The following is a 54,111-nucleotide window of genomic DNA, read 5'->3' on the forward strand; positions in this document are numbered from 1 at the left end:
TTGCCGAGCAGCCCCAGATAGGGGAGGGAGGACGGCGGGAAGAGCCACGCCTGCGCGCCGGGCCACAGCCACCCCAGGAACGAGGGGCCGAGCAGCAGGCCGACGGCTATCTCGCCGACCACCGGCGGCTGGCCCGCCCCGCGGACGAGGCGCGCGCCGATTTTGCAGAGCAGGATCACCGCCGGGATGGCGATGAGGAGATCGGGCAGAGGATCAGTTGCAGCGGCCATGACAATCTCTTCTCCGGACGGGGTGGGGATCTATCAGGAGCCGTACGGGCGTACGGACTTGGCATCACGCAGGGCCCGCGCCCACCAGAGCAGCTGGTCGAGCAGGAGCTTGGCGGCGGCCTCGGCGCCCTCGGGCTCGGCGGGGAACCGCCCCTGGGCGTCGTAGTGTTCGAGGATCCGCGGGAAGAGCACCGCGTCCTTCATCCCGACCGCGTGGAACTCGGCGAAGATCTGCCGCAGGTGCTCCACCGCGCGCACCCCGCCCGCCAGGGACAGTCCGTAGCTCACGAAGCCGACGGGCTTGGCCTCCCACTCGGCCTGGAAGCTGTCGATGAGCGTCTTGAGGGGGCCGGGAACACTGCGGTTGTACTCCGGGGCGATCAGGACGAACGCCTCGGCGGCCGACAGCCGGGGCCGCAGGGCCGCCGCCACCGGATCCGACGCGTCGAGGCTGCCGGGCAGTTCGTGGTCCGCCACATCGACGACGTCCAGGACCAGATCGTCCCGGAGCCCGGCCACCGAGGTGAACCAGCCGGCCACGTCCGGCGCCAGCCTCCCGGTGCGCACCGATGCGACCACGACCACGACCTTGACGGGCGGCGCCGGGGAATTCACCGGAGAGTTCACGGGAGCCCCTCAGCCCGCCGCCGCGGACCGCGCGGCGACAGGGGTCAGGGAGAGGAACTGGGTGGCGTCGACCCGGGACAGGATCCGGCGGGTCAGCGCGGGCATCTTCGTCGAACCGTCGTCCGTGAAGACCACCGGGGCGGTCACCTTGATCCGCCGGCCCCGCGTGGTGATCTCGCAGCCGCCCGCCGCCAGGACGTTCTTGACCCAGTCGGACCCGGGCCCGTACGGCAGGGTGATGACGATGTCCTCGCCCCGGCGGAACAGCTTGACCGGGGTGGTGAAAGCGCGGCCGGACCTGCGGCCGTGGTGGTGCACCTTGCCGAAGCCGGGCATCCGGCTCAGGACGGGGCCCACGAAGTGGTTGGCGACCGCCTTGTTGAAGCGGGCCACGCGTCTGTTGATGGGCACGACTGCCTCCTCTTCTCTGCCGATACGGGGTTGTGTGCGGGGTTCTGTACGGGTACCTGTGCCGCTACCGGGGCCGCTCAGCCGGTACGGGGCCGGTTCACGGCCGGACAGAGGGGAGGGCGGCTCCGCCCGGAGCCGCCCTCCCCTCACTGACGCCGGCTCAGGCCTGCTGCGGCGCGGCGGCCTTCGGGGTCAGCGGCCCCGTCGGCTTGCCGCCGGACTTCAGGAAGCGCTCCAGGGTGAAGTTGTCCACGAGTCCCCAGCGCTCGGCGATCTTGTCGCCCTCGAAGCGGAACCAGATCATGGCCTGGTGCTGGACCTGGAGCCCGGTCGGCTGGATGCCGATGAAGGGGCCCGTGTGCTTGCCGTGCATCACCCAGCGGATCGCGGCCCGGTCGCCCTGCGAGATGAAGTCGAGGATCTCGTACTTGATCTCGCTGAACGCGGACTGCTGGATCCGGATCGTGTGCTTGAAGGCCTCCGGACCCCGCATGGAGTCGTCGTGGCTCCCGTGGTTGCGGAAGTCCGAGGTCAGATAGCGGTCGGCGGCCGTGAGGTCCCCGAGGTCCAGCCCCTCGTGGAAGACCTTCTCGACGACTTCGCGCTGCTGTTCGGGCGTGAGTGTGGTGGGCATGGCGGTTCCTCCTCGGAACTCATGTGTCGGGTAGAGGGTGTTGATGGACGGCGAGGCCTCAGGAACGGGAATCCGCGGCATCGAGGGTCCGGGCGTCGACCTCGGTCACTCCGCCGGGCGGCGAGCCGGTGCTCCACACGATCCGGAGCTGCAGCCGCGCGAAGCGCCAGCCGTCCGGAGTGCGCCGCGCGACGCCGGTGAAGCGCCCGCCGATCTGGAAGTACGCGGAGGGCTGCGGCGGCAGGGGAGAGCCGAAGTGGACGTGTGAGGCGATCAGGCTCCAGCTGACCGCGGCCCGGTCGCCGTCCGGCTCGACGGAGGCGAGGGAGCCGTGGTGATGCGTACGGCCCCAGCGCTCCATGATCTCCCGCAGGAACCCGTCCGCCCCGGTCAGACCCTGGTGGGAGCCCACCGGGAAGAGGAGTTCCACGTCCTCGGTGAACAGGGACGCGGCCCACACCGCATCGAAACCGGAACCCGGACCGGAGCCGAGGCCCGAACCGGAACCGGACGTGGAGGTGGATGCGGAACTCGCGAGCCCTTCGTCCAGCCCCGCCAGATAGCGGTCGATCAGATGGTTCAGGGCCGCGATGTCGGACAACCGCGCCACCTCGGCGGCGAGTTCACCGAGGCCGGGCCCCGGGGACCCGGTCACGGCACCCGGTGCGCGTCGGTCTCGGCGTCCGTCGAGTAGATCACCGTGTCGTCCGTGCCGTGCACGACCGCCTTGCCCTTGCCGGTGAACTTGCCGTCCCCCTCCAGCCGGGCCTCGATGTCGATCTTGATGTAGGCGGCGCGGAACCCGGTGGGGCTGATCTGAGTGACGTCGGTGTTGAAGTCCTCCCGGAGGAAGAACGCGAACGTGTCGTCATCGGTCAGCGACCACGAACCCGCGCCCGTGCTCTTCTGCGTGACGACGACGAGCGAACCGTCCTCCTGGAAGGTGACGGTGTAGTCGTCCACCTCACCGTCGTGCGTGACCGTGCCCGCCCACTGTCCGGCGGGCGTACGGGGAGAAACTGACATCGACACACTTCCTCTCTCGGCTGCGGACAAAAAAGAATCCGCGTCCGGCACAGGGCCGGACACGGATTCTGGTGAGAGCTGGGGCCGCCGCAACGCCCGATCCGGCCGATCGCGGGGCGATCATGGAATCAGCGCGTGGAGCCGCCGGAAGAAGTGTGACACTCAATCTTCTGAACCGTCAACCCACTTATGTTGTACGGATCCCGCCCCTCCCACTCGCCCGGAAAGGCGTCATCGCCGCAGGTCAGCAGCGTGCGCGCGGTCGGTCAGCCGCGCTCGACCCCCGTAACGTCATAAGCCCGGTGCCTGTTGTCCACCGGCGGACAGCGGTGCGCCGCGCTCCCTCAGCGTGAGCAGTTCATCGAGGTCGTACTCGGCCCGCTGCTTCCTGCCGTAGCGGGTGATCTTGCCCCGGGAGGCCCATTTACGGATGGTGGCCTCGCTGACGCCCATGGCCAGCGCGGCCAGCTCGGTCGACACGGTTCTGCGTCTGCGGATCGTCACTCCGACCACCCCGCCAGCTGACCGGCCACCATCAGCCACTGACGCGGCGGCAGCGTGTGCCCGGCGTCGCACGAGACCTGGCCGGGGGCGGCGGCCGACCCGCCGCCTCCGCGCACCACGGCCAGCAGCGTGCCCGTGCACTCGGGCTCCACGCACGCCCCGAGCGGCAGCCCGCGCACCGGGGCGGGCCCGAACAGGGCGCCGAGCCGCTGGAGCAGCCGGCGCACCTCCTCGTCGAACGAGACGGCGGCGGGGTGCCCGGCGATCCACTCCACCTCGTCGCGGAGGAACGCCACCAGCGACTCGACGTCGCAGCCCGGCAGCCCCTTCGCCCCGCGCTCCTCGACGACCAGCCGCGCCCAGGACGCCAGCACGTCGGCGGTCTCGGTGCGCATCTCGACGGTCCGTTCGTCGAGCACCATGCCGACGGTTCTGCTCCCGCTCACCCGTTCTCGCATCCGGGCCGGCCCCGGCGTGAGGGCGTGGTCGCTCTCGCGGTACAGACCGAGCAGGGTGAGCAGTTCACCCCGCAGCCTCTCGACGCACGTCCGGCAGATACGCCCGCAGAGCGCCGCGCAGTCCCGGCCGGTATGGCCGGCGGAAAGTTCTGGGTGCTTGTGCATCTGACTCCTCGAATCCTTCCTTCGGTGTCCGTACGTGACGGCCCCGGGCGCCCGGGGCGCCGGGCGGAAAGAGGGGGCCGAGGAACGGGACTCGGAGCGGGCCGAGAACGCGGGTCCGTGGTGTATCGCTCCGGTCCGATGCGCTGATCCGTGACAGTGATGGCTGCAAACCGCCCGGTGAGCGGGAAATCCGGAATCCGAACACAGAACACGCCGTCGAGACGGCAGACGAGCGCGTGTTCACCCCCCAACGGCACCGCGGCAGGCGGATTCGATCGTGCGCCTCCCGGGACGGAGGCCCACGTCTGCTCCAGGACCGAGGACAGATGAGACACCCACCGGGGGACGACTGGCAACCGGACCGTAGTGTCCGAAAGAGAACAGACGACTACAGGAGTATTTCTGTTCGCGTCGGAGCGCTCCGCAGGCCGGCGGCGCAGACTCCGCAGCACAGCGCCGGGACCGGAAGCGGAATCTGACATGTCGTCAGCTCAGCGGGCGAAATTCCGGGGGTCACGGGCAAGCGTGGCAGGTGGCTGGTACACGCCACTCGGTGCGGACGTCCGGGCCGGGCTTCCGCGCTCGGAAGTGGGGTGGATTCGGCGTGACGGAGATCGACTCCGCCGACGTGACCCGCTCGAGGACTACTGTATTCCCACCTCGGCATGCAATGAGACGAGGATCACAAAACGAACGGAACGTTACTGGGCCGTCACGTGATCCCGTGGCGACGGAAGCGGCGGGTCCGCGCGCGGAACCGGAAGCCGGGGCGGAATCCGGGCGCCGGGGGGCCTGACCAGGGCCCGCGGGCCCGCGCCCGGTACCGTACGAGGGGCATCCTGAACCCCGGCGGAGACCCGAACGGAGCCCGGTCATGAGCGCGCAGTACGCCCCCGAGCACGTCGGCGCCGCCCCGGCCGAGAACCGCCCCTACGACGCCGTGCTCTGCGATCTCGACAACGTGATCCGCTTCTACGACACCGCGCCCCTCGCCGCACTGGAGCGGGAAGCCGGACTGGCGGAGGGCACGACCATGGAGATCGCCTACGCCCCCGAGACCGACCTCCCGCTCCTCCTCGGCCGGATCACCCCGGACGCCTGGGTGGAGGCCATCGCCGCGGGACTCGCCGAGCGGCTGGGCGGGGACACGGACCTGGCCCGCACTCTGGGGCGGGCGCTCGCCGGGGCGCAGTTCCGGGCCGACGCGGAGGTGGTCGGGCTCCTGCGGCGGGCGCGCACCCACGTCCCGCTGGTGCTCGTCACCAACGCGACCCTGCAACTGGACGACGACCTGGCCCTGTTGGGACTGACGGACCTGGCCGACGCCGTGGTGAGCAGCGCGGTGGAGCGGGTGGCCAAGCCGGACCCGGCCCTGTGCCGCATCGCCGCCGAGCGGGCGGGAGTGCCGGCCGAGCGGTGCCTCTTCGTGGACGACCGGCAGGAGAACGTCGACGCGGCGGCCACCCTCGGCATGAGGGGCGTGCTGTACCGGGGGCCGGAGGATCTGCGGCGGGCGCTGGGCCCGTACGCGTAGACGGTCCCGCGAGGTCAGCAGTCGTCCACTTCGGGACGATCCGTCACAGATCGAACGGTTACGCTGGCTGCCATGACCGCCATGACACCTTCCCGCCCCGCACCCGATCTCTCCTTCCTCCTGGACCACACCAGCCACGTCCTGCGGACCCGGATGGCGGCGGCGCTCGGCGAGATCGGCCTGACCGCCCGCATGCACTGCGTACTGGTCCACGCCCTGGAGGAGGAGCGCACCCAGATCCAGCTGGCCGAGATCGGGGACATGGACAAGACCACGATGGTGGTGACGGTGGACGCCCTGGAGAGCGCGGGGCTCGCCGAGCGCCGCCCCTCCAGCCGGGACCGGCGGGCCCGGATCATCGCGGTCACCGAGAAGGGTGCGGCGCTCGCCGGGCAGAGCCAGGAGATCGTCGACCGGGTCCACGAGGAGGCCCTGGGATCGCTGGCCGCGCGCGACCGCGAGGTCCTGCTCCGGGCGCTGAACGCCCTGGCCGGGGGCCATCTGGCGACGCCCGTGGAGAACCCCCGGCCGGTCCGCCGGGCACGTCAGGCCAAGAGGTGAGCTGAGCCGGGCCGGGCCCGGAACCCCTGCGGCCACGGGTCCGCACCATGCCAGGAAAGAAGAACCGAAAAAAATAGTCCGCAACAAAACCATCTGCTACGGTCACTTGTATCGCCTCGACCGACAGGAGATGGCCCATGTCATCCGCCGCCCCGGACGCCCCGACCACCCCTGAATCACCTGTCCCACCGACACGCCAACTCACCTTCCGGGCCCGGCTGTCGGCTCTCGGGGTGATCGCCACGAGCATGCTGATGATCGTGCTCGACGGCTCGATCGTGACCGTCGCGATGCCCGCGATCCAGGACGACCTGGGCTTCACGCCCGCAGGGCTCAGCTGGGTGGTCAACGCCTACCTCATCGCCTTCGGCAGCCTCCTCCTGCTCACCGGGCGGCTCGGCGACCTGATCGGCCGCAAGCCGATGTTCCTGTCCGGGATCCTCCTGTTCACCGCCGCCTCGCTGGTGGCGGGAGCAGCCGGCTCGCCCGCCGTGCTGACAGCCGCCCGGTTCGTCCAGGGCGTCGGTAGCGCGATGAGCGCCGCGGTGGCTCTCGGCATCCTGGTCACCCTGTTCACCGAACCGGCCGAACGCGCCCGCGCCATCGCCGTGTTCTCCTTCACCGGAGCCGCCGGAGCCTCGATCGGGCAGGTCCTCGGCGGCGTCCTCACCGACGCCCTGACCTGGCACTGGATCTTCTTCATCAACCTGCCGATCGGCCTCGCCGTCCTGCTGGTCGCCGTACGCGTCCTGCCCACCGACCGGGGCCGGGGCCTCGCCGCCGGAGCCGACGTGACGGGTGCCCTCCTCGTCACCGCCGGCCTGATGCTCGGGATCTACACGGTCGTCGGGGTGGAGACGTACGGCTGGGTCTCGGCGCACACACTGGGCCTCGGCGCGCTCGCCCTGGCCCTGCTGGCCGGGTTCGTCCTCCGCCAGGCCACCGCCCGGACCCCGCTGATGCCGCTGCGGATCCTGCGCTCGCGCAACGTGTCCGGGGCCAACCTGGTCCAGATGCTGATGGTGGCCGCGCTGTTCTCCTTCCAGATCATCGTGGCTCTCTACCTGCAGAAGGTCCTCGGTTACGGGGCTGCCGCCACCGGTCTCGCGATGCTTCCGGCCGCCGTCGTCATCGGGGCCGTATCGCTCGGCCTCTCGGCCCGGCTCGTGGCCCGCTTCGGTGAGCGGGGCGTCCTGCTGACCGGGATCGGGCTGTTGATCGCGGCCCTCGGCCTCCTCGCCCGGCTGCCCGTGCGGGCGGACTACGTGACCGACCTGCTCCCGGTGATGCTGCTGGCCGCCGGATTCGGGCTCGCGCTCCCGGCGCTGACCTCGCTGGGCATGTCGGGCGCGGGTGAGGACGATGCCGGACTGGCCTCGGGGCTCTTCAACACCACCCAGCAGATCGGCATGGCACTCGGCGTCGCCGTCCTGTCCACCCTGGCCGCCGGGCGCACCGAGGCCCTCGCCGCCGCCGGCCACCCGTCCGCCGAGGCGCTGACCGGCGGCTACCGGCTGGCGTTCACCATCGGTGCGGCACTACTGGTGACGGCCTTCGCCGTGGCGTTCCTTACGCTGCGCCGGGAGCGGGCAGCCGCCCCGGGCCCGGCCGAGGCGACAGCCCCGTAACGCAGGCGCGGCCACCGCCCCAGGGCCGGGGGTGACAGCCCCCGACGCCCCCGTGGCCCAGGCCGCCCTCCCTCAGCCGCGCCCCTCCGGCTCCAGGCCGCTCCGCAGCTGTACGAACGCCTCCTCGGCCGCCTGGACGGCCCCCGCGTACACCCGGTCCGCGCTCTCCCCCGCGTCGATCCGGCGCCAGTTCTCCTCGGCCAGGATGCGCAGGACGGCGATGACCTGCCCGGCCGCCAGCCGCGCGGTCACCCCGCCGCCGAGGGCGCGGGCGAGCGCGGCCTCGGAGCGGCCCTGGTACGCGTACAGGCGGGCCACCAGCGACGGGGTCCCGTACAACAGGCGGTGGAACGCCAGCACTTGAGGGGCGTCGCAGAGACCGGTGGCCGGGTCGCGGCGGTCCAGGCCTGCCAGGAAGTGGCGGCGCAGCGCTTCCAGCGGGCTCGCGCCGGGGGCCCGGCCTCCGACGACCCGGGCCGCCTCGTCCTCGCGGTCGGCGAACCGGTGCAGCGCCAGGTCCTCCTTGGCGGGGAAGTACCGGAACAGCGTCGGCTTGGAGATGTCGGCCGCGGCGGCCACCTCCGCCACGGAGACCTTGTCGAAGCCCCGCTCCAGGAACATCGCGACAGCCGCGTCGGAGATCGCCCGGTACGTCAGCTGCTTCTTGCGCTCCCGCAGACTGACCCGGGCCTGAGCCGGGGCCTGGGCCTGGGCCTGAACCGTGGCCTGAGCCGAGGCCGATACCCCCGCCCGCTCCTCTTCCACCGCCCCCGCGACGCTTCCGCTTCCGTTCCCGCCGTCGGCCTTCTCTCCGCTCATGACCATGAAGCGTACGCCCTTGACCTCGGCCGGAGTTGATGTCGCGAGCACGACAGCGCGGCCCGGTCAGCCGCCCGCGGCCGTACTCCGGATCAGCGCCTCGACCCCGTCCAGCAGGGTCGCGAGGCCGAAGGTGAACTCGTAGTCGGGGTCGTCCGGCTCGCTCATCACGCCGGAGTCCAGCAGCCGGTGGATCGCGGGGTGGCGCACCGGGTCGACCAGCCGCCGCAGGGTGCGCTCATGGCCCGCGACCACCTCGTCGGGGGAGACGCCGCGCGCGGCGACGGCTGCGGAGAGGTCGCTCATCAACAGGGCTTCGCTGCGTACGAAGTTGGAGACCAGCAGGATCACCGAGATCTTGTCGCCCTCACCGAGCCCGCTGCCCTCCAGCGCCTGGAGCCCCTGCTCCCACCAGGCGAGCGAGTTCGGGGTGGCGGGCGGGCCGCCGATCGGGATGCGGAGCACCCAGAGGTTGGCGAGGAACTGCTCGCGCTGCCCGGTGGCCCACTCGGTGAGCGCCTCGCGCCAGCCCGCCCCGGCCTCCAGGGCGGCCAGCGGGACCGGCGGGCGGATGGCCGCCTCCTGCATCAGGACGTACAGCTCGTCCTTGGCGGAGACGTACCGGTAGAGCGACATCGTGGAGGCGCCGACCTCCTGCGCGACCCGGCCCATGGACACGGCGGCGAGCCCCTCGGACGCCGCCACGGCCACCGCCGCCGCCACGATCCGCTCCAGGCTCAGTCCGGGCCTCGGCCCCTTGACCGGGCGCTCCCGCAGCCCCCAGGCGGCCTCGATGGAGGCCGGCAGGTCACCGCCGCCGGTGCCGCTCTTACCGGTCACCGCATCCCCCTTGCCCACGTCCGCCCGCCTTCCGCTCACCCCCGTGCGCCTTGACCCCATCCTAAGGATGCGTAATGCTTACGCAATAACGCGTATGCCATACGCAGAAGGGGGGCAGGTCATGACCAGCCCGACCGCAACCACCTCTCAGGCGCACCGGACGCCGTACGCCATCGAGGCGTACGGCCTCACCAAGTCCTACGGAAAGCCCGCCGTGCGCGTCCTGGACGGCATCGACCTCCGCGTCGGGCACGGCAGCGTCTTCGCCCTGCTCGGCCCGAACGGGGCGGGCAAGACCACCGCCGTACGGATCCTCGCCACGCTCACCGCCGCCGACTCGGGCACTGCCCGGGTCGCGGGGCACGACGTCGTCGCCGGGCGGAGCGCGGTGCGCCGGGCGATCAGCCTCACCGGCCAGTTCGCCGCCGTCGACGAGACGCAGACCGGCGAGGAGAACCTGCGGATGATGGCCCGGCTCACCGGGCTCTCCCGCACCGACGCCCGCCGCCGGGCCGGGGAGCTGCTGGAGCGCTTCGGCCTGACCGACGCGGCCCGCCGCCCGGCCCGTACGTACTCCGGGGGCATGCGCCGCCGGTTGGACCTGGCCGCCGGGCTCGTCGGCTCACCGGAGCCCGGCGTCTTCTTCCTGGACGAGCCGACGACCGGCCTCGACCCGCGCAGCCGCAAGGAGCTCTGGCAGGTGGTCCGGGGGCTGGCCGAGCGCGGGGCGAGCGTCCTGCTCACCACGCAGTACCTGGAGGAGGCCGACCGCCTCGCCGACCGGATCGCCCTGCTGAACAAGGGCCGTATCGCCGCCGAGGGCACGGCCGCCGGCCTCAAGGGGCGGATCGCCGGGCACCGCCTCGACGCCGTCCTCACCAGCAGCGAGGCCTACCTCCGGCTGGCCGGGCGCGCGGTCCACCACTCCCCCGAGACGCTGACCCTCGGGCTCCCCACGGACGGCAGCGCCGCCCACGTACGCGCCCTGCTCGACGAGATCGACCCGGCGGGCACCGAGATCGACCGCTTCACCCTGCACAGCGCGACCCTCGACGACGTCTTCCTGGCCCTCACCTCGGAGGTACCCGCCCATGTCTGAGACCGCCGTCCTCCCGGGGAGAGCAGCGGGGCCCCTCACCCATGCGGCCGTCATGGCCGGCCGCAGCCTGCGCATCAGCCGCCGCAACACCGATGCCCTGATCATGTCGCTGGCCCTGCCGATCATGCTGATGCTGATCTTCGTCTACTTCTTCGGCGGCGCGATCGACACCGGGGCACTCCACTCCTCGTACGTCATGTACGTCGTCCCGGGCGTCATGCTCCTGTGCGCCGGGTTCGGCGCCGCGACCACCGCCACCGCCGTCAGCGAGGACATGAAGGGCGGCATCATCGACCGCTTCCGCTCCCTGGACGTGGGCGGTACGCCGGTCCTCGCCGGCCATGTGGCGGCCAGCACCGTCCGCAATCTGGTCGCCACCGCCGTGGTCTTCGGCGTCGCCCTGCTGATCGGCTTCCGCCCGGCGGCCTCCTGGGACGGCTGGCTCCTCGCGGCCGGGATCCTGGTCGCCTACATCGTGGCGCTGTCGTGGATCTCGGCGGCGATCGGCCTGCTGGCCCGCTCCCCGGAAGCCGCGAGCGGGTTCACGTTCTTCATGTCGTTCCTGCCCTACCCGAGCAGCGCGTTCGTCCGGATCCAGTCGATGCCGAGCTGGCTGCACGGCTTCGCCGAGAACCAGCCGATCACCCCGGCGATCGAGTCCCTGCGCGGGCTCCTGCTGGGCCAGCAGGTGGGCAACACGCCCTGGATCGCGCTCGCCTGGGCCGGCGGGATCCTGGCGGTGGCGATCGCCGCGTCAGGAGTGCTGTTCCGGATCAGGACGCGCTGAACACCGACCGACGGTTCAGGACGCGCTGAACACCGCCGACGGATCAGAAGACATCCGGGCACCAGGGCCGCCGCCCCGTACGGAAGACGGCGTCCGCCGTCGTCGCCGCACCGGCCCGCACCTCCTCGGCCCGCCCCAGGTCCACCAGCCGCCGGGCCGACTCGTCGCCGAGATACAGGGTCGCCAACTCATCGGCGCCCAGGGCGAGATCGGCGCTCCGGGTGGTCGGGGTGCAGCGTGCTCCGGCGGGTGAGACATCCAGCAGGAAGCGCCCCTCGGCCACTCCCCCGTCGTCCCGGACGTCGAGGACGAGCGACGCCTCGCGCTCGTAGGAGCGGGCCTCCAGCGCCCGCCGCACGTCCAGGAGCCGCACCCAGAGCCAGTCCGTGTGCGAGACCGTCCTGGCCGCCCGGGGGTCCGGGAGCAGCAGGGGGAGCAGGTCGTCGGGGGCGCGGTTGCCCGAGCGGACAGTGGTGATCCAGTCGACCGAGCAGACGAAGTGCCACAGCGCCCGCTCGGCGGCCGGGGTGAGGGCGATCAGGTCCCGTACGGTCGCGGTGTTCATGGGCTGCCGGGCGTCACCCCACGTGGCGTCGGCGCTGTAGACCATCAGGCCGTCGACGCCGCCGTCCGGAGCACGGTGGACGACGGAGAACGTCTCGGCCCGCTTCTCCCGGCCCCCCGGGCCGCCCACGCCGGTGCGCCCCTTCCACCACCGTTCGTCGCGGTCGACGACCCCGGCGCGGAGCTTCGCCAGCCGGGCGTGGATCTCGGGGCCGTACTTACGGACGGCGGCACCGTCCACCGCCTCGATCCGGCCGCCGCCCTCCGGCTGCCCCGACCGGCGCGGGTCGAGCCCGGCGCGGTGGACGGAGACCTCCCACTCGGTGTTCCAGGTGGCGGGGCCGAAGCCGAACCGCCCGTAGATCGGGTACTCGGCGGCGATCAGCGTGGCGACCACCTCGCCGCGCTCCCTGGCCGCCGCCAGGTCCGTGGCCATCATCCGGCTGAGCAGTCCCCGGCGGCGGTGAGTGGGCGCCACCGTCACCGCGCTGACCGCGTCGGCCGGCACGGTGGCCCCGCCCACCACGGTCAGCTGCTGGGTGAACGAGCGGAACGTCGCCACGCACCGCCCGCCGTCGAACACGCCCAGGAGACGCGAGAGGTCGGTGCCGACGAGCCGCTCGGCGGCCTCCTCGTCGGTCGGCGCGCCGGGCGTCAGGAAACCGTTCTCCATCGCCCGCAGCCAGTCGGGGTAATCGGACGCGGTGACCGTACGGACATCGAGACTCATGCCCCCACGCTAGGGCCTGCACGCCCGGCTCTCAGAATTTCGCGCGGATCTCCCCGACCTCCGCCGCCCCGCCGAGCAGCGGCGCGCGCCCGATCCGGGAGACCACCGGGGCGTCCACGCCGAGCAGTTCCAGGGCGCGGGCCAGGACCGGGCCGAGCGCCCGGACCGACCCGTCGTCGATCTTGAAGGCGAGGGCCCGCCCGTCGGCCAGCGCCACCGCCTGGACCGCCTCGGCGCCCATCTTGGAGAGCGTGCCGGGGACCTCGGTCATCAGCCAGGTGTCGGGGCGCCGGGTGCCCGCCACATACTCCGGGTGGGCGCGCATCGCGTCCGCCACCCGGCGCTCGGCGCTCCCCGGCTCCGCCAGCACGAACGACCGGAACGCGCGGGCCAGACCGGTCAGCCCGATCGCCATCAGCGGGGCCCCGCAGCCGTCCGTGCCGACCGCCGCGACCGGCTCGCCCGCCGCCTCGGCCACGACCTGGCCCACCAGGAGCTGGAGCGGGTGGGCGGGGTCGAGGTAGGTCGTGGTGTCCCAGCCGTTGCGGACGCAGACGGCGAGCATGGCCGCGTGCTTGCCGGAGCAGTTCATGGTGATCCGCTCGCGTACGTTCCCGGCGGCGAGGTAGGCCTCCGCGGCGACCGGGTCGAGCGGCAGATCGGGCGGAGTCTGCAGGTCGGCGGCGCTCAGCCCGTGCTCGGCGAGCATCTTCGCCACGAGTTCGAGGTGGAAGGGCTCCCCCGAGTGGCTGGCCGCAGCCAGCGCCAGCCGCTCCCCGGAGAGCTCCAGGCCCGCCCGGAGGATCGCGGCGGCCTGCATCGGCTTGTTGGAGGACCGGGGGAAGACCGGGGCGTCGGGGTCGCCGAGCGTCCGCTCCACGCTCCCGTCGGCGGCGAGCAGGACCAGCGAACCGCGGTGGTGGCCCTCGGTGAACCCGGACCGTACGACCTCGGCCAGTACGGGCGGGGCGGGTGCTATCGCGGCAGGGGCGTCGGTCGACGTCATGGTGGCCTTCCGGAGTCGGTCGGTCGGGTACGGGGACCCGCCGCCCGGAAGGATCGGCCGGACGGGCGGGGTGCGGGACCCGCCGCCCGGAAGGGTCGCTTCAGGCGAGCAGGTCGTCCACTTGGGCTTCCCCGTCACGGTACCTGCGGGCGATCTCCGCGCTGCAATCGTCGGTGGTGCGCTGGAGCTCGTGACGGCGCCGGGAGACCTGCTGCTCGTAGCGGACCAGGCGGCCCATCGCGTCGTGCAGCTCCTCGTCCGTCCGGGCGGCGAGGTCCGAGAGCTCGACCTCGGCGAGGTTCTCGGCGGCGAGCTGCCGGAACTCGTCACCGCGCGGCGTCGTCAGCGTGACGTGCCGGGCGGAGGTGCGGTGCCGGGACGGGGCGTCGGCCAGGATCTCCGAGAGCCGGTCCACCACCGGGGTCTCCGGCACGGGGGCCTGCGGGTCCCGCCGGCGGGCCAGCTCGGCGCGGAGGATGTCGATCCGGCCCTGGACCAGCCGGCGTACGTAACTGAGGTCGGCCTCGTCCCGCTGCGCGTCCCGCCGCAGCGTCCGCAGCTCCGGCAGCCGCAGCGCGCCGAATCCGGCCTCGCCGCCGCCCTGCTCCGGCACGGACGCGAGCCCGGGAACCATGGACCGTACGGGTGAGTGCAGGGTGCTGGTACTGGTGCTGATACGTCCACCAGGTACGGCCCCGGGAGATTGTCCGGCTCCATAGGTACTCATGTTGTTCCGTCCCCTCGACCGGTGCGTCGGCACACCGCCATCGTGCATCGTGCCACCCTGCGAGGTGCCCCCGCAGACACTCTGTACCCGTTCAGCCCAAGATAGGTTGGTCTGTATGCGTGCAGTGGTACAGAGAGTGGACGGCGCGACCGTCTCGGTGGCCGGGACGGGCGAGGACCCTTCGGCGACCGGCGTCGTCGGCGAGATCATCGGCGAAGGCCTGTGTGTGCTGGTCGGAGTCACCCATGGGGACACCCCGGAGAAGGCGGCGCAGCTGGCCCGCAAGCTCTGGTCCGTCCGCATCCTGGAGGGCGAGAAGTCCTGTTCGGATGCGAATGCCCCTCTCCTGGTGATTTCGCAGTTCACCCTCTACGGGGACGCCCGCAAGGGCCGCCGCCCCACCTGGAACGCCGCAGCTCCCGGCGAGGTCGCCGAGCCGCTGGTGGACGAGGTGGTCGCCCAGCTGCGGGCGCTGGGCGCACAGGTGGCGACGGGCCGGTTCGGAGCGGACATGCGGGTCTCGCTCACGAACAACGGCCCGTTCACGGTGATCATCGAGGTGTGACGGGCCCTGGCCCCTACGGCTCGACGACCGTCTCCTGCGCCGCCGCCGTGTCCCCTGCGATCAGCTCCGCGTCCACGGCCACGTTCCGCTTGACCAGCGCCAGGGCGATCGGCCCCAGCTCGTGGTGGCGGGCCGAGGTGGTGATGAAGCCGAGCTGGCGGCCCTCCTCGCCGTCGGCGGCCAGCCGTACCGGCGTCCCGTGGCCGGGCAGGTGCACCTCGCTGCCGTCCAGGTGCAGGAAGACGAGCCTGCGCGGCGGCTTCCCCAGGTTGTGGACGCGGGCGACGGTCTCCTGCCCCCGGTAGCACCCCTTCTGGAGGTGGACGGCGGAGCCGATCCAGCCCAGCTCGTGCGGGATGGTGCGGTGGTCGGTCTCGAAGCCGACGCGCGGCAGGTGCGCCTCGATGCGCAGCGCCTCGTACGCCAGGATCCCGACGACCGGGCCGTTGGCGGCGGCGTACGCCTCCAGGTCGGCGCGGGCCAGGAACAGGTCCCGGCCCTGGGCGGTCTCCCGCACGGCGACCCCGTCCGGCACCTCCGCGATGGAACCGGCGGGGAGGTGCACGACCGCGATGTCCTCGGTGCGGTCGGCGACCTCGACCCGGTAGAAGAACTTCATCGACTCCAGGTAGGCGATGAGCTCGCCCTGGGTGTCGGGTTCGACGTGCATCCACACCGTCGTCCCGTCGTCGACGAGATACATGGCGTGTTCGATGTGCCCGTTGGCGGAGAGGATCAGGGCCTCGGTGGCCTGGTGCGGGGCGAGGTCGCTGACGTGCTGGGTGAGCAGCAGGTGCAGCCAGCTCAGCCGGTCGTCACCGGTGACGGTGACGACACCGCGGTGGGAGAGGTCGACGAGGCCGTTGCCGTCGGCGAGGGCGCGTTGCTCGCGGAACAGGTCACCGTAATGTCCGGCAACACCTTCGTCGCGGCCCTCGGCGGCGACGGCGCCGGGCAGGGACAGCAGGGGGCTCTTCATGCGCCCAGCCTACGACTTGGCGGAGGCATCCTCCGCTGCCGCGTCTTCCTTGTTCCTGGCGGCCGTGCACGAGGCACAGCGGCCGAAGATCGCGAAGTGCTTCATATCGGTCTCGAAGCCGAAGTCGGCGCGCAGTTTCTCGGTGAACTCGGCGACGACGGAGAGGTCCGCCTCGATGACGTCCTTGCAGTCCCGGCAGACCAGGTGGATGTGATGGTGGCGGTCGGCCAGGTGGTACGTCGGGGCGCCGTGCCCCAGATGGGCATGGCTCACCAGACCGAGCTCCTCCAGGAGCTCCAGGGTCCGGTACACCGTGGAGATGTTCACCCCGGACGCGGTCTTGCGGACCTCGCACAGCAGATCGTCCGGAGTCGCGTGCTCCAGGGCGTCGACGGCCTCCAGGACGAGCTGGCGCTGAGGCGTCAGCCGGTAGCCGCGCTGCCGAAGATCGGTCTTCCAGTCGGTGCTCACCACAGGCCCAGTGTAGGCGGGGTGAGCACCGGCCGGCAGAGCTCGTTCCCGGGGCTCCCTACTTGAAGAACGCGATGCCGTCGTCCGGCATGTCCTCGAGGTTCCGCGCCATCTCGGCGACCTCTTCCGGGGTGACGACCTTCTTCAGGTGCGCCGACATGTAGGGGCGCAGTTCGACCTCGGGGGTCGCCTTCTCGCCGACCCACATGAGGTCGCTCTTCACGTACCCGTAGAGGCGCTTGCCCCCGGTGTACGGGCCGGAGGCCGCGGTGCGGGCCACGGCGTCGGTGACCAGGTCGATCTGCGGCTTCTGCTTGGCGAGCTCGCCGTACCAGATCTCGACGACGCCCTGGTCGCGGACCATGACGACCTCGACCTTGCGGTCCTTGTCGATGCGCCAGTAGCCGGACTCCGACTCCAGCGGGCGGACCTGGTTGCCGTCGGCGTCCAGGACCCAGGTGTGGGAGACGTACTCCAGGAAGTCACGGCCGTCGTGGCTGAACGTGACCTCCTGGCCGAAGTTGCACTTCTCGGCGCCGGGGAAGTCGGAAACGCCCGCACCCGCCCACTTGCCGATGAGGAAGGCCAGCGGGACGAGGTCCGGGTGGAGGTCGGACGGAATCTCGATCATGAGCGGCTCAGACGATCTGTGAGGGTGCGAAGGGTGGGCGGGCCGGATACGGCGAGGTTCAGCGCTGGCCCTGGTACAGCTTCTTCACGGCGACCACCGTGAAGGCGAGTACGCCGACGCAGACCAGGATCAGCAGGGCGGAGAAGAATGCCTCAAGCACGGGGGCTCCTCGGAACGAGCGGTATGGCGGCAGTACAGGGCCGGGGCCCAGCCTAATGGGTGGGGCCCCGGCCCTCTCGTCCAGGTATGGGCCGAACGGCGTCACCACCGCCCGGCCGGCACCTCCAGGCCCCGGTCTCAGCCGAGCAGCTGGTTCTGCAGGATCACGGTCTGCTGGAACGGGATCCGCGCCGCTTCCTTCTTGCCCGGCCGCTCGTGCACGATCAGGGCGAGGGTGTCACCGGCGCCGCTGTACGCCAGCCGGGTGTGCGCGGCGCCGTGCGGGGCCTTCTCGGTGAGGACGTACGACGCGACCCCCTTGACCGCACGCGAGAACGTCCAGGTCGTGTCGAACGCCGTCTCCTCCGCCCCGGCCGGCGTCCGCTGCATCGTGGTGCCGAGGTTCAGCTCGTCCCTTATGTGGGTGGCGAAGGCGGTCGAGTTGAACCGCAGCAGGTAGATCCGGGCCCGGGTGCCGTCCGGCATGGTCCAGCCGCGGGCCGCGATGTGCCGGGGCGGTGCGTCCACGAGGAGCTGGGCCAGCTCCTCCCGGTCCTCGGCCGCGTACTCGGCGAGGAACCGTTCCTGCTTCACCCAGCCGCCGTCGAGCGCCCTGTCCGGGGTGGATCCCGCCGGAGCGGGCAGCAGCAGCTTCCGCAGGTCCGCGTGGTGGATCTCCGCGGTGTTGGCGTCGGTGAACGGGCGGGGCGCGCCGGCCGGCAGCGCGGGGAGGGAGAGCTTCGGGTAGTCCCAGCGCCCGTCGCTCTCGGTGGCGAGCCAGGGGACGTCGGTCCGCTCGGCCGAGGTGATCGCCAGCGCCGTACCCGTACCGAGCCCGCCGAACACCAGCAGGGCCACCGTCCACCGCGCCACGGCCCGCAGGGCGCGGCGGGGCGGGCGGGGGGCCTCCGGCACGGCCGGGGCGGTGGTGGGCGCGGGGGCCTCCGCAGGCTCGGCGGGCGCGGGTACCGCCGCGGTCTGCTGCTCGCTCATATGGACTCCCCCGGGGACGTGATGTGGTCGAGCTGCTCCTTGACCAGGCCGGCGACCGTGGACGCGCTGAACGGCTTCGGCCCGTCCGCCTCGACGGTCACCGAGATCCCGCCCTCGTAGGCGGAGCAGGCGATGCTGTCGAGCGGGTCCTCGCCGTCCTTGGGCATCCGGTAGCAGGTGGCGTTCTTGTGGCCTTCGATCTTCGGCCCCTTGCGCAGCACACCGAACGAGTTCAGCAGGGCGACCTGCCGCTCGTGCATGGTGCGGACCGCCCGCTCGTCCTCCATCTTGACCACCCGGACGGAGAGCACCAGATCGTCGAAGCCGCTGCGGGGGTACGGGACGGAGACGCCACGGGTGTACGAGCGGTGGGCGACGCCCTTGACCCGGAGCTTGTCGAAGAACGCGTCGAGCTCACGGCGCTGCTTGCCCGCCAGCCCGCGCCCGGTCTCCTTCAGGGCGGCGGTGGCCTCCGCACCGCTCGTCTCGCCGTCGTTGCCGAGCTCGCCGATGTCCGGGCCGAGCCGGTAGCCCTCGGGCACGGGCATCAGCAGCCTGCTCAGCTCGGTGTCCGTCCGGCCGCGGTCCGCCTTCGCGGCGGGGTCGAGGCCCGGCTTGAGACCGCTGCCGTCCCAGACGACCGTGGTGACGGTCCGGTCGGCACCGTCCACGGTCTGCACGGTGTAGGCGGCGGCACCGCCCACCGCGGCGAGCACCAGCACGAAGGGCAGCACGGTGAGCAGCACCCGGCGCCGCTTCCGGGCGGGAGCCTGCGGAGCGGCTGGCGCCTCGGGCGCTGCGGGCGCGTCGGAGGCTGCGGGCGCCTCGGGGGCTGCGGGCGCCTCGGGGGTCGCGGGGGTCGTCGTCTCGACGTCGTCGCTCACAGGCGCTCCAGCTGTCGTTCGGCGAGGACGCGGATGTCCTTCTTGCTGATCGGCTTCGAGTCGGTGATGTTGATGTCGATCATGATGTCGCCGCGCACGGCCAGCGCCCTGGCGCGGTAGAAGGGCAGGTAGCCGGCCTCCCGCTCGACGGCGTACAGGAAGTAGCGGCCGGAGTCGGTGCCTTCGAGCGGGTCACCGGCGTTCCCGGCCCCTTCCGCCGCTTCCGGCATGTACGAGAGCTGTCCCCCGAAGTGATCGGCGGCGCCCATGACCGCGTTCGACCGGAACTGGACCAGGGTGACGGCGGACTGCCGGTACTTCCCCTGCATCCATCCGGTCACCGCGATCCGGCGCAGGTCGTTCTCGGCGAGGTACAGGAACGTGGCCCGCTCGTCCTTGAACTGCCGGACGTACTCCGGGAACGGCAGCCACTCACCGCCCTTCCGGGGATGCGACGGAGAGGCCTTCGCCCCCTTGGGCCGCTCCACGAGCAGCTTGCGCAGATCGCCGTCCGTCCTGACCTGCCGGTCCTCGGAGACCGGCAGCGGGGCCGGGGCCTTGCCCGCGGGGAGCGGCTTCGCCGGGTGGCCGAGGCCGGGCTGGGCGAGGGCGGGCAGGGGTGTCGGTGGCCGCTGCGCCTGGATGCCGTAGCCGACGGCGGCGCCGCCGGAGATCCCGAGCAGGGCCGCGGCGGCGATGATCAGCGCCGTACGGCCACGGGGCCGGGGTCTGGGTCCGCCGGCAGGCGAAACGGTGTCGTTCGGTTCCAAAAGGGGTCCCCCACAGAGAGTTCGAGGCGCAGTTCGCATACGTGCGCCCACAAGTGACTCGCAGGTCAGGGGGGAGGTTGCCTGCCGGAGGATTACAGTTCGGACTATGCCGAAGAAGCTTGTGATCAAGGTGACCGCCGGGCCCGAATCCGCCGAGCGCTGCTCGCAGGCCTTCACCGTCGCGGCGGTGGCCGTGGCCAGTGGCGTGGAGGTCTCGCTCTGGCTGACCGGGGAGTCCTCGTGGTTCGCGCTGCCGGGCCGGGCCGCCGAGTTCGAGCTGCCGCACGCCGCCCCGCTGCCCGATCTGCTCGACTCGATCCTGGCGGGCGGCCGGGTCACCCTCTGCACGCAGTGCGCGGCGCGGCGCGAGATCACGGAGAAGGACGTGCTGGAGGGCGTACGGATCGCGGGGGCGCAGGTCTTCGTCCAGGAGGCCATGACGGACGGCACGCAGGCTCTCGTCTACTGAGCCCCGCCCCTGCCCCACTGGGCCCCCTCAGTACCGCTTCTTCCCGTCCAGCTCGTCCCACCACGCGTCGGACTTCGGGTCGCCGGAGGGGTCGTCCCACCACCGGTCCTCCGGACCGCGCCGGTTGGCGAGGACCGCGGCGACGGGCGGAATCACCATGGCGACCAGGCACATCGCGACGGCGGCCGGCATCGACCACAGGCGCACGACGGCCCAGGCGGAGACGAAGAGGGCGACGCAGCCGCCCATCATCCAGAAGTAGCCGCGCCGGCGTCGGGCGTACATGTCCCCAGGGTAGAACCGTTCCCGTGCCGGTGGAACAGAGCCGGGGAACAGGGCCGGTGGAACAGAGCCGGGGGAACAGGACGGCACGAAGGGCCGCACCCCGCGTCAGGTGGCGTCCAACCCCCTGGGGTGCGGCCCTCCGGCCGTTCTTCTGTGCCGTGGACCGGCCATGCCGTGGATCAGACGGCGATCGCGACCTCGGAGAGCCCACCGGTCTGCGCGACGACCGTGCGGTCGGCGCTGCCGCCCGGGACCAGGGCGCGGAGCGTCCAGGTGCCCTCGGCCGCGTAGAAGCGGAACTGTCCGGTCGCCGAGGTCGGGACCTCGGCGGTGAACTCTCCGGTCGAGTCCAGCAGACGCACGTACCCGGTGACGGGCTCGCCGTCGCGGGTCACGCTGCCCTGGATGGTGGTCTCACCGGGCTTGATCGTCGAAGCGTCGGGGCCGCCGGCCTGTGCTCCACACATGGTTCTGTCCTTCTGGTCGGGTCGTGCGGGTCGGTCGGGGTTACTTGGCGGGGCCGAGCTCGATCGGCACGCCGACGAGGGAGCCGTACTCGGTCCACGAGCCGTCGTAGTTCTTGACGTTCTCCTGGCCGAGCAGCTCGTGCAGGACGAACCAGGTGAGCGCGGAGCGCTCACCGATGCGGCAGTAGGCGATGGTGTCCTTCGCCAGGTCGACCTGCTCGTCCTCGTAGAGGGCCTTGAGCTCGTCGTCCGACTTGAAGGTGCCGTCGTCGTTGGCGTTCTTCGACCACGGGATGTTGCGGGCGCTCGGCACGTGGCCGGGGCGCTGCGACTGCTCCTGCGGGAGGTGCGCCGGGGCGAGCAGCTTGCCGCTGAACTCGTCGGGCGAGCGCACGTCGACCAGGTTCTGGCTGCCGATGGCCTTCACGACGTCGTCGCGGTAGGCGCGGATCGACTCGTCCTGCGGCTTGGCCTTGTACTGGGTGGCCGGGCGCGCCGGGACGGCGTCGGTCAGGTCGCGGGAGTCGAGCTCCCACTTCTTGCGGCCGCCGTCGAGCAGCTTGACGTTCTCGTGGCCGTACAGCTTGAAGTACCAGTAGGCGTAGGACGCGAACCAGTTGTTGTTACCGCCGTAGAGGACGACCAGCGTGTCGTTGCCGATGCCCTTCTCGCTGAGCAGCTTCTCGAAGCCGGCCTGGTCCACGAAGTCACGGCGGACCGGGTCCTGGAGGTCCTTCGTCCAGTCGATCCGGATCGCGTTCCTGATGTGGTTCTTCTCGTACGCGGAGGTGTCCTCGTCGACCTCGACGATGGCGACCTGCGGGTCGTCGATGTGGGCCTCGACCCAGTCGGCGTCTACCAGGACGTCGCTGCGGCTCATGTTGTTCTCCTCCGGGGCAGTCTGCGGCGGGTGGTGCGAGATGCGGAGTGATCCTGCGGGGGTGCGGGTATACACGCGGACGGACGGAGCGCGGCGCGTACGGGGCACGGGGGCCGGCCCTGACGGTGGTCGAAGGGCCGGGGAGAGACGGGACGGAACGAACGCCCCGCTCAGGAGGTGCGACAGAGCATGGCGGCGACGCGGCACAGGTCTACTGCCCGCCGCTTCGTGAGATCCGCCTGTCGCTTCATGGGTCCGATCGTAGGGAGGTACGGGCGGAGATGTCACCGTCGTGTCGCATGGTGAGACGCGATCATCCATGATGTGAGACGCGATGCGGGGAGGCGCGCCCCGGAGCCGGTTTCCCGTCCCCGTTCGCCCGCCGCGCATCTACTGACCGGACACCGGCGTCTCACTATCCGGATCGCAGGCCGTGGCGCGGGGATCGGTACGGGGATTCAGCCCGTCAGCGACACGTCCGAGCCGTCCAGCGCGATCTCCAGGCCTTTCTCCGTCACCTGGATCTTCTGAAGTTCGAGCCCCTCCGGCAGACCGTCGATGTCGCCCTCGAAGTCCGTCCTCGTACGGACCAGTTGCTCGAGCCCCGGGATGCCCTCGCCCGGCACCTCGTCCGCGCGCACCTTGATCGTGTGGCTGTCGGCCCGGGTCACCGTGGAGAGCACGCTGCGGGAGATCGGGCGGCCGAGGATCTCGACCGTGCCGGTGACCTTCACCTTGCCGTCGCCGCCGTACGCGACGGTGACTCCGTCCTCCGCAGCCGCCGTGAGGTCCGCGTACGAGACGACGGCGGTGCCGGTGGCGCGGGCCGCCGTGGCGGTGGAGTAGCCCGAGCCGAGCTTCACGTCCTGGAGCCGCGCCCGGACCTCGTCGACCCGGATCGCGCGGCCGGCGGCCTCGGTCTTCATGCCGGTGAGGGTGACGTCGACCCGGTCGAACTCGGACGCGGCGAGCTGGGTGAGGAAGGGGAAGCCCTTGATCGATATCTCGGTCTTCCCGGCGCTGCCCCCGCTGATGCTGACCCGGTCCTCGGCCTCCGACTCGGCGAAGTGGAGCGCCACCCGGTCGAGGGCGACGAACAGGCCGCCGACCACCACCAGCAGGACCAGCAGTATTCGCAGTGCGCGCATGTGTGTCGTTTCCCCCACCTCGGCCGTACGGTCCCCCCGGCATCCGTGAGCCTACTGCGACAGCAGGGGACGCCCCGGGTGATCGACGAGCGGCACCACCCGATCGGTTCCCGGAGCGTGTACCCCCTTTGAGGGCGCGTCAGGCCCCTCACCCGCACGTCAGACGAGCGCGCGGCCGATCAGGTAGACCGCCGGGGCCGCCACCGTGAGCGGCAGCGCCACGCCCGCCGTCATGTGGACGAAGCGGGACGGGTAGTCGTAGCTCGCCACCCGCAGCCCGATCAGGGCGCTGACGCCCGCCGCGAGGCCGAGGAGCGCCCCCTGGCTGCCGTAGTCCGTGAACCCGCCCGCCGCGATGCCGGCGCCCGCGCTCGCGAGGAGCGCCACCACGACGGACGCGATGCCCGGCAGCGGCAGCGCACGGGTGAGTACGGCGGCCGCGACCGCCACCCCGCCGACCGTCACCGCGTCCGGGACCGCCGCGAGGTGTCCGGCGGCGAGCACCGCGAGGGCCGCCGAGACGACCGTGGCCATCAGCCCGGACATCCGCTCCTCGCCGGTCGCGGGGGAGCGGAGCTGGAGGACCACGGTGAGCAGCACCCAGACCCCCAGGGTGCCCAGGAGCGCGGCGGGCCCGTTCTCGCGGCCCGCCGCGAGGAGCGCGACATCGGCGACGAGGCCGCCGGCGAAGGCGAGCGCGATGCCCTGGCGGGCCGGCCACATGCCGTTGAGCCGGAACCATCCGGCGGCGGTCACCGCCTGGAGGAGGACGAGCGGGACGAGCAGGGCGTACGGGCCGATGGCCGCGCCGCCCGCGAGGAGCAGGCCGAGCCCGGCGGTGATCGCGGCGGGCTGCATCCCGGGCGCGATGACCGGCGAACGTCCCTCGGCCCGGGCCCGCTGGGCGTCGGTGAGCCGGGCGTTGCCGAGGGTGGTGGGCGCGCTGTAGCCGGAGGCGTCGGGGCCCGGCTGCGAAGGCTGGGGCGCGGCCGGGGTCACTGGCCCGGGGGCCGCCTGCGCCTCGGGCGGCAGCGGGAGGGAGCCGGAGGCGCCCTGCGGAGGCAGGTAGGCGGTGTCGGCGGCGGGCCGGAACGGCTGCTGCTGGTGCTGCCCGGAGTGGGACTGCTGGTACGGCCGGTGGTGCTGAGGCTGAGGTTCCTGGTACTGCGGCTGCGGTGTCCCGTACGGGTCGGACTGCTGCGACCCCGTCGCGTACGGGTCCGGCTGCTGCGACCCCGTCCCGTACGGGTCCTGCTGCCCGGCCCCGTACGCATCCGGCTGCTGCTGCCCGGCCCCGTACGCATCCGGCTGCTGCTGCCCGGCCCCGTACGCATCCGGCTGCTGCTGCCCGGCCCCGTACGCGTCCGGCTGCTGCGGCTGCCCGTAGGCCTGCGCATGCCCCGCGTGCTGGTCCCGCTGGATCGTCGGCTGGTACTGCGTGTCCCAGGTCGGCGCCTGCCACGTCTGCGTCGCGCCCTGGTCGTGGCCGCCCGGCTCCTGGGGCGGCGCGGGCTGCCCGGCCGTCCCGTCGGGCCAGTACTGCGATGCCTGGGGCTGCTGCGGCTGCTGCTGGGGGTCGTACGGATACGGGTACTGCTGATCGCTGCTGCTCATGGCCTGCGGTTCACCCTCCTGCGAACGGCGGGAGCACCTCGACCGTGCCGCCCTCGGCAAGGCGTACGGTCTCATGCCCGCGGGTACCGACGGGGTTGCCGTCGATGAGGAACGAGCACCGCCGGAGCACCTGGCCCAGCTCTCCGGGGTGCCGGTCGCGCACCGCGTCGAGCGCCTCGGCGAGGGTCTCCGCCGCGTACGGCTCCTCCGCGGTGCCCGCGGCGGCCTTGGCCGCAGCCCAGTAGCGGATCGTCCCCGCTGCCATGGCGCCACTCCTTAGGTTCGGTGGGTCCGGTCGACTCACAGCTCGTGCGTCAGCTCTCCATGATGGGTCACGCGGACGGCGGGGCCGTCGCCCAGTCGGCGATCCGGGCGAGGAGGGCGTCGTCCGCCGCGTTCTCCGCGTGCCCCATCCCCCGCTCCAGCCACAGCTCAGCCCCGCCCTCGCCCGCCGCCCGGGCCAGCATCCGCGGGTGGTCCAGCGGGAAGTACGGGTCCCGGTCGCCGTGCACGAGCAGCAGCGGGGCCGGGGCGATGAGCGGAACCGCCTCGACCGGGGAGAGCGGGACCGGGTCCCATTCGTCGGTGGCGATCCGGGTACGGAATCCGTACCGCCCGACGAACCGGCCAGAGGGGCGGGTGACCACCCAGTGCAGGCGGCGCATCGGGGCCGTACCCCGGTAGTACCAGCGGGCGGGAGAGCTCACCGCCACCACCGCGTCCGAGTGCGCCCCCAAGTGCTCCCCCATGCGCCGTTCGCGCACCGGTACACGAACGGCCGCACCCCGTGCCTCGGATTCTTCCGTATACAGAGCGCCGTGCCGCAGCACCACGGAACCGCCCATGGAGAACCCGACCGTAACGACCCGGACGTGCCCCAGGGTCCGCGCCCAGGCCACCGCGGCGGCCAGATCCAGCACCTCGCGGTCGCCCACCGTGGAGCGCCCGCCGGACCGTCCGTGCCCCCGGAAGGAGAACGTGATGACGGCCGCACGCTGGGAGAACACCCGCGCGGCACGTCGTACGGCGGGCCGGTCGACCGAGCCGGTGAACCCGTGCGCCACCACGATCACGGGGGTGTCCGCCACCGCGTCCCCCGGACCGCTCCCCCGGGCCCCGAAACCTGCCGTACACGGCTCGTACACCGCCTCGACCGGAACCCCGTCATCGGTCAGCAATGTGGCGTACCGGCGGTAAGGCGTGAGCAAGGGAACAGAAGAACTCAGGAATGGACCCTCGGACACAGAACTCATGTGGGCTATTCTGCTGTGAAGAGGATCCGGGCAATGCAGCCCCCGGGTCCTTTTGTGCTTCCCGGGCGTTGTTACGGAGACGTTTCAACAAGCTCAGCGGTCCCAGGGCGCGGGACCGCACCGTAAAACCTGTATGACGAACGCCGCAGCGTGATCGCGGGGAATCGCCGTACAGCCGTACGAAGCAGTGCCGCATACTCCCCCGGGTCCGACCCGGGAGTGCCCCTCTCGCAGGGAACGAGGAGGACCGACGTAATGGGCGAGCGAACCGTGCAAAACGATCGACCGAACCAGGCAGGTGGGCGGCGATGAGTTCACTGCTGCTGTTGACGAACGCACTCCAGCCGTCGACGGAGGTGCTTCCCGCCCTCGGCCTCCTGCTGCACAGCGTGCGGGTGGCCCCCGCCGAGGGCCCGGCCCTGGTGGACACCCCGGGCGCCGATGTGATCCTCATCGACGGGCGCCGCGACCTGCCTCAGGTCCGGTCGCTCTGTCAGCTGCTGCGGTCCACCGGACCGGGCTGTCCGCTGATCCTCGTCGTCACCGAGGGCGGCCTCGCGGCCGTCACCGCCGACTGGGGCATCGACGACGTCCTGCTGGACACCGCGGGGCCCGCCGAGGTCGAGGCCCGGCTGCGGCTGGCCACCGGCCGGCAGCAGATCACCTCCGACGACTCCCCGATGGAGATCCGCAACGGCGATCTCTCCGTCGACGAGGCCACGTACAGCGCGAAACTCAAGGGCCGGGTCCTGGACCTGACCTTCAAGGAATTCGAACTGCTGAAATACCTGGCCCAGCACCCGGGCCGGGTGTTCACCCGCGCCCAGCTCCTCCAGGAGGTCTGGGGCTACGACTACTTCGGCGGTACGCGGACGGTCGACGTCCACGTCCGGCGGCTGCGCGCCAAGCTCGGCCCCGAGCACGAGTCACTGATCGGGACCGTCCGTAACGTCGGCTACCGCTTCGTCACCCCCGAGAAGGTGGAGCGCGCCGCCGAGGAGGCGAAGGAGCGGCAGGCCGCCCAGCAGAAGGCCGCCGAGCCCGTCGCCCGTTCGGAGCAGTCGTCTTCGGCCACGGCGGCGGAAGAAGCCCCGGTAGAGGCTGCCAAGAGGTAGTTCCATCCGCGTAGACTGCCGCGCGTGGCCAAGGTGACGCGGGACGATGTGGCGAGACTGGCGGGGACGTCGACCGCGGTCGTCAGTTACGTCATCAACAACGGACCCAGGCCGGTCGCCCCGGCCACGCGCGAGCGGGTGCTCGCCGCGATCAAGCAGCTGGGCTACCGGCCCGACCGGGTCGCCCAGGCCATGGCCTCGCGGCGGACCGACCTCATAGGAATGATCGTCCCGGACGCCCGGCAGCCCTTCTTCGCGGAGATGGCGCACGCGGTCGAACAGGCCGCGGCCGAGCGCGGGAAAATGGTGCTCGTCGGCAACTCCGACTACCGCGACGAGCGTGAGGTCCACTATCTGCGCGCCTTCCTCGGCATGCGCGTCTCCGGGCTGATCCTGGTCAGCCAGGGCCCCAGCGAGCGGGCGGCGGCGGAGATAGAGGCGTGGGACGCCCGGGTGGTGCTGCTGCACGAGCGCCCCGAGGCGATCGACGACGTCGCGGTCGTCACGGACGACGTCGGCGGCGCCCAGCTCGCCACCCGCCACCTGCTGGAGCACGGCAACGCGTACGTGGCCTGCCTCGGCGGTACGGAGGAGACCCCGGCCGTCGGTGACCCGGTCGCCGACCACGTCGAGGGCTGGCGCCGGGCGATGCACGAGTCCGGCCGCTCGACGGAGGGCCGGCTCTTCCAGGCCCCGTACAACCGGTACGACGCCTATCAGGTGGCGCTCGGGCTGCTCGCCGGCCCGGACCGCCCGCCGGCGATCTTCTGCGCCACCGACGACCAGGCCATCGGGGTGCTGCGGGCGGCGCGCGAGCTGCGCATCGACGTGCCCGGTGAGCTGGCGGTCGCGGGCTTCGACGACGTGAAGGAGGCCGGGCTCACGGATCCGCCGCTGACCACGGTCTTCTCCGACCGTCCGGCGATGGCGCGGGCCGCCGTGGACCTGGTGCTCGACGACTCGCTCCGGGTCGTCGGCTCGCGGCGGGAGCGGCTGAAGCAGTTCCCCTCGGCGCTGGTGATCCGGCGCTCGTGCGGCTGCGGGGAGCCGAACGCGTCGGCGTGACCGCCTGTTCGCCTGCCGCCGCAGGGGGTGTCGGAGGCCCGTCCTAGACTCCCGCGCATGGCACAGACCCTGATGATCTACGACGGCACGACGGGCGAGACCGCCACCGGGCTGCGCACCGGCGGGATACCGCTCGTCCCCGTCGGCTTCACCTGGCCCCGGTGCGCCACCTGTGACGGCGCGCTGCAGTTCCTGGCCCAGCTGCCGGTGGAGCACGGGACCGTCGCCGTCTTCATCTGTGCGAACGATCCCGGCCAGTGCGAGGAGTGGGACCCCTTCGACGGCGGGAACCGGGCCTACCTCTTCCCGTCCGGGATATCCGGCGGGCTCGTCCCTGCGACGGTCCCCGCCGAGGGGGAGACCCGGCTGGGTGCGGTGTCGGCGGTCAAGACCGTGACCGTCGAGGAGGACACCTACGACGACGCCCGTTCCGCGTACGCGGAGCTCTGCGGCCGGGGGCGCGCGGTGCTGGGCTCCCTGGGCGGCGAGCCCGACTGGTACTACGCGGACCGGGCGCCGGACTGCCCGGAGTGCGAGAAGCCGATGGCGTTCGTGGCGCACCTGGAGGAGGGCAACGACACGGCCACGGCCGCGAACTACGGGGGCGGTCTCGGGTACGTCCTGACGTGCGCGCCCTGCACGTGGGCCGTGTTCCTCACCCAGAGCTGACCCGGGCGCCGTGAGCTGATCCGGGCGCCTGAACCGAGAGCCGATCCGGGCGCCGGCAGCCGTCCTTACAGCGGGCATACGCGGTTCTTCCGGGCTTCTCAGGACGTACTCAGGCTGCTCTCATCTTGGCTCGCGAGGCTGATGCACATGACGGAGAGCCCCCGCCCGAGCGGCGCGTACACGACGGATCAGGACCAGAACCCCACCCCGTACCCGTACGACACGGCGTACAGCACCGCGTACGACGGCTACCCGCCGCCCCCTCCGTACGCCCCCGACCCCTCCTCGTACTCCTCCGAGCCCCCCGCCCCCGGGCACCGCGACCGCCGGGCGAAGCGGCCGGTGGCGCTGCTGGCGGCGGTCGCCCTCGCCGCGGCCGTGATCGGCGGCGGTACGGCCACGCTGGTCGGGCAGCTCACCGACGGCGGGGCGAGCGCCACCGGCTCCACCGGCGTGGTCCAGGGCACCACCGTCTCGCAGAGCAGCAAGGGCACCGTCTCCGGCGTCGCCGAGGCGGTCTCCCCCGCCATCGTCGAGATCGGCGCGGCCTCCTCGGCGGGCAAGTCCACCGGGTCCGGGGTGGTGATCACCGAGGACGGCGAGATCGTCACCAACAACCACGTGATCTCGGGCGCCCAGCAGATCGAGGTCACGCTCTCCACCGGCAAGACCTACACCGCCGACGTCGTGGGCACCGACCCCGACAAGGACCTCGCGCTCATCAAGCTGCGTGGCGCGAGCGGCCTGAAGACGGCCGCGCTCGGCGACTCCTCGCAGGTCAAGGTGGGCGACCAGGTCGTGGCGATCGGCTCGCCCGAGGGCCTGACCGGCACCGTCACCAGCGGCATCATCTCGGCGCTCGACCGGGACGTCACGGTCGCCAAGGACGACTCCGGCAGCTCCGGCCAGGACCAGGGACAAGGTCAGGGACAGGGGCAGGGCGGCGGTCAGCAGTGGCCGTTCGAGTTCGGGGGGCAGCAGTTCAACGGCGACACGGGCGAGAAGACGACCACGTACAAGGCGCTCCAGACCGACGCCTCGCTCAACCCCGGCAACTCCGGCGGCGCGCTGATCAACATGGACGGGGAGATCGTCGGCATCAACTCCGCGATGTACGCGCCCAGTTCCTCGGCGGCGGGCAGCGGCTCGTCGGCGGGCAGCGTGGGTCTCGGCTTCGCGATCCCGGTGAACACGCTCAAGGCCGACCTGGACACCCTGCGCGCGGGCGACGGGTCCTGACCGTGCGAGGCTGAGACACTCCCGCAGAGCGGGCGGACCGGGTCGACACGAGAAGAGGACCAGCAGCGATGAGCCCCGCCGAAGACGATCCCCAGCGCATCCTGATCGTCGACGACGAACCGGCCGTACGGGAGGCGCTGCAGCGCAGCCTCGCCTTCGAGGGGTACGGCACCCGGGTCGCGGTCGACGGGTACGACGCCCTGGCGATGGCCGAGGCGTACGCCCCCGACCTCATCGTCCTGGACATCCAGATGCCCCGCATGGACGGCCTCACCGCCGCCCGCCGCATCCGGGCCACCGGCTCCACCACGCCCATCCTCATGCTCACCGCCCGCGACACCGTCGGGGACCGGGTCACCGGCCTCGACGCGGGCGCGGACGACTACCTGGTCAAGCCGTTCGAGCTGGACGAGCTGTTCGCCCGCATCCGGGCCCTGCTGCGCCGCAGCTCGTACGCGGCGTCGGCGGCGGGCGCGGAGGCCCCCGACGACGACGTCCTCTCCTTCGCCGATCTGCGGATGGACCTGGCCACCCGCGAGGTCACCCGGGGCGATCGCCGGGTCGAGCTGACCCGTACCGAGTTCACGCTCCTGGAGATGTTCCTGGCCCACCCGCGCCAGGTGCTGACCCGGGAACAGATCCTCAAGGCGGTCTGGGGCTTTGACTTCGAGCCGAGCTCCAACTCCCTGGACGTGTACGTGATGTACCTGCGCCGCAAGACGGAGGCGGGCGGCGAGCCGCGCCTGGTCCACACCATGCGCGGGGTCGGCTACGCGCTCCGCACGGGCGGGAGCGGCGAGGCGTGAGCAGGCTGGAACCCACCGGCGCGGACGGCACGGAACCGTCCGCGGACGAGGCGACTCCCGCCAGGAAAGGGCTGGTACGCCGCTTCCGGGCGCTGCCGCTGCGGTCCCGGCTCGCGATCCTCGTGGCCACGGCGGTCGCGGTGGCGGTCGCGGCGGTGGCGGTGGCGTGCTGGTTCGTGACCCGGGCCCAGCTGGAGGACCAGCTCGACGACTCGCTGCGCAACGCGAAGATGGACAACGAGCCGATGCGCGATCTGCTGACCTCGTGCCTGAGCGGCGGGCAGCTGCCGGCCCAGGAGTTCCCCGGCCAGTACACCGTGCAGATCGTCGCGGCCAACGGCAGCTACTGCACGGCCCCGAACACCACCCCCGTACCCGCCCAGCCGAAGGACGTCGCCGTGGCGGCCGGCCGGGAGACCGACGCCCTGCACACGACGGAGAACGACGACGGCCAGGACATGCGGGTCTACACCCGCAAGCTGCCGCCGGTGGTCGGCTCCGGCCAGGCCAACAACCAGCTCGCCGTCTCGGTGGCCCGCCCGCTCAGCGAGATCGACGCACCGCTCTCCACCCTCGCCTGGGTGCTCGCCCTCGTCGGCGGCATCGGCGTGGTCGGCGCGGGCGCGGCCGGGCTCTGGGTGGCGAGGGCGGGCCTGCGCCCGGTGGACGAGCTGACCGAGGCCGTCGAACACGTGGCGCGCACGGAGGACCTGACCGTACGGATCCCGGTCGACGGCGAGGACGAGATCGCCCGCCTGTCCCACTCCTTCAACTCCATGGCGGCCCAGCTCGCCTCCTCCCGCGACCGCCAGGCCCAGCTGATCGCGGACGCGGGCCATGAGCTGCGCACCCCGCTCACCTCGCTCCGGACGAACGTGGAGCTGCTGGCCCGCAGCGACGAGACCGGCCGGGTGATCCCGCCGGACGACCGCAAGGCGCTGATGGCCTCGGTCAAGGCCCAGATGACGGAGCTGGCCGCCCTCATCGGCGACCTCCAGGAACTGGCCCGCCCCGACGCCGCCCAGCCCGGTCCGCTCCAGGTGGTGGGCATGCACGACATCACCCGTACCGCCCTGCAACGCGCCCGCCTCCGCGGCCCCGAGCTGACGATCACGGCCGACCTGGCCCCCTGGTACGTACGGGCCGAACCGGCCGCCCTGGAGCGGGCGATCGTCAACATCCTGGACAACGCGGTGAAGTTCAGCCCGCCCCGCGCCACGATCGACGTCCACCTGTACCGGGGCGAACTCTCGGTCCGGGACCGGGGCCCCGGCATCCCCGCCGAGGAACTCCCGCACGTCTTCGAACGCTTCTGGCGCTCCCCCTCGGCCCGCCAGCTCCCCGGCTCGGGCCTGGGCCTGTCCATCGTGGCCCGCACGATCCAGCAGGCGGGCGGCGAGATCACCCTCCGCCCGGCCCCGGACACCGGCCCCGGCACGGTCGCGACGATCAGGCTGCCGGGGGCGCCTACGCCGCCGCCGGGGATGTGAACACCCCCGGCGGCCGCGCAGCGACTCCGGTGCCTCAGCCGACGGCCACGCTCTCGATCATCACGTGGTGGTCCGAGTAGACCGTGTCGGCGACGGCACACCAGCGCCGGGTCTCGCTGCTGAAGACGTAGTCGATCTTCACCCCGGAACCGTGCGTCGGGCGGCCGGTGCGGGACGTCCCCGTCCGGTCGCACTCCTGGTACCCGTCGGTGCCCGGGCCCTGCGAGTAGAGGCCCTGCGGCCAAACCCAGGCGTGGTCGTTGTTCGGCACGTCCGGCGACCGGGCGTTGAAGTCACCGCCGAAGACCGTACGGGGGAACTGGTCCACGACCGCCTTGATCTCCGCGAACTGGTCGTCCCGGTAGTCCCAGGTGGGATGTTCCGGGTTGATGCCCAGCCAGGAGGCGTGGACGTTGCAGAGCCGGACGTTGTCCCGGTAGGGGGCCGTCGCGCAGTGGAACGGCGCCTGGAGCCCCGTCCACGGCTGGGTGGTCGGGTAGGTGCGGGCGTCCTGGATCCCGCCCTTGACGATGATCGCGGTTCCCGCCCGCTCGGGCTTCCCCTCCACACACGGGCTGTCGTGCTTCGCACCGGCCTGCGACCAGCGGTACGGGTGGAACGCATTGCCCCACCCGGGGCCCAGCTCGGTCATCAGGGTGGCGAGGGTGTTCTCGCAGACCTCCTGGAGGAGGACGGCGTGCACCCAGGTGTTGTCGACGTGCATCTTGGCCACGCCCGCCTTCTGGGCGCTCGTGCCGGTGTCCGTACAGCCCCAGCGCGGAACGTCGCACATGTTCCACGACATGACCTGGAGGTTCTTCGGCTCCGCCACGACCGGCGCGACCGCCTGCGCCGCCTGGGCCACTTGGCCCGCTCGGCCCGACGCGGCCGCCTGGGCCGACGGCACGGCGGCCGCGCCGACGAGGAGCAGCACCAGCACGCCCAGCGCGACGGCGGGTCTCCTCAGTGTTCCGAACAGGCTCATGGCATCCCCACCCCTTAGGAAATGATCATGGAAGGGGTGAGCCTACGTTCCGGCCGCCGTCACCCCACCGGGTTGTGCCGGATCAGCGACTCCACCAGCCCGCCCCGCTGGTTCGGGTAGTCCAGCGGGACGATGCCGAGCCCCGTCCACCCGGCGGTCTCGGACCGCTCCAGGAACGAGTGCACCTGCGGGTTGAGCCGGTCGGCGTTCCAGCGGGGCGGCATCAGGGCGGCGGTGGAGACGTAGTTCATGAAGAACTTGCCCGGCTGCTGGGCGGCCTTACGGAACTGGGCCTCGATCTTCGGGTACTTGGCGAACGGCTCCGCCATGTAGTCGTCCTGGATGTCGAAGACGGCCGGATCGCCGTACCGCACCCCGGGCAGCCCGCCGTTGTCGGCCAGCAGCACCACCTTGCCCCGCGCCCCGCCGAGCGTGGGCAGCGTGGAGTCGAGCCGGAAGAGCGACCGCCACCCCCGCGCGTCGAGGTAGTCGTCGAAGACCGCCCGGAACGAGGCGTCGCTCTCGGACGAGTACTCCTGCTTCACCCGCATCAGCACGGTCTCGCTCGGCCGCGCGGCCAGGAAGTTCCAGCAGGCCACGAGGACATCGCCGAACATCATGTTCTGGAACGCGGCCCCGTGATGGATCGCGAACGACCCCCCGGTGATCCGGCACCGCACGTCGAGGAAGCGGATCCCGCTCTCCAGCTGCTGCGCGATCGTGGTGTTCTGGCACTCCGACCACGGCCCGCCGAACCGCGCGCCCGAGTCGTGCGTACCCGGGATCGTCAGCCGCTGGAGCGCGGTGGCGTCGGGCAGGCCGCCCATCCAGTCCTGCGTCCCCCGGACCGCCCGCTCCCGGGTGGCCGCGACGGCGGGCGCGGCCCCGACGACGGCGGTGGCGGAGACGGCGAGGGCGCCGGCCAGGAAGGCTCTGCGCGAACTCAAGTGGCGAGACCGCGCAGGTGACTTGGGGACAGGGGTGCTGGACATGGAAGCGCCTCCGAGGGCCGTGGGGGGGCAGGCCCTTGGATTCTGACGGGTGCACGTCACAGCGGGAAGAGGGCCGGGCCCCTCAGTCCGGCAGCGCCGCCGTGAGGTCCACCTCCACGAGCTGCCCGGGATAGCCCAGCTGCGCGACACCCAGCAGCGTGCTCGCGGTGGTGAACGCCGGCCCGAGAGCCGAGGAGTTGAGCCGGGCCCACACCGACGCGAGAGTCGGCCCGTCGTCGCTCTTCACGTAGATCACCGACCGCACCACGTGGTGCGGCCCGGCGTTCACCGCCGCCAGAGCGACGAGCGCGTTGGCGGCGACCTGGTCCGCCTGTTCCAGGTGGGAGCCGGGCCCGACGATGTCACCGTCCGGGCCGATCGGGCACTGCCCCGCCAGATGGGCCGTGCGGCCGGCCTCCACCACGGTGATGTGGTGGTATCCGGGCGTATCGTGCAGCTGATCGGGGTTGATGCGAGTGATCTTCTCCGTCATGCCCACGAGTCTGGCAAGCGCGCTCCCGGGACGCACCGCCTTTTCCCCCGTCTCTCCGGCCGGGCTCAGCCCGCGTGCTGGTACGCCGGATACGTGACGTACCCCGTGTCACCCCCCTGGAAGTACGTCGCGGCGTCCTCCGCGGCGAGCGGCAGCCCGGCGCGCAGCCGTTCGACCAGGTCGGGGTTGGCGATGAAGGCCCGGCCGAAGCTGATGAGGTCCGCACCCAGCCCGAGCCAGCGGTCCGCGTCCGGACGCTCGGCGCGCCGGTCCCCCATCGGCAGCACCGGGTTCATGACCAGGGTCCCGGGCCACGCACGGCGCAGAGCCACCAGCGTGTCGTCTTCGACGGTCGCCTCCAGGTGCACGTACGCGGGCTCCAGCCGCGCCAGCTCCCCCAGCAGTACGGCGTAGAGCTCGGGTACGTCCTTCTCCTCGACGCCCCAGAACGTCCCGCCCGGCGAGAGCCGGATGCCGGTCCGCGCCGCGCCCACGGCGTCGATGGTCGCCTCCACCGCCTCGACCGCGAACCGTACGCGGTTGGCGACGGTCCCGCCGTAACGGTCCGTCCGCAGGTTGGCGTTGGAGGAGAGGAACTGGGAGATCAAGTAGCCGTTTGCGCCGTGCAGTTCGACCCCGTCGAACCCGGCATCGACGGCCCGGCGGGCAGCCGACGCGTACGACCGCGCGTGCTCGGGGACCTCGGCGGTGTCCAGGGCGCGGGGCATCGGCGCGGTCTGGGGCCCGGTCGGGGTGAACACCTCACCGACGGCCGGTAGGGCGGACGGCCCGACCGGCACCATCCCGGTCGTGTCGGGGTGCGAGACCCGCCCCCCGTGCATGATCTGCGCGAAGATCCGGCCCCCGTTCGCGTGCACGGCTGCGGTGACCGGCCGCCACGAGGCGACCTGCTCATCGGTGTACAGCCCCGGCGTGCCCGGGTTCGACTGCCCGATCAGGCTCGGCTGCACCCCCTCGGACACGATGAGCCCGGCGGTCGCCCGCTGGGCGTAGTACGTCGCCATCGACGGCGTCGCCAGGCCCTCGGCGGCCGCCCGGACGCGGGTCATGGGGGCCATCACGACCCGGTTGGGGAGGGTGAGGTCACCGAGCCGGTAGCCGGTGAACAGGGTGTCGGCGTGGGCCTCGGCGTGGGCCTCGGAGTGGGTGCCGGGGTTGGTGTCGATCAGGGTCATGCCGTCCGTCCTCCTCGTGACGCGGTACCCGCGAGCCGGGCACTGCGGCTACGCTAAAACCTGACATCAATGTCAGAGGCAAGCCCGAAGAGGACCAAGACGAGAAGGACGGACGGACGGCATGCGCATCGGGGAACTCGCGAAGGCGGCCGGCGTCAGCGTCCGGTCCCTGCGCTACTACGAGGAGCAGGGCCTGCTCACCAGTACGCGCAGCCCCAGCGGACAGCGGCATTTCCGGGACGCCGACATCGACCGTGTCGGCTTCGTCCAGCGGCTCTACGCGGCAGGTCTGTCCAGCCGCACCATCACGGAACTGCTGCCCTGCGTGGACGCTCCGAGCGAGACGACGTCCGACGCCGCCATGGAACGGATGGAGCAGGAGCGGGAACGGCTCTCCGCCCACATCGAGGAGCTGGTCCGCACCCGTGACGCCCTGGACGTGCTGATGGCGACGAACCGGGCACACCGCAAGACGCTGCGGCGGGCCACGGCGGCCTGACCGGCCCCCTCGCCTGGGGCTCAGCCCAGCCTGGAGGTGGCGTAGGCCACTATGGCGTCACGCTGGTACGCGGCCAGGCCCGGCGCGATGGCCCCGTACGCACCGCGCCACTGCTCGTTGTCCACGCAGGAGCGCCCGATCGCGCGGAACTCGTCGGCGGAGACGGGGCTCAGTTCCGTCAGGGCCCGGTACTGTCCGTCGATCTCCGCGAGTACGGCACCGGCTCCCGCGTCCGTCCCGGCGGCCATCAGCTCGGCCGGCCGGATCATGAGCGCGGTACGTTCGCGCTGCCCGGCCTCCGCCTCGGCGAGCGCGGGGAAGTCCCGCAGGTTCTCCTCGTACTGGGAGGGCTGGACGCCCTCGAACAGGTTCTCCGGTCGGTTGACCGCGGTCATTTCTCTGCCGTCCTTCCTGGACTGCTCCAGTTCGGCGATCGTGCGGGAGACGGTTCCGGCCAGGGCATCGAGCCGGTCCCGCTCGGCGACCAGTCGCCGGTGGTGCCCGCGCAGGGCCTCCACCTCGTCGACCCGCTCGGACAGGATCCGGCCGATCTCGGGAAGCCCGACGCCCAACGCCCGGAGGACCAGAATCTGTTGCAGCAACAGAAGCTGGCGCTCCTCGTAACGGCGGTGACCGTTGGCCCCGATCCGGGCGGGCGGCAACAGACCGGTCTCGTCGTAGTGCCGCAGGGTCCGGGCGGTCACACCCGACATCCGGGCGACTTCCGCGATCGGCCGGTCCATGACCGCTCCCCTCTCCCTCACGAACGCTTGACCAGGACCGGCCCGTCCCGGCCCTGGTCACGACGGTAGGAGCTGCCGCAGCGGCAACCGCAAGCCCGACGGCTCAGGCGTTCATCATCGAGATGCCGAGCATCCGGGCCCCGGTCTCCGTGCGCGGCCGGTGCTCGCTCCCCGGCGCGAACACCACGTACGACCCCGGGCCGTGCCGCTCACCGCCGTCGATCACCTCACCGCTGATGACGAAGTACCGCTCCTCGGTGGGGTGTTCGTCGACCTCGGGCCACTCCGTACCGGCGGCGAAGTCGATCAGCCAGCCTCGGGCGTAGTCGGTGGCGGGCAGCTTGCGGCGCAGGATGCCGGGGGCCACCTCGTGCGGTTCCACGTCCTCGACATGGATGACGGTCTTGAGGGTGTTCTCCGTGCCGGTCGGTGTCTCGTTGCTCATGGCCCCACCCTGTCGCGGAAGGGGTGTCCGGGCGAGCCTCACACGCGGCACGGGCCCGGGATGTCCACGGTCAACGGCCGTGCCGGCAGAGCGCGCACACGCCGCACGGCATGTCCTCCGCCGACAGCTCCGCCGCCAAGGCCTCCGGATCGGCGGGCAGCACGAGGTGCGGGCGGACGGCCCACTCGCTCCACCCGTCCCCGTGCCGCAACGAGAACCCGCAGGTACGCCCTCCGTACAGGGCCCCGAGAGCACGAACCCGGCCCGCCCCTTCGGCCCATCCCAACGCCGGGCGCTGCCCCTCCGGTAACTCGGCGAGCAGGCCCCGCGCCTCGTCCCGGATCCGCTGGATCGCCAGTTCGGGGCGTGGGGTGCGGTCCCGCATGAAGGCCGGGTAGCCGGTGAACCTCCCCTCCGCACGGCCGTCCCTGACGTCGAGGACCGCGAAGGAGTAGGGGAAGAAGGACCCGCCCCAGGGGGCGACGATCCGGCCTTGCGGGGCCGCCACCTGCTCCACCCAGGCGTAGGGGATCGCCGTGACCGCGTAGGTGGCGATGACGCGCTGGTAGGGGGCACCGGCCGGCCGGCCGTGTTCCCCGTCGCCCTGGACGATGCACGGGGAAAGGCCCGCTGCCGGGGTGTTCTTGACCGCCTGCTCGGCGAGCACCGGGTCGATCTCGACGGAGACGACACGGTGGGAACCTACGCGGTGGGCGAGCCACGCCGCGTTGAGGCCGGTGCCGGAACCCAGTTCGAGGAGCCGGTCGGTGGCCTGCACGCCGAGCAGCGACAGCATCTCCAGCATGACGGACGGCTGCGAGCTGGACGACGTCGGCAAACGGTACTCTTCCGGTCCCGTCGGGCGGCCGTCGTGGACCTGGGTGGTCACCGATACGTCGGTGTGGGCCACCTCCAGCCACCGCGTCGGGGAGGTGGCGCGAGAGACGAACTCGTCCCCGACCTCGACCTCGTCGGGCAGGAACAGCTCCCGTGGCACGGAAGCCACAGCGTCTCCCCACGGGCCGAGGGGAATTCCCTTCTCCCGGAGGATCTCCAGCAGGCCTGCGGGCGAGCTCACAGCCCGGTCACTTCTTCCTCGGCGGATTACTCACCGGTCCGCTGCACTGACCGTCCGACTCCTTCGGTGACTACTTCGTGTCACCCTCGGAGCCGCCCTTGCCGTCGCCGTGCTGCCCCATCGCATCTCTCCTCGCGCCTCACACCAGCGGGAAGGTCACGCTGAGCATTCTCATCGCGCCGGAAAGTGACTGACAGGTGGAGCTGAGCCATCCTTACGTAGAGCGCCCTGTCAGCCCGCGTACGACGTCCTGAACCGGCGCCGGTACTCCGTCGGCGTCGTGTCCAGCCGCCGCCGGAACGCCCGTACCAGCGTGTCCGTCGTACCGAACCCGCAGGCGGACGCAATGCGTTCCAGCGTGGCATCGGTGGACTCCAGCTCGTTACGGGCCTTCTCGACCCGGACGGACTCGATGTAGGCGTACGGGGTCATGCCGAGCTCGCTCTTGAAGATTCGCGTGAGGTGGCGGTCGCTGACGTGGGCGAACTCCGCCAGGTCCATCACCGTCAGCGGCTCGCCGAGGTGGCGCATGATGTGGTGCCGCAGGTCCTCGATGCGGCGGGTCGTCGCGACCTGCTCCAGGGGAACACTGAACTGGCTCTGCCCGCTCGGCCTCTTCACGTACATCACCAACTGCCGTGCGACGCGCAGCGCGACGGCCTCGCCGAGGTCGTCGGCGATCAGGGCGAGTGACAGGTCCAGGCAGGCGCTGATGCCCGCCCCCGTCCACACATCGCCCTCGCGGATGAAGATCGGGTCGGCGTCGACCTCCACCGCCGGGTGCTCGGCGGCCAGTTGGCGGGCGGTGGACCAGTGGGTGGTGGCACGCTTGCCGTCCAGGAGGCCTGCGGCGGCCAGGAGATGCGCCCCGACGCATACGGAGGTGACCCGCCGGGCCCGCGCGGCGAGGGTCTTCACCCAGCGGACCAGCTCCGGGTCGACCACGGCCCGAACCCGGCGTTCGCTGTCGACCTCGACCGAGCCGGGCACGATCAGGGTGTCGATGCTCCGCCCGGCCGCTTCGCGGAACGTGATGTCCGGGAGGATGCGGACCCCGGCTCCGGTGGTGACGGGCTCCAGGCTCTCGGCGGCGAGAGCGACCTCGTAATCCGCCGCGTCGTCCGTCTCGCGCCGGGCGAGCGAGAAGACCTCGGGCGGGCCGGTGACGTCGAGCAGATCGACGCCGTCGAAGAGGACGATGACGACGAGTCGTCGGACCTTGCCCACTGCCGGCTCCTCCGGTCGCCACACCCATGTCGGTATCTGCAGGTTATCCGTCATTGCCGACATGCGGGCGAGGCCATAGCGTCGAATGCACGGCTCACAGGGACGGGAACCCCCTCCCGAGACTCCTGCGCCTCCTCCACGCGACTCGAATCGGCGGTACACCCATGTCCCGAACCACCCTGCGCGAGCTCAACGGCTTCGACGCGACCCCGGCCACCCTGTCCGGCTCGACGCTGGTCCTGATCGACTTCCAGAACACCTACACGCGGGGCGTGATGGAGCTCGACGGCTGGCAGGCCTCACTCGAAGCCGCCGCCGAGCTGCTGGCCCGGGCCCGCGAGGCGGGGACCCAGGTCGTCCACGTCATCAACGACGGCGGCGAGGGAACTCCGTACGACATCCGGGCCGAGATCGGCCGGATCCACCCGGCCGTCGCACCGGTCGACGGCGAGCCGGTCGTCGTCAAGCAGGCGCCGAACGCCTTCCACGGCACCGACCTGGGCGCATACGTCCCCGAGGGCCAGGACGTCATCGTCGTCGGCTGGATGACGCACATGTGCGTGACGTTCACCGCGCAGGGCGCGTTCCTGCGCGGCAACCGCCCCACCGTCGCCGCGGACGCCTGCGCGACCCGGTCGCTGCCGCTCCTGGGCACCGACCTCGACGCCCGCCAGGTGCACGACAGCGCCCTGGCCACGATCGGGGACCTGTACGGGGTCGTCGTCGCCTCCCAGAAGTCGCTGAAGTGACGCCCGGCTCTGTTCGGAGGAGCGTCAGTGGTTCGGGGAGGGCTGCGGCCGGAGATCCGGTCCGGGGCCCGTGACGGCGGAACCCGCAACGTCAGGGCCCGGCTCCGCAGGCCCAGGCCACGTACCGTCCAAGGCCCCCGCCCCACCCGTACCCGCCCGGCCACCCGCCACCCGCCACCCGCCACCCGCCACCCGCAGCGTCACGGCGGCGGCCGCCCCCGCCACCAGGCCGAACGTCAGCGCGGCCGGGACACCGCCGCCGATGCCTGCGGACAGCTGCACCAGCCCCCAGCGCATGCCGGAATCGCTCACGGTCAGGGCCATCCGCACCAACTGGCCCACCAGCAGCCCGAGTACGGTCGCGCAGACCGCGGCGAGCATCAGCGCGTCGGCCGCGCGGTACAGGAACCAGTCGCCGACCGGCGTACCGGCCGGGCCCGCCCAGGGGCCCAGCAGCGGCCACTGGCGAAGAAGATCGCCCGGCCCGGCGAACAGGCCAGTGCCCGTGAAGGCCGTCTGGAGGGTGGCGGCCACGGGCTGGCACGAGAGGACGACCAGCAGCCCGCCGGCCAGTGCCGGTATCGCCGCGCGCCGGTACGGTGGGCCCGCCGAAGGCCAGGAAGAGGGCGCGCCGACTGATCAGCCACAGGCCGCCGACCTTGCGGAACGTGTCCTCGTAGTGGCCCACCTGAGTCGGGGGCCTCGGCGACAGCATCCCCGCCGGAGTGGCCGTCGACGCGGTACGTCGTGAAGTACGTGGTCGCCGTCGCCGTCGACCCGGAGGTGAGGGTCACCAGGATGTTCGTACAGATGCGGCGCGAGAGCCGGTCGGCGGACCGCGCGCCGAAGTAGGCGCGCAGCCCGTCCCGCCCCTCGATCCTGCGGTCGCCCTCGGCCCACTCCCAGACCCCGTCGGCCGTGAACAGCGCGGCCACCCGGCCGGGTTCACCGAGGTCCAGCTCGTGGACGAACTCCACGATCAGGCGCTCACAGGCGCGTTCGGCGGTCAGACGGTCCAGGGGATCGAGCGATGCGTCGGCCATCGCCCCTTCCTACCCGGCCAACACCGCCTGCTGCGGCGGGTTTTCGGCGGCGGCCGCGCTCCGGGCGGCCGCCGCTCCACGGGTGTTCAGCGTGCGGGCGGCGGGGGCGGCAGTTCGGCGTGCCTGACCGTGTACCCGCCCTTGGTCACCGGGGCGTACGGGGCGGGAGCCATGCAGGTCCCGACCGGGGCGTCCTCGGGCGGGCTGTCGTCGGCCGTCGGCAGCAGATTCACGCCGTTCCAGGAGAAGCCCACACGGTCCTTGGAACGGCCCTTGTCCTTGCCCCCGTCGTAGACGCTGAATCCGAGCCGCTTCCCAAGGGTGGGAGGACCGCCGGGGCTCACCTCGGTGATGACCGCCGTCAGGGTCGCGGTGCGCACCCCGGTGACCAGGCAGTCCACCCGTCCCTCGGCCGTGTACGTGATGTCCTTCTCGGCCGAGTAGTGGGAGACCGTGACCGACCCGCGCGCGTCGGTCGGCAGACCGGTGGGAATCCCGGGCAGCGGACGGGTGTACGGGGCCGCATGGGCGTCGAAGGTGAAGGACCGCACGTCGTCGTCCTGGTGGTAGGTCAGGACGAACTCGGCCTTCCCGGTGACGCTCGCACCGGCCGGCCGCGCCTCCTCCCGATGGCCGGAAGCAGAAGCAGAAGCGGAAGCGGCGACGGGGGCGCTCGACAGTGTGAGGCCTGCGGCAAGTGCAGCAAGTGCGGAGAGAGTTCGGCGTCCGGTCCGGAGCGACATGGTGTTTTCCTTCTCTCCTGAGGGGCTGGTGCTCGGTGAAATTCATCCTGTTCGTTCGCACCGCCCACGCCATCAGCTCCCGGGCTGGACACAAGGAGTTCGCTCCCGCCGCGCGGTGGAGGAGCCGTCAGCCTCAGGACTCACGAACGGCTTCGACCCAGGGCCCCTACTGCGGTGCCCGGAACCCGCCGATCCTCTGCTCAAGCAGTTCGGCCAGCCGCAACGGAGTCCGGTCCTCGAACATCAGGCCGACGATCTGCACCCCCACCGGCAGACCTTCCGGGGACCGGCCCGCAGGTACGGCGGTGGCGGGCAGACCGGGCATGGTGGGCAGACCGGCCCAGACGAGCTGGTCGAAGTACGGGTGCTCGACGCCGTCGATGGCGATCAGCCGCTCCAGCGGATCGGGGTGGTGGTCGTGCGGGAACGCGGGAGTGGGCGTGATGGGACACACCACGGCGTCGAACTCGGTGAACAGCCGCCGCCAGCCGTGGCGGTGGAGCTCGCGACGGTTGTTCGCCTCGATCCAGTCGCGGTGACTGAGCACCATGCCGCGCAGCCGTGCCGCTTCGAGACTCAGGTCGTCCGCGCGCAACTCGGCAACTTCGGAACGGAGTTGCTCGTACGCGTCGGTGGGGAATCGCGCGACGGATCCCGAGACCAGCAACTGCATGTAGAGCACGCCCGCTTCGGCCAGATCGGGCAGCAGGGGACTGCACCGCTCGACCCGGGCACCGCCGTCGACCAGCGCGTCGGCCGCCCGTTCCACGCCCGCCAGCACGGCGGACCCGGTCGGAATGAGCGGATGCTCGTCGAGGACCAGGACCCGGAAGTCGCGGAGCCGCTCGTGGCGCGCGGGCGGCAGCGTCAGGCCGTACGCCGTACCGAACGTCAGCGGGTCCGGTCCGGCCATGACGTCGAGCAGGAGCGTGAGGTCGCGGGCCGTGCGCGCCATCGGACCGACGACGGCGAGGTCGTGCTCGGCGGGAAGTGCCAGGGCGTCCGGCGGGACCATTCCGCGGCTCGCCACCAGCCCGAGCGTCGGCTTGTGGGCGTAGACGCCACAGAAATGTGCGGGGGTGCGCAGCGAACCGGCGAGGTCGGAGCCGATGGACAGCGCGCCGAATCCGGACGCGAGGGCCGCCGCCGATCCGCCGGAGGATCCGCCCGGAGTACGACGGTGATCCCACGGGTTGTTGGTGGTGCCGTAGATGTCGTTGAAGGTCTGCACGTCCTGCAGCCCCAGGGGCACATTGGTCTTGCCGAGCACGACCGCGCCCGCCGCCCTGAGCCGCGACACCTGCACGGCGTCCTCGGCCGGCTGGTGGTCGCGATACGGCGGCATGCCCCAGGTCGTGGGCAGCCCGGCGATGTTGTAGGACTCCTTGACCGTCACGGGGATGCCGAGCAACGGCCGGTCCTCACCGCGGGCACGCGCCCGGTCGGCACCGCGCGCGGCGGCCCGTGCACGGTCGAAGTCCGGCACGCATATCGCATTGATGGCCTTGTCGTCCCGCTCGATGCGGGTGATCGCCTCGTCGGTCAGTTCCACCGAGGTCACTTCACCGGCACGCAGGGCGGCGGCGAGGTTCTCGGCCGTCTCAAAATTCCAGTCCATGATTCCGACGGTAGGGACACCTGATCGAGGTCATGAAATCCCTCGCCGCACAACGAGGTTGACGCACCCGAGCAGCGAACTCCGCAACCGGCTCAATCTCCCCTGAGAGGCGCGCCCCTACCTGATGGCGAGGTAGCCGTGGGAAGCGTTCCGCACGTCCCCGTCCGGCCGAATCTCCAGGAGCCTAAAGGAAAGGGGCGGCAGGCCCACAGGCCCACCGCCCCTCACCCTCATGGGGTTACTGGATGACCGTGATCCGGTCCGTCGCCGGCGGGGCCAGCGGGGCCGCGGCCGTGGAGTGGGCCGCCAGGTAGGCGTTGAACAGGTCCAGGTCGGACGCGCCGACCAGCTTGTTCGTGCCCTGGCCGAGGGCCGCGAAGCCGTCGCCGCCGCCCGCGAGGAACTCGTTCATCGCGACGCGGTACGTCTTGGCCGGGTCGATCGCCGCACCGTTGAGCTTGATGGTGCCGGTGACCACGCGGGCCGCGCCGGTCTTCGTCAGGTCGAGGGTGTAGGTGAGGCCCCTGGAGACCTGGAGGATCTTCGGGCTGGCCGCGTTGGAGCCGCTGACCTGCTGCTGGAGCGCGGTGACCAGCTGGGCGCCGGTCAGGTCGACGACGTTCATCATGTTGGTGAACGGCTGGACGGTGAACGCCTCGCCGTACGTGACGACCCCGTCGCCCTCACTGCCGGACGCCTTGTGGACCAGGTCCGCGCGGATACCGCCCGGGTTCATGAACGCGACTTCCGCGCCGCCCTTGTCGGCCGGGGCGAGGCCTTCGAGCTGGGCGTCGGCGATGACGTTGCCGAGCGGCTTCTCGGGGGCCGTGGAGCCGCGGCCGTTGATGTCGGTGCTGATCCAGCCCTGCGGCCGGTTGGCGATCGGAGCGGCCAGCTTGTTCCAGCGCTCGATCAGGCGGGTCATGTCCGTGGCCTTGGGCTGGTCCCGGGTCACGACGTGGTTGGCGGACTTCACCGACGTACGGACGATGTCGTTGGTACGGCGGTCGTAGGTGAGCGTGGTGTCCGTGTACAGCTTGCCGAACGACGAGGCCGAGGTGACCATGCGCGGCTTGCCCGCCGGGTCCGGGACGGTACACACGTACGCCTGGTGGGTGTGGCCCGTGACCAGGGCGTCCACCTTCGGCGTGATGCCCTTGGCGATGTCGACGATCGGGCCGGAGATGCCGTCGCCCGCGCCGGGGCTGTCGCAGTCGTAGTTGTACGAGGTGGAGGCCGGGGCCCCGCCCTCGTGGATCAGCGCGACGATGGACTTGACGCCCTTGCGGTCGAGCTCCTTGGCGTACTTGTTGATCGTCTTGACCTCGTCGTGGAACTTGAGGCCCTTGACCCCGTTCGCGGTGACGATGTCCGGGGTGCCCTCCAGGGTCACGCCGATGAAGCCGATCTTGACGCCGTTCTTCTTCCAGACCGTGTACGGCTTGAGCAGCGGCTTGCCGGTCTTCTCCTTGGTGACGTTGGCCGCCAGGTAGGGGAAGTCCGCGCCCTTGAACTTCTTGCCCTTCTCGTAACAGCCCTCGACCGGGTGACAGCCGCCGTTCTGGAGGCGGGCCAGCTCGGTCGCGCCCTCGTCGAACTCGTGGTTGCCGACCGCCGAGACGTCCAGGTCGAGGCCGTTGAGCGCCTCGATCGTCGGCTCGTCGTGGAAGAGGCCCGACAGCAGCGGGCTCGCGCCGACCATGTCCCCGCCGGCCGCCGTGACGGAGTACGGGTTGCCCTTGCGCGCGGTGCGCAGCGAGGTCGCCAGGTACTCGACGCCACCGGCGGGGATCGCCTTCACCGTGCCGTCGGGCTGCGTCTCGGAGACGTTGCCCGCAGAGCCGGCCGGGGGCTCCAGGTTGCCGTGCAGGTCGTTGAAGGACAGCAACTGCACGTCTACGGTACGGGGATTGTGGCCGTGCCCGTTGCCATGACCGTGCCCGTTGCCCCGGTCATGGGCACCGGCCGGCATCGCGGCGACGAGGGCGCCCACGGTGGCCAGACCGGCGGCGGCGGCGAGCATCCGCCGGGCCGAACGGTTCTTCTGCGGAGTCGCTGACATCGGTCCCCTTGTGGTGTCAGTGGTGTCAGTAGTGACACAGGTCGGTGTCACACCTCGGTGTCACACGTCTGGAATCCTGCGTGCCGCAGCCTAGAGTCAACGCGCGTAGCGCAACAGGTGTTCGGGGTTACGGACTGGTTGCCATCCGGCCAAATGGCGTGTCAGAAACGGTTCGGAAGGGGCTTCTGTCACCCGTTTGAAGCACATATCGGGGCAGAAACGGCAGGGCGCCGTGGGGGACCGGAAGTGGCCCGGACCTGGCCCGGCTGCATTGCGCAACGCGCTGTCGCGTCATTGCCCCGGGTCCAGATCGCGCTCCTCCTGGGCGAGCTCGCAGGACACCCCCCACTCCCCGCCCCGCAGCCACCCCAGCTCACCCCCTCCCCGCACTCCCTCGCCGTACGCTCGTCCCCATGACGACTGACGCACCCCTCCCCTCCCCCGGACGCGAGATTCAGGCCCTCGACGCGCTCGACCCCGCCCAGGCCGACGCCGTTCTCGAACTCCTCGGCGAGGCGGCCCGGTTCGACGGCAGGCAGGCGGTCTCCGAGCAGGGGAGGCTCCGGATCCGGGGCGGACACCGCGTCGGTGTACGCCACTTCCTGCTCACCAGCGACGGGACCCTCGCCGGTTACGCGCAGTTGGAGGACACCGACCCGGTCGAGGCCCCGGCCGCCGAGCTCGTCGTCCCCCCCGAGCGGCGCGGCACCGGCCACGGGCGGGCGCTGGGCGCCGCGCTCCTCGCCGCGACCGGCAAGCGGCTGCGGGTCTGGGCGCACGGCGGCAGCTCGGCGGCCCGGCACCTGGCCCAGGTCCTCGGCCTCTCCCTCTTCCGCGAGCTGCGCCAGCTCCGGCGGAGCCTGATCCCGCTCGACCTCGCGGAGCCCGTCCTGCCCGAGGGCGTCACCGTACGGACCTTCGAGCCGGGCCGTGACGACGCCGCCTGGCTCGCCGTGAACCGCGCCGCCTTCGCTCACCACCCCGAGCAGGGGTCGCTGACCCAGCAGGATCTGGACGACCGCAAGGCGGAGCCCTGGTTCGACCCGAAGGGGTTCTTCCTGGCCGAGCGGGACGGCGAACTCATCGGCTTCCACTGGACGAAGGTCCACGCCGAGGAGCAGCTGGGCGAGGTGTACGTCGTCGGCGTGCTGCCCGACGCCCAGGGCGGCGGCCTCGGCAAGGCGCTGACCTCGATCGGCCTGCACCACCTGGCCGCCGAGGGGCTGCCCACCGTCATGCTCTACGTCGACGCGGACAACACGCCGGCGGTGACGGTGTACGAGCGGATGGGCTTCACCACCCACGAGGTGGACCTGATGTACCGGACCGAGTCCTGAACCGCATGTACCGCACCGAGTCCTGAACCTCGCATCTTCACCCGGGAGAAAATCTATCGTGGCGGGAGTAGACATCTCCCGTACCACGGGTCTAGTGTTTTTCTCGTAGCCGGACAGCGAAGAGGGCACGGCAGTGGAGTGGTGGAGCCGGAAACGGTGGGTTCCTCCGCTGGCTGCCGGGCCGGGCGGCCCCCGGGGTCGCGCAGCCGTACTCCTCCTGTCCGTCCAGCTAACCGAACCGAACGAGGTAAGGAGCAGACGCCATCAGGATCGCCCGGGCGAGGCACACACCGCCCGGGTACCGCAGGCCCCAGATCGGAAGGTGGTCCCCGGTCACGCATCCGCGATCCCCGCTCTCCCGCCCTCACCGGCGGACCGGCGGAAAAAGAACGCCGACGTAAGTCAGTCGGCAGATGGTGTTGAAGCTCGGGGCCCGAGTGCCGTACGGCACTCGGGCCCCCCGACGTGTCTCCGTGTGTCCCCGAAAGAGAAGGTGTTATGCCCCCTAGCAGTACCCGCCCCACCGACAACCTGGACGACGACGACTATCCCGCCTACACCATGGGCCGGGCCGCCGAGATGCTCTCCACCTCGCCCGCCTTCCTCCGCGCACTCGGCGAGAACCGCCTGATCACTCCGCTGCGCTCCGAAGGCGGCCACCGCCGCTACTCCCGCTACCAGCTGCGCATCGCCTCCCGCGCCCGCGAACTCGTGGACCAGGGCACCAAGATCGAGGATGCCTGCCGCATCGTCATCCTCCAGGACCAGCTCGAAGAGGCCCAGCGCATCAACGAGGAGCTGCGCTCCGCACGGACGCGGTAGCCCTCCCCCGCACGTACAGGGGCGGCGTCGCTTGACGCCGCCCCTCCCTTAGGCCACCCTTTCACTACTCAATTAGTGAAAGGGTGGTGGTCATGGCAGAGTCGGCAGCGGTCGAGTTCCGCATCGACCGGCGCAGCGGCGTCGCCACCTACCTCCAGATCGTCCAGCAGACGAAGCAGGCCCTGCGCCTGGGCGTTCTGCAGCCGGGTGACCGGCTGCCCACGGCCCGCGAGGTCGTCGAGGCCACCGCCATCAACCCGAACACCGTCCTCAAGGCGTACCGGGAGCTGGAGCGCGAGGGCCTCGTCGAGGCGCGGCGCGGGCTCGGCACCTTCGTCCGCAAAACGCTCGGCACCGCGGCCGGGGCCTCCGCCACCGACTCGCCACTGCGCACCGAACTCGCCGACTGGGCCCGCCGGGCACGGTCGGCCGGGCTGGAGAAGGACGACGTCAGCGCGCTCTTCACCGCCGTACTGGACAGCACGTACAAGGGGGACCAGGACTGATGACAGGTGCTGCGATGGAGGCCCGGGGCCTCACGATGACCTACGGGCGAAGAGGGGGCGCGCACACGGCCCTGGACGGCTGCTCCTTCCGCCTCCCCGCCGGACGGGTCTGTGCCCTGGTCGGGCCCAGCGGGGCGGGCAAGTCGGCCCTGTTGAAACTGGCGGCGGGACTCGCCCGGCCGAGCGCCGGGTCCCTCACCGTCCTCGGCTCCGCCGACCTCTCCGCCGTACACGGCCGCATCGCCTACGTGCCCCAGGACAGGCCCCTGTACCCGCAGCTCACCGTGGCCGACACGCTGTGGTCCGGGGGCGAGCTCAACCCGGGGCGCTGGGACGCCGGGACCGCCGACCGGATCGCCGGGAAGCTGCCGCGCAAGGCCCGCGTCCGTACGCTCTCCGGCGGGCAGCGGACCCGGCTCGCCCTGGCCCTCGCGCTGGGCAAGCGGCCCGAACTGATGCTGCTGGACGAGCCGATGGCCGACCTCGACCCTCCCCCAAGGCCTTAAGGGCCAGGGGGACCCCCTTCCCGGCACGAGCTGATGGGCGTGCTGATGGCGGAGACCGCCGAGCACGGCACCACCATCGTGATGTCCTCGCACATCCTCACCGAGCTGGAGGGCGCCTGCGACTTCCTCCTGCTCGTCGACGGCGGCCGCGTCCGGCTCGGCGGCGAGGCCGAGGACATCGTCTCCGCCCACGCCCTGGTCACCGGCCAGGCCGGCCGGGACCTCGCCCCGCACACCGTCGTCGAATCCCGTACGACGGGACGTCAGCTCACCGCCCTCGTACGGAAGGAGGGCCCCGTGGACGAGTCCCTCCGGGCCACCACGGAACCCTCCCTGGAGGAGCTCCTCCTCGCCCACCTCCGCTCCCCGGACGCCCCGCCGCTGCTGACGCCGAGCGCGTCGGCCGGGACCGCCGGAGCCCACGAGACGCGTGCGGCGGTGGCGTCCGCATGAGTACGAGCACCCCGACGACGAAGGTCCGGACGCTGCGGGGTCCCTCCCGGGTCCTGTTGCGCCTGCATCGACGGATCCTGTGGGCCGCCGGTGCAGGCGCCGTCACCGCGATCGCGTGCATGATCGCCGTGGCGATCCTGGCGGACCGCGCGGCTCGCCATCTTGGCCGTACCTGTGGTCGGCGTGATCGTGGTGCTGTCCGCCGTCCTCGCCTGGTCCCGAAGCCGGCTCGCAGACCCGTTCCCGGCCCTCCGGGAGGACGCGTCGACCTTCGGGGCCACGGGAACGGTCCCGGTCGCCAGTGCGCTGCTGGCGCTCGCGCTGGGCTCCCTCGCCGGTCTGCTGCTGCGCCGCACGGTTCCCGCGCCGGCGGTGGCCCTGCTCGCCTCCGGGCTGGTGACGGTCGTGCTCGGCCAGGTGCGTGATCACTTGTGGCCGGTGGTGAAGGCGGCCTACCCCCTGAAGGGCGACTCCCCCCTCCCCAAGTGGGCCTACGCCGTCGAGGAGGGCTTCTTGACGACCGGCGGCGACCGGCTGCCCGCCGACATCTGCACGAACCCCTCCCTCGAATTCGAGGACTGCCTGGCCGGGCATGACGTGACGCTCAACTACCTCGACTACCACCCCGCCTCCCACTTCTGGCCCCTCCAGCTCGTCGAGACCGGCATCCTGCTGGCCCTCGCCGCGCTCGCCGTGTTCGCCGCCTTCCGGGTCCTGCGCCGCCTGCACGGCTGAGCCCGGCCGCACATACCTCGCCGTCCGGGCCCTACGAGGGGTGGGCCCGGGCGGCGATCACACACCGGAGGACAGTCACACACAGTCACCGTGCGACCGACCCGCAGGCACACCGCTTCCTGTACGTCATGTCGCCGTTACCGGCCATTCAGACGCCCTTGCGACCCTCACGGGATGCAGCCAGCTCTGCCAGCCCCCCGCCGCAACGGGAGCGCCCGGGGTAACGCCTCCGCCGCCTCCCCCGGCCGTGACCCCGGGTTTCCCGGGCCTTCCGCGATCTTTCCCGGCTCCGACGCGCCTACCGGGGCCCCCACGCGGAACAATGGGTCCATGAGCCAGCAGCCCAGCTCCGAGGTCCCGGTCCAGCCCGCCCAGCCGTCCGTCGGCTCGCTCGCCGCGCACCGGCCGCACGCCGTCGCCCATTCCTCCTCCGGCAACGTCGGCTTCTCCACCGCCGCCGACCTGGACCCCGACCTCGACGCCGACGCCGACGCGTACGAGCCCGACCGGGACGGCGACGAGCTGCCCCAGGGCCGTTTCCTGGACCGCGAGCGCTCCTGGCTCGCCTTCAACGAACGGGTGCTGGAGCTGGCCGAGGACCCGGCGACGCCGATCCTGGAGCGGGCCAACTTCCTCGCGATCTTCGCCTCGAACCTGGACGAGTTCTTCATGGTCCGGGTGGCCGGCCTCAAGCGCCGCATCGCCACCGGCGTCGCCACCCGCTCCGCCTCCGGCCTCCAGCCCCGCGAGGTGCTGGACCTGATCTGGACCCGTTCGCGCGAGCTCATGGCCCGGCATGCCGCCTGCTTCCAGCAGGACATCGCCCCGGCCCTCTCCGACGAGTCCATCCAGCTGATCCGGTGGCCGGATCTGACCGAGAAGGAGCAGGCCCGCCTGTTCACCTTCTTCCGGCAGCGCGTCTTCCCGGTCCTGACCCCGCTGGCCGTCGACCCCGCGCACCCCTTCCCGTACATCTCCGGGCTCTCCCTCAACCTCGCCGTCGTCGTCCGCAACCCGGTCAGCGGCCACCGGCACTTCGCCCGGGTCAAGGTCCCGCCGCTGCTGACCCGCTTCCTGGAGGCGTCCCCGCAGCGGTACGTGCCCATCGAGGACGTCATCGCGGCCCACCTGGAGGAGCTGTTCCCGGGGATGGAGGTGCTGGCGCACCACATGTTCCGGGTCACCAGGAACGAGGACCTGGAGGTCGAGGAGGACGACACGGAGAACCTCCTCCAAGCGCTGGAGAAGGAGCTCATGCGGCGCCGCTTCGGCCCGCCGGTCCGCCTGGAGGTCGAGGAGTCCATCGACCCGTACGTCCTCGACCTGCTGGTCCGCGAGCTCAAGGTGTCCGACGCGGAGGTCTACCCGCTGCCCGGCCCCCTGGACCTCACCGGCCTCTTCGCGATCGCCTCGCTGGACCGGCCGGAGCTGAAGTTCCCCAAGTTCATCGCGGGCACCCACCGGGACCTGGCCGAGGTGGAGTCAGCCTCCGCGCCCGACATCTTCGCCGCCCTGCGCGAGCGGGACGTCCTGCTCCACCACCCGTACGACTCGTTCTCCACCTCCGTCCAGGCCTTCCTGGAGCAGGCGGCGGGCGACCCGGACGTGCTGGCCATCAAGCAGACGCTGTACCGCACCTCCGGCGACTCCCCGATAGTGGACGCCCTCATCGACGCCGCCGAGTCCGGCAAGCAGGTCCTCGTCCTGGTCGAGATCAAGGCCCGCTTCGACGAGCAGGCCAACATCAAGTGGGCCCGCAAGCTGGAGGAGGCGGGCTGCCATGTCGTGTACGGGCTCGTCGGGCTGAAGACCCACTGCAAGCTCTCGCTCGTCGTCCGCGAGGAGGGCGACACCCTGCGCCGCTACTCCCACGTCGGCACCGGCAACTACCACCCCAAGACCGCCAGGCTGTACGAGGACCTCGGCCTGCTCACGGCGGACCCGCAGGTCGGCGCGGACCTCTCCGACCTGTTCAACCGGCTCTCCGGCTACTCCCGCCGCGAGACCTACCGCCGCCTCCTCGTCGCCCCGAAGTCGCTGCGGGACGGGCTGATCGCCCGGATCAACAAGGAGATCGCCCACCACCGTGCCGGGCGCCCCGCCTACGTACGCATCAAGGTCAACTCGATGGTCGACGAAGCGATCATCGACGCCTGCTACCGGGCGGCCCAGGCCGGCGTGCCCGTCGACATCTGGGTGCGCGGGATCTGCGCGATCCGCCCCGGGGTCGCCGGGCTGTCGGAGAACATCCGGGTCCGCTCCATACTGGGCCGCTTCCTCGAACACTCCCGGGTCTTCTCCTTCGGCAACGGCGGCGAACCCGAGGTGTGGTTCGGCAGCGCCGACATGATGCACCGCAACCTCGACCGCCGGATCGAAGCCCTCGTCCGGGTCACCGACCCCGCCCACCGCGCCGCACTCAGCCGACTCCTGGAGACCGGTATGGCCGACACCACCGCTTCCTGGCACCTGGGCCCCGACGGCAACTGGACCCGGCACGCCACGGACGCGGAGGGGCAGCCGCTGCGGCACGTCCAGGAGATGCTCATCGATGCCCGGAGGCGCAGGCGTGCGACGCCCTGACCACCAGACGACGACCCGGCCCGCCGCAGAGGGGACCCCGGCTTCGGACGGGGTCCCTGAAAGCGGGGGCACGCCCCCGGACGGTTCCGGGGGCCTCCCCGGCAGGGGCGCGGGCACCGGCGCAGGCGCGGCCACCCCGCCCCGCCCCACCGACGGCGTGACCGCCGAGGCCGTCCTCGCGCCCTACCTCCGGGGTCAGGCCGCGGACTTCCTGCGCAGCCTGCGCCTGCACCGCGAGCACAGCGCACCCTCGGACGCGGGCGGCCAGGGCGCCGAGGCCGCGTCCCGCGCGCTGCGCCGCTCGGCCCGGCGCATCAGCGGCTCCCTCCACACCTTCCGGAGCACGCTCGACCCGGTTTGGGCCGACCACCTCCGTACGGAACTGGCCTGGCTCTCCGGCACCCTCGCCCGCGAACACGCGTACGCCGACCGGCTCACCCGCCTCCTCGACGCCCTGCACCAGCTCTCGGGCGCCTCCCTCCCCGCAGCCCGAGGCGCCGGACCCACCGGAAAAGCCCCCAGTGCCTCATCCGACGCCCAGGGCCGGGCCGTGCTGGGCGTCGGGGCCGCGCGGGCCGGGGCGCTGCTGGAGCGCCAGCTCACCCTCGCCCGGACCCGGGCCCACTCCGCCGCGCTCCAGGCCCTCGGCTCCTCCCGCTTCCACGCGGTCGCCGACGCCGTGGCGCTGCTCGCCTCCGAGGTCCCCCTGGCCGCCGGCACGACTTGCGGGGGCACCGAGGCGCTCCTGGAGCCCGCCGAACGCGCCGAGCAGCGGCTGATCGGGGCGGTGGCGGCCCTCCCGCCCGACGAGTCGGCGGAGCCGTACAACGAGGCGCAGGACGCGCCGTGGCACCAGGCCCGCCTGCTGCTGCGGCTGCACCGGTACGCCCACGAGGTCGTCCTCGGCACCGCCGACCCGGTCCTCACCGGCGCCGGACACGCCCTGGACCTGCACCGGGACGCGGCGGAGGCGGCCGGGGCGGCGGCAGCGGCG

The 54,111-nt window shown here is 71.8% G+C and carries 59 protein-coding genes and 3 pseudogenes (2 of these 62 cut by a window edge); 22 read left to right on the forward strand and 40 right to left on the reverse strand.

The genetic code is table 11. The annotated features are described in order from the left end of the window. The 8 genes from ACK8N7_RS16480 to ACK8N7_RS16515 all read right to left on the reverse strand — a co-directional run. On the reverse strand, nucleotides 1–230 hold the beginning of the coding sequence (locus ACK8N7_RS16480) for a cation:proton antiporter (RefSeq protein WP_403217980.1). It extends 1,120 nt beyond the left edge of the window; the window shows 230 of its 1,350 coding nt (coding positions 1–230); it begins with the start codon at nucleotides 228–230; the stop codon falls past the left edge of the window. Between the two features lie 33 nt (nucleotides 231–263). Then, nucleotides 264–857 carry an NADPH-dependent FMN reductase gene (locus ACK8N7_RS16485; protein WP_403217981.1) on the reverse strand — a complete coding sequence of 198 codons (594 nt, stop codon included), beginning with the start codon at nucleotides 855–857 and terminating at the stop codon, nucleotides 264–266. A 9-nt stretch (nucleotides 858–866) separates the two neighbouring features. Next, entirely contained in the window at nucleotides 867–1,268 is a 402-nt protein-coding gene (locus ACK8N7_RS16490; RefSeq protein WP_403217982.1) for a nitroreductase family deazaflavin-dependent oxidoreductase, read from the reverse strand. 160 nt (nucleotides 1,269–1,428) lie between these two features. Then, on the reverse strand, nucleotides 1,429–1,902 hold the full coding sequence (locus ACK8N7_RS16495; protein ID WP_015610240.1) for an ester cyclase: 474 nt from the start codon (nucleotides 1,900–1,902) through the stop codon (nucleotides 1,429–1,431). Nucleotides 1,903–1,960: 58 nt separating this feature from the next. Next, the gene (locus tag ACK8N7_RS16500; RefSeq protein WP_500442972.1) at nucleotides 1,961–2,557 is read right to left on the reverse strand and encodes a nuclear transport factor 2 family protein; all 597 of its coding nucleotides are present in this window, start codon (nucleotides 2,555–2,557) and stop codon (nucleotides 1,961–1,963) included. Next, nucleotides 2,554–2,928 (reverse strand): dehydrogenase, encoded by a 375-nt coding sequence (locus ACK8N7_RS16505; protein ID WP_403217984.1) that lies wholly within the window; start codon nucleotides 2,926–2,928, stop codon nucleotides 2,554–2,556. The genes ACK8N7_RS16500 and ACK8N7_RS16505 overlap by 4 nt, the downstream gene beginning before the upstream one ends. 291 nt (nucleotides 2,929–3,219) lie before the next feature. Further along, a complete protein-coding gene (locus ACK8N7_RS16510; protein WP_015610237.1) occupies nucleotides 3,220–3,432 on the reverse strand; it encodes a hypothetical protein in 213 nt (70 codons plus the stop codon). Then, on the reverse strand, nucleotides 3,429–4,055 hold the full coding sequence (locus tag ACK8N7_RS16515) for an OvmZ protein (protein ID WP_500442975.1): 627 nt from the start codon (nucleotides 4,053–4,055) through the stop codon (nucleotides 3,429–3,431). Before ACK8N7_RS16515 ends, ACK8N7_RS16510 begins: the two co-directional genes overlap by 4 nt. 874 nt (nucleotides 4,056–4,929) lie before the next feature. Here ACK8N7_RS16515 and ACK8N7_RS16520 point away from each other — a divergent pair. From ACK8N7_RS16520 to ACK8N7_RS16530, 3 genes are all read left to right on the forward strand, one after another. After that, the gene (locus ACK8N7_RS16520; protein WP_500442977.1) at nucleotides 4,930–5,589 is read left to right on the forward strand and encodes an HAD-IA family hydrolase; all 660 of its coding nucleotides are present in this window, start codon (nucleotides 4,930–4,932) and stop codon (nucleotides 5,587–5,589) included. 72 nt (nucleotides 5,590–5,661) lie between these two features. Then, nucleotides 5,662–6,150: a MarR family winged helix-turn-helix transcriptional regulator gene (locus ACK8N7_RS16525; protein WP_500442979.1), complete on the forward strand. Its 489-nt coding sequence runs from the start codon at nucleotides 5,662–5,664 to the stop codon at nucleotides 6,148–6,150. 137 nt (nucleotides 6,151–6,287) lie between these two features. Then, on the forward strand, nucleotides 6,288–7,778 hold the full coding sequence (locus tag ACK8N7_RS16530) for an MFS transporter (RefSeq protein WP_500442981.1): 1,491 nt from the start codon (nucleotides 6,288–6,290) through the stop codon (nucleotides 7,776–7,778). A gap of 72 nt (nucleotides 7,779–7,850) precedes the next feature. On the opposite strand, the gene ACK8N7_RS16535 is transcribed toward ACK8N7_RS16530, so the two are convergent. Continuing rightward, nucleotides 7,851–8,603 carry a TetR/AcrR family transcriptional regulator gene (locus ACK8N7_RS16535; protein WP_403218047.1) on the reverse strand — a complete coding sequence of 251 codons (753 nt, stop codon included), beginning with the start codon at nucleotides 8,601–8,603 and terminating at the stop codon, nucleotides 7,851–7,853. Between the two features lie 60 nt (nucleotides 8,604–8,663). Then, complete coding sequence (locus tag ACK8N7_RS16540; protein ID WP_403218048.1) at nucleotides 8,664–9,437, reverse strand: TetR/AcrR family transcriptional regulator C-terminal domain-containing protein; 774 nt, start codon at nucleotides 9,435–9,437, stop codon at nucleotides 8,664–8,666. Between the two features lie 121 nt (nucleotides 9,438–9,558). Between ACK8N7_RS16540 and ACK8N7_RS16545 the strand changes: the two genes are divergently transcribed. Both ACK8N7_RS16545 and ACK8N7_RS16550 read left to right on the forward strand, forming a co-directional pair. Beyond that, nucleotides 9,559–10,536 carry an ATP-binding cassette domain-containing protein gene (locus ACK8N7_RS16545; RefSeq protein ID WP_403217989.1) on the forward strand — a complete coding sequence of 326 codons (978 nt, stop codon included), beginning with the start codon at nucleotides 9,559–9,561 and terminating at the stop codon, nucleotides 10,534–10,536. Beyond that, a complete protein-coding gene (locus tag ACK8N7_RS16550; protein ID WP_500442984.1) occupies nucleotides 10,529–11,323 on the forward strand; it encodes an ABC transporter permease in 795 nt (264 codons plus the stop codon). The genes ACK8N7_RS16545 and ACK8N7_RS16550 overlap by 8 nt, the downstream gene beginning before the upstream one ends. Nucleotides 11,324–11,366: 43 nt before the next feature. Here the strand turns inward: ACK8N7_RS16550 and ACK8N7_RS16555 are convergent, their stop codons facing one another. The 3 genes from ACK8N7_RS16555 to ACK8N7_RS16565 form a co-directional block, all read right to left on the reverse strand. Next, a complete protein-coding gene (locus ACK8N7_RS16555; protein ID WP_403217991.1) occupies nucleotides 11,367–12,617 on the reverse strand; it encodes a GNAT family N-acetyltransferase in 1,251 nt (416 codons plus the stop codon). A gap of 31 nt (nucleotides 12,618–12,648) precedes the next feature. Then, a complete protein-coding gene (locus ACK8N7_RS16560; RefSeq protein ID WP_403217992.1) occupies nucleotides 12,649–13,623 on the reverse strand; it encodes an asparaginase in 975 nt (324 codons plus the stop codon). A 100-nt stretch (nucleotides 13,624–13,723) separates the two neighbouring features. Beyond that, nucleotides 13,724–14,236: an RsiG family protein gene (locus tag ACK8N7_RS16565; RefSeq protein ID WP_358376026.1), complete on the reverse strand. Its 513-nt coding sequence runs from the start codon at nucleotides 14,234–14,236 to the stop codon at nucleotides 13,724–13,726. Between the two features lie 229 nt (nucleotides 14,237–14,465). Between ACK8N7_RS16565 and dtd the strand changes: the two genes are divergently transcribed. Next, nucleotides 14,466–14,915, forward strand: coding sequence for a D-aminoacyl-tRNA deacylase (dtd, locus tag ACK8N7_RS16570; RefSeq protein WP_403217993.1), 450 nt, complete (start codon nucleotides 14,466–14,468; stop codon nucleotides 14,913–14,915). Between the two features lie 13 nt (nucleotides 14,916–14,928). Here the strand turns inward: dtd and ygfZ are convergent, their stop codons facing one another. The 6 genes from ygfZ to ACK8N7_RS16600 form a co-directional block, all read right to left on the reverse strand. Then, nucleotides 14,929–15,894 carry a CAF17-like 4Fe-4S cluster assembly/insertion protein YgfZ gene (ygfZ, locus tag ACK8N7_RS16575; RefSeq protein ID WP_403217994.1) on the reverse strand — a complete coding sequence of 322 codons (966 nt, stop codon included), beginning with the start codon at nucleotides 15,892–15,894 and terminating at the stop codon, nucleotides 14,929–14,931. A gap of 9 nt (nucleotides 15,895–15,903) precedes the next feature. Next, nucleotides 15,904–16,368 (reverse strand): Fur family transcriptional regulator, encoded by a 465-nt coding sequence (locus ACK8N7_RS16580; protein ID WP_403217995.1) that lies wholly within the window; start codon nucleotides 16,366–16,368, stop codon nucleotides 15,904–15,906. A 55-nt stretch (nucleotides 16,369–16,423) separates the two neighbouring features. Continuing rightward, the gene (locus ACK8N7_RS16585) at nucleotides 16,424–16,996 is read right to left on the reverse strand and encodes a heme-binding beta-barrel domain-containing protein (RefSeq protein WP_015610222.1); all 573 of its coding nucleotides are present in this window, start codon (nucleotides 16,994–16,996) and stop codon (nucleotides 16,424–16,426) included. 297 nt (nucleotides 16,997–17,293) lie between these two features. Beyond that, the gene (locus tag ACK8N7_RS16590; RefSeq protein WP_403217996.1) at nucleotides 17,294–18,148 is read right to left on the reverse strand and encodes a hypothetical protein; all 855 of its coding nucleotides are present in this window, start codon (nucleotides 18,146–18,148) and stop codon (nucleotides 17,294–17,296) included. Continuing rightward, nucleotides 18,145–19,032 (reverse strand): hypothetical protein, encoded by an 888-nt coding sequence (locus tag ACK8N7_RS16595; RefSeq protein WP_403217997.1) that lies wholly within the window; start codon nucleotides 19,030–19,032, stop codon nucleotides 18,145–18,147. Before ACK8N7_RS16595 ends, ACK8N7_RS16590 begins: the two co-directional genes overlap by 4 nt. After that, entirely contained in the window at nucleotides 19,029–19,802 is a 774-nt protein-coding gene (locus ACK8N7_RS16600) for a hypothetical protein (RefSeq protein WP_403217998.1), read from the reverse strand. Before ACK8N7_RS16600 ends, ACK8N7_RS16595 begins: the two co-directional genes overlap by 4 nt. 106 nt (nucleotides 19,803–19,908) lie before the next feature. On the opposite strand from ACK8N7_RS16600, the gene ACK8N7_RS16605 reads away from it, so the two are divergent. Further along, entirely contained in the window at nucleotides 19,909–20,271 is a 363-nt protein-coding gene (locus ACK8N7_RS16605) for a DsrE family protein (protein WP_015610217.1), read from the forward strand. 27 nt (nucleotides 20,272–20,298) lie between these two features. On the opposite strand, the gene ACK8N7_RS16610 is transcribed toward ACK8N7_RS16605, so the two are convergent. The 8 genes from ACK8N7_RS16610 to ACK8N7_RS16645 form a co-directional block, all read right to left on the reverse strand. After that, a complete protein-coding gene (locus ACK8N7_RS16610) occupies nucleotides 20,299–20,556 on the reverse strand; it encodes a DUF3099 domain-containing protein (RefSeq protein ID WP_031125904.1) in 258 nt (85 codons plus the stop codon). Nucleotides 20,557–20,735: 179 nt separating this feature from the next. After that, on the reverse strand, nucleotides 20,736–21,023 hold the full coding sequence (locus tag ACK8N7_RS16615) for a DUF1416 domain-containing protein (protein WP_003968135.1): 288 nt from the start codon (nucleotides 21,021–21,023) through the stop codon (nucleotides 20,736–20,738). Nucleotides 21,024–21,063: 40 nt separating this feature from the next. Further along, the gene (locus tag ACK8N7_RS16620) at nucleotides 21,064–21,903 is read right to left on the reverse strand and encodes a sulfurtransferase (protein WP_403217999.1); all 840 of its coding nucleotides are present in this window, start codon (nucleotides 21,901–21,903) and stop codon (nucleotides 21,064–21,066) included. 170 nt (nucleotides 21,904–22,073) lie between these two features. Continuing rightward, complete coding sequence (locus ACK8N7_RS16625) at nucleotides 22,074–22,154, reverse strand: putative leader peptide (RefSeq protein ID WP_350240574.1); 81 nt, start codon at nucleotides 22,152–22,154, stop codon at nucleotides 22,074–22,076. 207 nt (nucleotides 22,155–22,361) lie between these two features. Beyond that, nucleotides 22,362–23,051 (reverse strand): LmeA family phospholipid-binding protein, encoded by a 690-nt coding sequence (locus ACK8N7_RS16630; RefSeq protein WP_403218000.1) that lies wholly within the window; start codon nucleotides 23,049–23,051, stop codon nucleotides 22,362–22,364. Between the two features lie 159 nt (nucleotides 23,052–23,210). Continuing rightward, nucleotides 23,211–24,665 (reverse strand): hypothetical protein, encoded by a 1,455-nt coding sequence (locus ACK8N7_RS16635; RefSeq protein WP_500442989.1) that lies wholly within the window; start codon nucleotides 24,663–24,665, stop codon nucleotides 23,211–23,213. Nucleotides 24,666–24,675: 10 nt separating this feature from the next. Further along, entirely contained in the window at nucleotides 24,676–24,930 is a 255-nt protein-coding gene (locus ACK8N7_RS16640; RefSeq protein ID WP_403218002.1) for a MoaD/ThiS family protein, read from the reverse strand. A 67-nt stretch (nucleotides 24,931–24,997) separates the two neighbouring features. Next, on the reverse strand, nucleotides 24,998–25,918 hold the full coding sequence (locus tag ACK8N7_RS16645) for an alpha/beta hydrolase (RefSeq protein ID WP_403218003.1): 921 nt from the start codon (nucleotides 25,916–25,918) through the stop codon (nucleotides 24,998–25,000). 308 nt (nucleotides 25,919–26,226) lie between these two features. Between ACK8N7_RS16645 and ACK8N7_RS16650 the strand changes: the two genes are divergently transcribed. From ACK8N7_RS16650 to ACK8N7_RS16675, 6 genes are all read left to right on the forward strand, one after another. Next, nucleotides 26,227–27,033, forward strand: a complete 807-nt coding sequence (locus ACK8N7_RS16650) for a response regulator transcription factor (protein WP_350681974.1) — start codon at nucleotides 26,227–26,229, stop codon at nucleotides 27,031–27,033. Nucleotides 27,034–27,057: 24 nt separating this feature from the next. Beyond that, on the forward strand, nucleotides 27,058–28,098 hold the full coding sequence (locus ACK8N7_RS16655) for a LacI family DNA-binding transcriptional regulator (RefSeq protein ID WP_403218004.1): 1,041 nt from the start codon (nucleotides 27,058–27,060) through the stop codon (nucleotides 28,096–28,098). Between the two features lie 57 nt (nucleotides 28,099–28,155). Further along, a complete protein-coding gene (locus ACK8N7_RS16660) occupies nucleotides 28,156–28,767 on the forward strand; it encodes a hypothetical protein (protein ID WP_403218005.1) in 612 nt (203 codons plus the stop codon). A gap of 141 nt (nucleotides 28,768–28,908) precedes the next feature. Next, on the forward strand, nucleotides 28,909–30,006 hold the full coding sequence (locus ACK8N7_RS16665; RefSeq protein ID WP_500442993.1) for a S1C family serine protease: 1,098 nt from the start codon (nucleotides 28,909–28,911) through the stop codon (nucleotides 30,004–30,006). A gap of 68 nt (nucleotides 30,007–30,074) precedes the next feature. Next, nucleotides 30,075–30,812, forward strand: a complete 738-nt coding sequence (locus tag ACK8N7_RS16670) for a response regulator transcription factor (protein ID WP_500442995.1) — start codon at nucleotides 30,075–30,077, stop codon at nucleotides 30,810–30,812. A 5-nt stretch (nucleotides 30,813–30,817) separates the two neighbouring features. Next, the gene (locus ACK8N7_RS16675; protein WP_500445763.1) at nucleotides 30,818–32,302 is read left to right on the forward strand and encodes a HAMP domain-containing sensor histidine kinase; all 1,485 of its coding nucleotides are present in this window, start codon (nucleotides 30,818–30,820) and stop codon (nucleotides 32,300–32,302) included. A 34-nt stretch (nucleotides 32,303–32,336) separates the two neighbouring features. On the opposite strand, the gene ACK8N7_RS16680 is transcribed toward ACK8N7_RS16675, so the two are convergent. The 4 genes from ACK8N7_RS16680 to ACK8N7_RS16695 all read right to left on the reverse strand — a co-directional run bounded on the left by ACK8N7_RS16680 (nucleotide 32,337) and on the right by ACK8N7_RS16695 (nucleotide 35,968). After that, a complete protein-coding gene (locus ACK8N7_RS16680; protein WP_500442997.1) occupies nucleotides 32,337–33,287 on the reverse strand; it encodes an endonuclease/exonuclease/phosphatase family protein in 951 nt (316 codons plus the stop codon). Nucleotides 33,288–33,346: 59 nt separating this feature from the next. Next, complete coding sequence (locus tag ACK8N7_RS16685) at nucleotides 33,347–34,279, reverse strand: phosphatidylinositol-specific phospholipase C (protein WP_500442999.1); 933 nt, start codon at nucleotides 34,277–34,279, stop codon at nucleotides 33,347–33,349. An 82-nt stretch (nucleotides 34,280–34,361) separates the two neighbouring features. Next, nucleotides 34,362–34,772 (reverse strand): RidA family protein, encoded by a 411-nt coding sequence (locus tag ACK8N7_RS16690; RefSeq protein WP_500443001.1) that lies wholly within the window; start codon nucleotides 34,770–34,772, stop codon nucleotides 34,362–34,364. A gap of 65 nt (nucleotides 34,773–34,837) precedes the next feature. Further along, entirely contained in the window at nucleotides 34,838–35,968 is a 1,131-nt protein-coding gene (locus ACK8N7_RS16695) for an alkene reductase (protein ID WP_403218010.1), read from the reverse strand. 121 nt (nucleotides 35,969–36,089) lie between these two features. Here ACK8N7_RS16695 and ACK8N7_RS16700 point away from each other — a divergent pair, with 121 nt between their 5' ends. Continuing rightward, nucleotides 36,090–36,467 carry a MerR family transcriptional regulator gene (locus ACK8N7_RS16700; RefSeq protein WP_403218011.1) on the forward strand — a complete coding sequence of 126 codons (378 nt, stop codon included), beginning with the start codon at nucleotides 36,090–36,092 and terminating at the stop codon, nucleotides 36,465–36,467. 20 nt (nucleotides 36,468–36,487) lie between these two features. Here the strand turns inward: ACK8N7_RS16700 and ACK8N7_RS16705 are convergent, their stop codons facing one another. The 4 genes from ACK8N7_RS16705 to ACK8N7_RS16720 all read right to left on the reverse strand — a co-directional run bounded on the left by ACK8N7_RS16705 (nucleotide 36,488) and on the right by ACK8N7_RS16720 (nucleotide 39,960). Further along, nucleotides 36,488–37,210, reverse strand: a complete 723-nt coding sequence (locus ACK8N7_RS16705; protein ID WP_403218012.1) for a MerR family transcriptional regulator — start codon at nucleotides 37,208–37,210, stop codon at nucleotides 36,488–36,490. Nucleotides 37,211–37,313: 103 nt separating this feature from the next. After that, nucleotides 37,314–37,655: a cupin domain-containing protein gene (locus ACK8N7_RS16710; protein WP_403218013.1), complete on the reverse strand. Its 342-nt coding sequence runs from the start codon at nucleotides 37,653–37,655 to the stop codon at nucleotides 37,314–37,316. A 70-nt stretch (nucleotides 37,656–37,725) separates the two neighbouring features. Next, complete coding sequence (locus ACK8N7_RS16715) at nucleotides 37,726–38,661, reverse strand: methyltransferase domain-containing protein (protein ID WP_403218014.1); 936 nt, start codon at nucleotides 38,659–38,661, stop codon at nucleotides 37,726–37,728. Between the two features lie 303 nt (nucleotides 38,662–38,964). Continuing rightward, complete coding sequence (locus ACK8N7_RS16720; protein ID WP_403218015.1) at nucleotides 38,965–39,960, reverse strand: GlxA family transcriptional regulator; 996 nt, start codon at nucleotides 39,958–39,960, stop codon at nucleotides 38,965–38,967. Nucleotides 39,961–40,124: 164 nt separating this feature from the next. Here ACK8N7_RS16720 and ACK8N7_RS16725 point away from each other — a divergent pair, with 164 nt between their 5' ends. Further along, the gene (locus tag ACK8N7_RS16725; RefSeq protein ID WP_403218016.1) at nucleotides 40,125–40,709 is read left to right on the forward strand and encodes an isochorismatase family protein; all 585 of its coding nucleotides are present in this window, start codon (nucleotides 40,125–40,127) and stop codon (nucleotides 40,707–40,709) included. Between the two features lie 24 nt (nucleotides 40,710–40,733). Here ACK8N7_RS16725 and ACK8N7_RS16730 read toward each other — a convergent pair whose 3' ends face one another. From ACK8N7_RS16730 to ACK8N7_RS16750, 5 genes and pseudogenes are all read right to left on the reverse strand, one after another. Continuing rightward, nucleotides 40,734–41,243 (reverse strand): hypothetical protein, encoded by a 510-nt coding sequence (locus tag ACK8N7_RS16730; protein ID WP_403218051.1) that lies wholly within the window; start codon nucleotides 41,241–41,243, stop codon nucleotides 40,734–40,736. Nucleotides 41,244–41,307: 64 nt separating this feature from the next. Then, nucleotides 41,308–41,752 (reverse strand): annotated as a pseudogene (locus ACK8N7_RS16735) (nuclear transport factor 2 family protein); the annotation flags it as partial. A gap of 86 nt (nucleotides 41,753–41,838) precedes the next feature. Beyond that, on the reverse strand, nucleotides 41,839–42,495 hold the full coding sequence (locus tag ACK8N7_RS16740) for a hypothetical protein (protein ID WP_500443005.1): 657 nt from the start codon (nucleotides 42,493–42,495) through the stop codon (nucleotides 41,839–41,841). Nucleotides 42,496–42,661: 166 nt separating this feature from the next. Continuing rightward, complete coding sequence (locus ACK8N7_RS16745) at nucleotides 42,662–44,113, reverse strand: amidase (protein ID WP_500443007.1); 1,452 nt, start codon at nucleotides 44,111–44,113, stop codon at nucleotides 42,662–42,664. Nucleotides 44,114–44,351: 238 nt separating this feature from the next. Beyond that, nucleotides 44,352–46,175 carry a bifunctional metallophosphatase/5'-nucleotidase gene (locus tag ACK8N7_RS16750; protein ID WP_403218019.1) on the reverse strand — a complete coding sequence of 608 codons (1,824 nt, stop codon included), beginning with the start codon at nucleotides 46,173–46,175 and terminating at the stop codon, nucleotides 44,352–44,354. A 413-nt stretch (nucleotides 46,176–46,588) separates the two neighbouring features. Here ACK8N7_RS16750 and mshD point away from each other — a divergent pair, with 413 nt between their 5' ends. The 7 genes and pseudogenes from mshD to ACK8N7_RS16785 form a co-directional block, all read left to right on the forward strand. Further along, a complete protein-coding gene (gene mshD / locus ACK8N7_RS16755) occupies nucleotides 46,589–47,512 on the forward strand; it encodes a mycothiol synthase (RefSeq protein WP_403218020.1) in 924 nt (307 codons plus the stop codon). A gap of 498 nt (nucleotides 47,513–48,010) precedes the next feature. Next, entirely contained in the window at nucleotides 48,011–48,334 is a 324-nt protein-coding gene (locus tag ACK8N7_RS16760) for a MerR family transcriptional regulator (RefSeq protein WP_411119376.1), read from the forward strand. 92 nt (nucleotides 48,335–48,426) lie between these two features. Next, a complete protein-coding gene (locus ACK8N7_RS16765) occupies nucleotides 48,427–48,840 on the forward strand; it encodes a GntR family transcriptional regulator (protein ID WP_500443009.1) in 414 nt (137 codons plus the stop codon). Then, nucleotides 48,840–49,799, forward strand: a pseudogene (locus ACK8N7_RS16770) (ATP-binding cassette domain-containing protein). Before ACK8N7_RS16765 ends, ACK8N7_RS16770 begins: the two are co-directional and overlap by 1 nt. 147 nt (nucleotides 49,800–49,946) lie before the next feature. Then, nucleotides 49,947–50,534, forward strand: a pseudogene (locus ACK8N7_RS16775) (ABC-2 membrane transporter-related protein); the annotation flags it as partial. A 330-nt stretch (nucleotides 50,535–50,864) separates the two neighbouring features. Beyond that, nucleotides 50,865–53,117 (forward strand): RNA degradosome polyphosphate kinase, encoded by a 2,253-nt coding sequence (locus ACK8N7_RS16780; protein ID WP_403218023.1) that lies wholly within the window; start codon nucleotides 50,865–50,867, stop codon nucleotides 53,115–53,117. Then, nucleotides 53,104–54,111, forward strand: partial view of a CHAD domain-containing protein gene (locus ACK8N7_RS16785; RefSeq protein ID WP_403218024.1) — the 5' portion only. Its footprint extends 138 nt past the window's final position; 1,008 of the gene's 1,146 nt are visible here — the first part of the coding sequence; its start codon is at nucleotides 53,104–53,106; its stop codon lies beyond the right edge, outside the window. Before ACK8N7_RS16780 ends, ACK8N7_RS16785 begins: the two co-directional genes overlap by 14 nt.

The sequence above is a fragment of the Streptomyces griseobrunneus genome (genome assembly GCF_046713465.1).
GTDB lineage: Bacteria > Actinomycetota > Actinomycetes > Streptomycetales > Streptomycetaceae > Streptomyces > Streptomyces microflavus.

Coding starts and splice junctions, on each gene's coding strand:
- ACK8N7_RS16495 (WP_015610240.1), bottom strand. CDS start 1,902: ATGCCCACCACACTCACGCCCGAACAGCAGCGCGAAGTCGTCGAGAAG.
- ACK8N7_RS16505 (WP_403217984.1), bottom strand. CDS start 2,928: ATGTCAGTTTCTCCCCGTACGCCCGCCGGACAGTGGGCGGGCACGGTC.
- ACK8N7_RS16515 (WP_500442975.1), bottom strand. CDS start 4,055: ATGCACAAGCACCCAGAACTTTCCGCCGGCCATACCGGCCGGGACTGC.
- ACK8N7_RS16520 (WP_500442977.1), top strand. CDS start 4,930: ATGAGCGCGCAGTACGCCCCCGAGCACGTCGGCGCCGCCCCGGCCGAG.
- ACK8N7_RS16525 (WP_500442979.1), top strand. CDS start 5,662: ATGACCGCCATGACACCTTCCCGCCCCGCACCCGATCTCTCCTTCCTC.
- ACK8N7_RS16530 (WP_500442981.1), top strand. CDS start 6,288: ATGTCATCCGCCGCCCCGGACGCCCCGACCACCCCTGAATCACCTGTC.
- ACK8N7_RS16535 (WP_403218047.1), bottom strand. CDS start 8,603: ATGGTCATGAGCGGAGAGAAGGCCGACGGCGGGAACGGAAGCGGAAGC.
- ACK8N7_RS16545 (WP_403217989.1), top strand. CDS start 9,559: ATGACCAGCCCGACCGCAACCACCTCTCAGGCGCACCGGACGCCGTAC.
- ACK8N7_RS16550 (WP_500442984.1), top strand. CDS start 10,529: ATGTCTGAGACCGCCGTCCTCCCGGGGAGAGCAGCGGGGCCCCTCACC.
- ACK8N7_RS16555 (WP_403217991.1), bottom strand. CDS start 12,617: ATGAGTCTCGATGTCCGTACGGTCACCGCGTCCGATTACCCCGACTGG.
- ACK8N7_RS16560 (WP_403217992.1), bottom strand. CDS start 13,623: ATGACGTCGACCGACGCCCCTGCCGCGATAGCACCCGCCCCGCCCGTA.
- dtd (WP_403217993.1), top strand. CDS start 14,466: ATGCGTGCAGTGGTACAGAGAGTGGACGGCGCGACCGTCTCGGTGGCC.
- ygfZ (WP_403217994.1), bottom strand. CDS start 15,894: ATGAAGAGCCCCCTGCTGTCCCTGCCCGGCGCCGTCGCCGCCGAGGGC.
- ACK8N7_RS16585 (WP_015610222.1), bottom strand. CDS start 16,996: ATGATCGAGATTCCGTCCGACCTCCACCCGGACCTCGTCCCGCTGGCC.
- ACK8N7_RS16590 (WP_403217996.1), bottom strand. CDS start 18,148: ATGAGCGAGCAGCAGACCGCGGCGGTACCCGCGCCCGCCGAGCCTGCG.
- ACK8N7_RS16605 (WP_015610217.1), top strand. CDS start 19,909: ATGCCGAAGAAGCTTGTGATCAAGGTGACCGCCGGGCCCGAATCCGCC.
- ACK8N7_RS16610 (WP_031125904.1), bottom strand. CDS start 20,556: ATGTACGCCCGACGCCGGCGCGGCTACTTCTGGATGATGGGCGGCTGC.
- ACK8N7_RS16615 (WP_003968135.1), bottom strand. CDS start 21,023: ATGTGTGGAGCACAGGCCGGCGGCCCCGACGCTTCGACGATCAAGCCC.
- ACK8N7_RS16620 (WP_403217999.1), bottom strand. CDS start 21,903: ATGAGCCGCAGCGACGTCCTGGTAGACGCCGACTGGGTCGAGGCCCAC.
- ACK8N7_RS16625 (WP_350240574.1), bottom strand. CDS start 22,154: ATGAAGCGACAGGCGGATCTCACGAAGCGGCGGGCAGTAGACCTGTGC.
- ACK8N7_RS16630 (WP_403218000.1), bottom strand. CDS start 23,051: ATGCGCGCACTGCGAATACTGCTGGTCCTGCTGGTGGTGGTCGGCGGC.
- ACK8N7_RS16635 (WP_500442989.1), bottom strand. CDS start 24,665: ATGAGCAGCAGCGATCAGCAGTACCCGTATCCGTACGACCCCCAGCAG.
- ACK8N7_RS16640 (WP_403218002.1), bottom strand. CDS start 24,930: ATGGCAGCGGGGACGATCCGCTACTGGGCTGCGGCCAAGGCCGCCGCG.
- ACK8N7_RS16645 (WP_403218003.1), bottom strand. CDS start 25,918: ATGAGTTCTGTGTCCGAGGGTCCATTCCTGAGTTCTTCTGTTCCCTTG.
- ACK8N7_RS16650 (WP_350681974.1), top strand. CDS start 26,227: ATGAGTTCACTGCTGCTGTTGACGAACGCACTCCAGCCGTCGACGGAG.
- ACK8N7_RS16660 (WP_403218005.1), top strand. CDS start 28,156: ATGGCACAGACCCTGATGATCTACGACGGCACGACGGGCGAGACCGCC.
- ACK8N7_RS16665 (WP_500442993.1), top strand. CDS start 28,909: ATGCACATGACGGAGAGCCCCCGCCCGAGCGGCGCGTACACGACGGAT.
- ACK8N7_RS16670 (WP_500442995.1), top strand. CDS start 30,075: ATGAGCCCCGCCGAAGACGATCCCCAGCGCATCCTGATCGTCGACGAC.
- ACK8N7_RS16680 (WP_500442997.1), bottom strand. CDS start 33,287: ATGAGCCTGTTCGGAACACTGAGGAGACCCGCCGTCGCGCTGGGCGTG.
- ACK8N7_RS16685 (WP_500442999.1), bottom strand. CDS start 34,279: ATGTCCAGCACCCCTGTCCCCAAGTCACCTGCGCGGTCTCGCCACTTG.
- ACK8N7_RS16690 (WP_500443001.1), bottom strand. CDS start 34,772: ATGACGGAGAAGATCACTCGCATCAACCCCGATCAGCTGCACGATACG.
- ACK8N7_RS16695 (WP_403218010.1), bottom strand. CDS start 35,968: ATGACCCTGATCGACACCAACCCCGGCACCCACTCCGAGGCCCACGCC.
- ACK8N7_RS16700 (WP_403218011.1), top strand. CDS start 36,090: ATGCGCATCGGGGAACTCGCGAAGGCGGCCGGCGTCAGCGTCCGGTCC.
- ACK8N7_RS16705 (WP_403218012.1), bottom strand. CDS start 37,210: ATGGACCGGCCGATCGCGGAAGTCGCCCGGATGTCGGGTGTGACCGCC.
- ACK8N7_RS16710 (WP_403218013.1), bottom strand. CDS start 37,655: ATGAGCAACGAGACACCGACCGGCACGGAGAACACCCTCAAGACCGTC.
- ACK8N7_RS16725 (WP_403218016.1), top strand. CDS start 40,125: ATGTCCCGAACCACCCTGCGCGAGCTCAACGGCTTCGACGCGACCCCG.
- ACK8N7_RS16740 (WP_500443005.1), bottom strand. CDS start 42,495: ATGTCGCTCCGGACCGGACGCCGAACTCTCTCCGCACTTGCTGCACTT.
- ACK8N7_RS16745 (WP_500443007.1), bottom strand. CDS start 44,113: ATGGACTGGAATTTTGAGACGGCCGAGAACCTCGCCGCCGCCCTGCGT.
- ACK8N7_RS16750 (WP_403218019.1), bottom strand. CDS start 46,175: ATGTCAGCGACTCCGCAGAAGAACCGTTCGGCCCGGCGGATGCTCGCC.
- mshD (WP_403218020.1), top strand. CDS start 46,589: ATGACGACTGACGCACCCCTCCCCTCCCCCGGACGCGAGATTCAGGCC.
- ACK8N7_RS16760 (WP_411119376.1), top strand. CDS start 48,011: ATGCCCCCTAGCAGTACCCGCCCCACCGACAACCTGGACGACGACGAC.
- ACK8N7_RS16765 (WP_500443009.1), top strand. CDS start 48,427: ATGGCAGAGTCGGCAGCGGTCGAGTTCCGCATCGACCGGCGCAGCGGC.
- ACK8N7_RS16780 (WP_403218023.1), top strand. CDS start 50,865: ATGAGCCAGCAGCCCAGCTCCGAGGTCCCGGTCCAGCCCGCCCAGCCG.